Here is a 57,671-nt window from a genome sequence, read left to right as displayed (position 1 = left end):
GGCTTCGGAAGGTTGCGTTCCGGCCGTGGAAGCGAGAACCGTCACAGTGCTGTCTCCGTGCGGCCCGGCCGGTTCCCCGGGGCGCGAGCCGCTCCCTAATGTGACCCTGTCAAGAACATTGCGGGGCAACGTGAATCAGATGCAGGGGCTGCTCCTCGCGGGGCGCTACCGGCTGGCCGACACGATCGGCAGCGGAGGCATGGGACGGGTCTGGCGTGCGCACGATGAGGTGCTGCACCGGGCCGTCGCGATCAAGGAGCTGACGGCCGCGCTCTACGTCTCGGAGAGCGAGCAGGGCATCCTCCTGCAACGGACCCGGGCGGAGGCGCGCGCGGCGGCACGGATCAACCACTCGGCGGTCGTCACCGTGCACGACGTGCTGGAGCACGACGGCCGGCCGTGGATCGTCATGGAGTTGGTCGAAGGTGTCTCCCTGGCCGACGCGGTCAAGGAACGGGGGCGCGTCGAGGCGCGCGAGGCGGCGCGGATCGGGATGTGGGTGCTGCGCGCGCTGGGCGCCGCCCACCGGGCCGGCGTCCTGCACCGCGATGTGAAACCGGGCAACGTCCTGCTCGCCGAGGACGGCCGGGTCCTGCTGACCGACTTCGGGATCGCGCAGGTCGAGGGCGACACCACCATCACCCGGACCGGCGAGATCGTCGGGTCAGTCGACTACATCGCCCCCGAACGCGTGCGCGGGCACGACCCCGGGCCGGCGTCCGACCTGTGGTCGCTGGGCGCCACGCTGTACACGGCCGTCGAGGGCAAGTCGCCCTTCCGGCGCACCACACCGCTCACCACGATGCAGGCCGTGGTGGGCGACGAAGTCGCCGAACCCGCGCAGGCCGGGCCGTTGGGGCCCGTCATCACCGCACTGCTGTGCAAGGACCCGGCGGTACGGCCCGCCGCCGTCGAGGTCGAGCAGATGCTCGCCGAGGCGGCGGAGGGGCGGCGGCCCCGGGTGGCGCAGGCGTATGTGCCGACCCGGCAGCATCCGACGGGCGTGGACGACGACACGGGTGGTGCCGCCGCGCCCGACGGTGCGGGGGGTGGGGGCGCGCGTGGTGCGGAGGGCGCACACAGGGCACCCGGTGCGCTCGGTGCGCCCGGTGGGGGTACGGCCGGTGGGTTCGGTGCGGGTACGGCTCGTGCGTCCGGTACTTACGCGGGCGGTGGGCCCGGTACGGCTCCGGTTGGTGGGCCCCGTACGGCTACGGGAGGTGTGCCCGCCGCCGGGGACCGCGGTCCGGGCGCCGGCCCCTTCGGTACTCCGGCCGCTCCGACGGCTCCGCCGTCCACGACCCGGCGGCGCGGCCGAGGCCGTACGGTCGTGACCGTGCTCCTGCTGGCCGCGCTCGTCGGCGGGGGAGGCGCCGCGGCGATGCACTACGCGGACATGTGGCGCACGGACAGCGGCTCCACGGCCGGGGCGGACGGCGCGGACGACGGGGTGCCCGGCGGGTGGAAGCGCGTCGAGGACCCGGAGGGTTTCAGCCTCGCTCTGCCCCGGGGGTGGAAGCGGCAGGTGAAGGGGACGCAGATCGACTACACCCCGGACGACCGTGAGCACTTCCTCCGGATCGCCGTCGACGACTCGCCGGACTTCGACAGCCCGTACCACCACCAGCTCGACCTGGAGGAGCAGTTGCGGGCGGCGCGGCCCGAGTACGACCGGGTGAGTCTGAAGGAGAACATCTTCCGCGACCGGCCGGGCGCCCTGTGGGACTTCACCTGGACCGCGCCGGCGAAGGACACGGAGTTCCCCGGGCCGCGCCGGGCGATCGAACAGATGTATCTCTCCCGGGACGGCGTCGAGTACACGGTCTACATGTCCGCCCCCGCGGCCGACTGGAAGACGGCGGAGGAGCAGTTCTACGCGGTGCTGCGCAGTTGGCGGCCGCCGAAGCGGTGAGCCGGGGCCGCGATGCCGGCAGTGGAGCGAACCCGGCACGAGGGTCCCCCGCACGGCGCTCGCGTGGCGCTCGGGGGTCGCGCGTACGTCGCTTGTCGGCCAGGCCGTTCCGCGGCACCGGAGGGTTTCGGTCCGGTGCGGCATGATGGGGCGTATGGGGACCGAGGGGGAGAACGTCCGTCTCATAGCGGGCCGGTACCGGCTGGAGGCCAGGATCGGCCGCGGCGGTATGGGTGTCGTGTGGCGCGCCACCGACGAACTCCTCGGCCGGCAGGTGGCGGTCAAGGAGCTGGCTTTCGACGACTCCCTGCCGGAGGAGCGGCTCCGGCAGCGCCGCGAGCGCACCCTGCGGGAGGCCCGGGCGGTCGCCCGGCTCGGCCACCCGCACATCATCGTCGTGCACGACGTCGTCGAGCAGGACGAACGCCCCTACATCGTCATGGAGTTGATCAACGGCGGCTCGCTCGCCGAGCGCATCGAGGCCGAGGGGCCCATGGACGCGCGCGAGGCGGCGCGGATCGGGATCGACCTGCTGGGCGCGCTGCGCCGGGCGCACGACGCCGGGGTGCTGCACCGCGACCTCAAGCCGGCGAACGTCCTGATGGAGACCGGAACCGACCGGGTCGTCCTCACCGACTTCGGCATCGCCCAGGTCGCCGGCGCGACCACGCTCACCGAGAGCGGGTCCTTCGTCGGCTCGCCCGAGTACACCGCGCCGGAGCGGATGGCCGGGACCCGCACCGGGCCGGAGTCCGACCTGTGGTCGCTGGGCGCGCTGCTGTGCGCCGTGCTCAGCGGTGAGTCGCCGTTCCGGCGCGATTCGCTGGGCGGCATCCTGCACGCGGTCGTCGTGGACGAGATCCGGCCGCCCGCGCAGGCCGCGCCGCTCCTCCCCGTCGTACGGGGGCTGCTGGAGCGCGATCCGGACCGCCGGCTCGACGCGACGGAGGCGGAGCGGCTGCTGCGGGCCTTCCGGGAGACCGGCCGGACACCGAGGACGACCAAGGCCCCGAGGACGTCGGCCGGTTACACCCCGACCCGGCGCGACGTGCCGCGGCCGGGGCGGGACGTACGGCGCGCCGCCGCGTCAGCGGGCGCCGCGCCGGAAGGACCGGCCCAGGGCGGGCAGGCGGCGTCCGGGGCACCCGTGTCCGGCGGCCCGGAGGTGGCCCTGCGGGAGCAGCCCGCGCAGCAGCAGCCGCGCTCCACCCGCAGCGTGCTGATCGCGGCCGCGCTGGTGGCGGCGATGGCCGGGGCGGGCGTCTCGGCCGCCGCGCTGCTTATGCGGGAGGGGGACGACGGCGGAGGCGGCGGCACGCCGGGCACCTCGGCGCCGCGGTCACCGGACGCGTCGCGGACCACGGGTGCGCCGTCCACGCCGGGCGGGTCCGGCGTGTCCGGTGGCGGGTCCGGCACGCCGGGTGCGCCGACGGACGGCACGGCGGGTACGTCGGCCGACGCCACGCCCACCGTCACGCGCTCGCGGGCGGCCACCGCGCCGGCCGCGCCCTCGGGGTACCGGCTGGCCGAGGACGACCGGGGCTTCAGCCTCGCCGTACCGGACGACTTCACCCGGGAGCCGCAGGGGAAGCGGGTGTTCTACATGTCCCCGGGGCAGGTGATCCGGATCGGCGTCAAGTTCGACGACCCGGAGGAGGGCGGGCCGGCCGGCGTGATGCGGCGCGCCCATGCGCAGGGGCCCTCGACGAACCCCGGCTACCGCGACGGCAGGGTCACCGAGACCACCCACGGCGGACGCCCGGCCGCGCTCTGGGAGTTCACCTGGGACGGCTTCAGCGCGGCGGAGGGGCCCCGGCACACCTACGACCTGTGCTGGGAGCAGGACGGGCGGCTGTACGACGTGTGGGTGTCGGCGCCCGTCGGGAAGGTGAGCGAGGCGAAGGAGTACTTCGACGTGGCGGTGGACACCTTCGTCCGCGGGTGAGCGGCGCTTCCGTGAGCGGCGCTTCCGTGAGAGGCGTTTTCGCGAGCGGCGCTTCCGTGAGAGGCGTTTTCGCGAGAGGCCCCGCGGTGCTCCCCGGTGCCCTCGGCCGGCATGCGCGTTCGTACCAAAGCGGAGATATACGGCGTTCCGCGTCACGGGTCTGTGACCGGAAAGCGACGGGGCTGGATGCCGACGGGTTCGCCGCGATACAGATGAGCGTATGAGCAGCAACGGGGGAGCCCCCTACGGGTCCGGCTACGGGTCGGACGAGCCGACGAGTTTCGGACTGCAACCGCCGCGGCCCGGCGTGCCGTACCCGGGGAACCCGTACGCTCAGCCGGCGGCGGCGGTGGCTCAGCCGACGCCGCCCCCCTCGATGCAGGCGCCGACGCCGCCCCCCTCGGCTCAGGCTCAGGCGCAGTCGCAGGCGTCGCCACCCCCGCAGGACCCCGGCACCGGTCGTCTGATCGCGGGCCGTTACCGGCTGCTCGCCAAGCTCGGCCACGGCGGCATGGGCACGGTGTGGCGGGCCCAGGACGAGACGGTGGACCGTGAGGTCGCCGTCAAGGAGCCGCGCGTACCGGACCATCTTCCCGAGCGTGAACGGGCCAACGCCTTCGAACGGATGCGCCGCGAGGCCCGTGCGGCGGCCCGGCTCGACCATCCCTCGGTCGTGAACGTGCACGACGTGGCGGTCGTGGACGGTCAGCCCTGGATCGTGATGGAGCTGGTCCGGGGACGTTCTCTGGGCGACACCCTCCAGGAGGGCACGCTCGGGGTGCGGGACGCGGCGAGAATCGGCCTCGACGTGCTCGGCGCACTGGAGGCGGCGCACGCGGCGGGCATCCTGCACCGGGACGTCAAGCCGGACAACGTCCTCCTCGGCCGCCACGACCGGGTCGTCCTCACCGACTTCGGCATCGCCCAGATCGAGGGCGAGACGAACCTGACGGACACCGGGGGCATCGTCGGCTCGCCCGAGTACATCGCCCCCGAGCGGGTGCTGGGCCAGCGGCCCGGTCCCGCGTCGGACCTCTGGTCGCTGGGCGTCGTCCTGTACGCCGCCACCGAGGGCGTGTCGCCGTTCCGGCGGAGCAACACGCCGGCGACCCTGCAGTCCGTCCTCAACGCCACACCGGCGGCGCCCGCCTCCGCCACGGGCCCGCTCGCCGAGGCCATCAACGGCCTGCTGCAGAAGGACCCGGCGCGCCGCCCGGCCGCCGCGCGCGTCCGCGAACTGCTGGAGACGGCCGTGAACCCGCCGGTGCTCGCGCCCACCCAGGAGGTCCGCACCGTCGCCGGGCCTCCGGCCGGGAACCCCAGGGGCGTCCGGATCGGTCCCAAGACCCTCGCCGGGCTCGGCGCGGTCATCGTCGCGGCGGCGGTGACGGCGTACCTGGTCGTCGCCGACCCCTTCGCGGGGCCCCTGCCGGACGGCTGGAAGCAGCGGGACCTCGGTGCGAAGGTCGCCGCGAGCGTGGGGGTGCCCGGGGACTTCGTGAAGGACACGTTCGAGCCGGACGCCACGGACGGCACCATCGCGCAGTACAGCGACCCGAGCGGGCTGATCCGGATCAACGTCGACCGGGACATCAAGAAGGACGACAAGGACGGCGAGATCCCGGACAACGCGCTGGACAAGGCGTACGCCGACTGGGAGCTGGTGAAGGACGGCGAGTACAGCCTGGACATCGCCGACACGCCGACGCCGAGGGGGAAGCCGCAGGAGGCGACGTTCGAGGGCAAGGAGGCCGCCGAGAACACCGTCAGGTACACGACCACCGACACGCAGGCACCGCGGCTGCGTGAGGCGCGGGTCCTGTACTACCGGGCGGGCAACGGCGACGTGTACCGGGTCTGGATCGACTATCCGGGCAAGGGCCACTTCACCGGGCAGGGCCGCGAGATCGCGCGTACGGCCCTGGCGAACCTGCGGCTGGAGCACACGTAGGCGCTCCGTCCCACCTACGCGCTCAGTACGCCCGCTCGGCGATCCAGGCCATGACCCGCTCGGCCACCTTCGGGTCGTCCAGCAGTGCGGCGCCGTGCGCGGAACCGGGCACGGTCTTCACCGTGACGCCGTTGGCGGGCATGTTGTGGTCCTTCTCCTCGGCCGTCTCGAGGTCGCGCGAGGGCTGGACGGGCGCGGCGTCGACCCGGGAGTGGACCAGGTACATGGGCGCGTCGTCGGCCCCGGAGGCCCGGCTCCTGGCCGCCATGTCGTTCCAGGTCTCCCGGCAGCCCGGCCGGGGGGCCGCCGTGGGGTCCACGGCCCCCTCCGTGGGCGTGTCCGCCTTCTTCCCTGTCTCCTTCGCCGCGCCGGGCCGGGTCTCCGGGGAGCAGCGGGCCAGGATGACGGCGTTGTCGCGGAGCCTGCGCTGCCGGTCCGTCGCGGTGGCGGCGTTGCCGTCCCGCCAGGCGCGGTACGGGTCGACGACGGGGGACAGGCCCACCACGCCGTCGAGGCCGTAGGCACCGGACCGGTACGTCGCCACGGTGGTCGCGATCTGGCCCCCGGTGGAGGAGCCCAGGAGCACCATCCGGTGGATGTCGAGGTCGAAGTCGGCGGCGTGGCGGCGGATCCAGTCGAGCGCGGACAGGGCGTCGGTGCGCTGGGCGGGCCAGGCGGCGTCGCTGTTCAGCCGGTAGTCCACGGTGAAGACGGCGTACCCGGCGTCGGCGAAGGTGCGCGACCAGGTGGCCCAGCCGGTGTCCTCGTGCCAGTAGCCGCCGTGCAGGATCACGAGGCCCGGCTGCGTCCCGTTCCGTTCCTCGCCGGCGGCGTTCCAGTAGGCGTCGAGGGTCTGCCGGGAGTGCGAGCCGTAGGAGTACATGGCCTCGTTGCGGTCGGCCGCGGTGCTGTCGCGCGTGTCCGCGACGAGGAGCGCGGCGACCACCGCGGCGCAGAGAACCAGACAACCCCAGAGGCGACGCACGGCCACCTGCCCTTCGAAGAACGACCCGACGGCAGGCGTCCGTTGTCCCCGGGGCCGCGGGGTCCGATCGACACGTCCGCGACCGCGTGTGGCTCGTCATGGCCACAGGGGGAGTGCCCACACGGCCTGCTCGCGTGCGCATCCGGACTATAGGCGGCCCGCTCGAACAAAAGCCAAGCGGGTCAGGGCGGTTGCCGTGAAGTGTTCGTGCGCGGCGGTGAAGCGGTCGTGCCCGGCGCCGGCCGGCACGGGCGGGGCGACGCGGCCGGTGTCCCGGAGGCGTCGCCTTGTCCGGCCCCTTGCCCCTAACATGCCGTGTCAAGTGCATGATCGGCGCGAGGGGCGAGCGAGCGTGGGCATCGAACACCTGGACGTGCGGGCGCACGCGAGGCAGCGCTGGGCGGCCAGGGGCGCACTCGCCTGCGCCGCCCTCGCCGTCCTGCTGCCGCTCGGTTACGCGCGCGCCGCGAGCCTGCTGCTCGTCGCCGGCGTCGTGCTCGGCGCCGGTCTCACGGTGGCCTCGCTGTGGTGGGTCCTGGTCCACCGCGGCGCTGTCCGGATCGCCGCGGGTGTGCTGGCGGTGGCCGCGCCGGTCGGTGTCATCTGGTGGTTCGCCGCCGTGAACCTGCTGTGGGTCGTGATCGTCTCCGCCGGGCTCTGGGCCGTGGCCGTCTGGTCCGGCAAGTTCGCCCTGAGGACCACCAAGTCCCACCACGTCCACGTGCCCGAGCACCGCACCCCGGCCCCCACCCGCCCGTTCCTCATCATGAACCCCAGGTCGGGCGGCGGGAAGGTCGAGCGCTTCCGGCTGAAGGAGCGCGCCGAACGGCTCGGCGCCACGGTCCATCTGCTCGACCCCGCGCACCACGAGGACGTCGCCGTACTGGCCCGCGACGCCGTCAGGAACGGCGCCGACCTGCTCGGGGTCGCGGGCGGCGACGGCACCCAGGCCCAGGTGGCGGCCATCGCGGCGGCGTACGACGTGCCCCTCCTCGTCATCTCCGCCGGCACCCGCAACCACTTCGCCATGGACCTCGGCCTCGACCGCGACAACCCCGCCGCCTGCCTCGACGCCCTCACCGACAAGGGGGTGGAGCTCCACGTCGACCTCGGGTACGCCAGCGGTCATCCGTTCGTCAACAACGCCTCCTTCGGCGCGTACGCCGCCGTCGTGCAGAGCCCCGCCTACCGCGACGACAAGGTCCGCACCACGCTGGAGCTGCTGCCCGAACTGCTCACCCACCAGCGGGGCCCGCGGCTCACCGCCCGCATCGGGAACGCCGTCATCGACGCGCCGCAAGCCGTCCTCGTCAGCAACAACGTCTACCGCAGCGACGACCTCGTCGGCCTCGGCCGCCGCGAACGGCTGGACGCCGGCGTGCTGGGCGTCGTCGGCGTGCGCGTCGACAGCGCCGCCGAGGCCGCCGGGATGGTCCTCGGCCCGAACGCCCCCGGGCTCAGCCTCCTCGTCGCGGACGAGATCGTCGTCGAGGCCGACCGGCCCGAGATCGAGGTCGGCGTCGACGGCGAGGCCCTGCTGCTGCCCACCCCGGTCCACTGCCGGGTCTCGCCGAAGGCCCTGCGCGTCCGCGTGCCCCGCGACCGGCCCGGCGTCCCCGAGCCCAAACCGCCCCTGGACTGGCGCCGGCTGCGCAAGCTCGCCGCCGCGGTCGGCCGTACTGCCCTGCCCAAGCACCGGGAACGGTACGGGTGGGCGCAGCGGTCGTGGGACCGGTGGCGCTGACCGTCCCGCCCGGTCCCACCCTGTCCTTCGCCGCGCCGGTGCCCCTCGGTCCGGGGGCGCGGCCCGCCGTTTCGAACAAGGTGACCGACGCCGCATTCGCGTCCGCACGGCACCACCCGCCGCGCTGATCAGCGACTTCGTTGCCAGCGATCACTGGCGCGGTGTGGACGCCCGGTGAAACCCTGTTACCGCCGGGTACCCAAAGTCGTCCGGTCCGGAATACCCTGCGCGTCATGACGGACTCGCAGGCCCCCGAAAAGACCGGCACGACCACCACGGGAACGACCGGCACGGCACGGACGACCGGCACCAACCCCCTCGCGGCAGCGCCCCAGGGCGCCCGTACCGCCGCCGACGTGGTCACCCCCGAACTGGTCGCCCAGCTCACCAAGGGCGTGGTCGGCTCCGGCCGGACCGCCAACCACACCCCGTTCACCGGTGAGAAGCTGGCCGATCTGCCGGAGTCCACCCCCGAGGACGTGGCGACGGCCTACGAGCGGGCCCGCGCCGCCCAGGCCGTCTGGGCCCAGCGACCGGTGCGCGAGCGCGCCGCCGTGCTCCTCCGCTTCCACGACCTGGTGCTGGAGCGTCAGGCCGAGGTGCTCGACCTCATCCAGCTGGAGACCGGCAAGGCCCGCCTCCACGCCCACGAGGAGGTCCAGGCCGTCGCGGTCTCCGCCCGCCACTACGGCCGCAAGGCCCCGTTCTACCTGAAGCCCAAGCGGCACACCGGCGCCGTACCGACCCTCACCAAGGTCACCGAGCTGCGCCACCCGCGCGGTGTGATCGGCCAGATCGCCCCCTGGAACTACCCGCTCGAACTCTCGGTCGGCGACGCCATCCCCGCCTTCGTCGCGGGCAACGCGGTCGTGATGAAGCCCGACACGGAGACCTGCCTGACCGCCCTGTGGGCCCGCGACCTGCTCATCGAGGCGGGCCTGCCCGCCGACGTCTTCCAGGTTGTCCTCGGCGAGGGCCCCGTCATCGGCCCCGAGGTCGTCCGGCACGCCGACTACGTCTCCTTCACCGGCTCCACCCGCACCGGCCGCGAGGTCGCCCAGGGCGCCGCCGCCCGCCTCGTCGGCGTCTCCCTCGAACTCGGCGGCAAGAACGCGATGCTGGTCCTCGCCGACGCCGACATAGAGAAGGCGGCGGCGGGCGCCGTCCGCGCCTGCTTCAGCTCCGCCGGCCAACTCTGCATCTCCATCGAGCGGTTGTACGTCCACGAGTCCATCGCCGACGCCTTCGTGGAGCGCTTCGCCGCCCGCACGAAGGCCATGCGCCTCGGCACGTCCCTCGCGTACGGCGCCGACATGGGCTCCCTGGTCGGCGAACGCCAGCTGGAGACCGTCACCCGGCACGTCGACGAGGCCGTGGAGAAGGGCGCCAAGGTCGTCGCGGGCGGCGTGGCCCGTCCCGACATCGGCCCCTACTTCTACGAGCCGACCATCCTCGACGGCGTCACGGAACCCATGTCCGTCTGCACCGAGGAGACCTTCGGGCCGGTCGTCTCGATCTACCGCTTCACGGACGAGGACGAGGCCGTCGAGGAGGCCAACTCCACCGCGTACGGCCTCAACGCCTCCGTCTGGACCAAGGACGGCCGCCGCGGCCACGAGGTCGCCTCCCGGGTCCGCGCCGGCACGGTCAACGTCAACGAGGGCTACGCCTCCGCCTACGGCAGCGTCCAGTCCCCCATGGGCGGCATGAAGGACTCCGGACTCGGCCGCCGCCACGGCTCCGAGGGCATCCTCAAGTACACGGAGGCCCAGACGGTCGCCCAGCAGCGCCTGCTGCCCATGGCCCCCTCCTTCGGCATGGACGACGAGAAGTACGCCCAGTTCATGAGCCGCAGCCTGCGGGCCATGAAGGCGCTCCGGCTCCGCTAGGTCCTCGGGCCCGCCCACCGTTCTCAACGAGGAGAGCACGTGTCGTACGACTACGACGTCATCGTCGTCGGATCCGGTTTCGGCGGCTCGGTCACCGCCCTGCGTCTGACCGAGAAGGGCTACAAGGTGGGCGTGCTCGAAGCGGGCCGCCGTTTCACGCGCGACTCGCTCCCGAGGAACTCCTGGGACCTGAAGAACTACCTCTGGGCCCCGGCCCTCGGCCTGTACGGCCTGCAGCGCATCCACCTGCTGGGCAACGTCATGGTGCTGGCCGGGGCCGGCGTGGGCGGAGGTTCCCTCAACTACGCCAACACCCTCTACGTACCGCCGAAACCGTTCTTCGAGGACCCGCAGTGGAAGGACATCACCGACTGGCAGGAGGAGCTGAAGCCGTACTACGACCAGGCCCGCCGCATGCTCGGCGTACGGCTCAATCCGACGATGACCCCCTCCGACGTGCACCTCAAGGCCACCGCCGAGCGGATGGGCGTCGGTGACAGCTTCCACCTGGCCCCGGTCGGTGTCTTCTTCGGCGACGGCGAGGACGCCGACGGCAAGGCGAAGGCCGCTCCCGGTGAGCGGGTGGCGGACCCGTACTTCGGAGGCGCGGGCCCCGCCCGCAGGGCCTGCACCGAGTGCGGCGAGTGCATGACCGGCTGCCGCCACGGCGCCAAGAACACCCTCAACGAGAACTACCTCCACCTCGCCGAGAAGGCGGGCGCGATCGTCCACCCGATGACGACGGTGGTGGCCGTGACGGAGGACTCGCAGGGCGGCTACGCCGTGTCGACCCTGCCGACCGACCGGCTGCGCAAGGGAGCGGGCCGCGTCCTGAAGGCCCGCCGCGTCGTCCTGGCGGCCGGCACCTACGGCACCCAGACCCTGCTGCACCGGATGAAGGCGAACGGCCTGCTGCCGCACATCTCGGACCGGCTGGGCATGCTGACCCGCACCAACTCGGAGGCCCTGGTCGGTGCCCAGACCGACAGCCGCCGCTACCGGAAGGCCCACGGCGCGCCCGAGGTCGACTTCACCCGGGGCGTGGCCATCACCTCCTCCATCCACCCCGACGAGAACACCCACATCGAGCCGGTCCGCTACGGCAAGGGCTCCAACGCGATGGGCGGTCTGTCCATCCTCCAGGTCCCCTACGCGGGCGGCACCGCGTCGGACGCCTCCCGTGTCCTCGGGTGGCTGGCGAACGCGGTCAGGCACCCGCTGCTGGTGGCCCGTTCGCTCTCCAACCGCCGCTGGTCGGAGCGGACCATCATCGGTCTGGTGATGCAGTCGCTGGACAACTCCCTGTCGACGCACCTCAAGCCGAAGGGGCTCGGCAAGGGCCTGCTGACGGCGCGCCAGGGTCATGGCGCGCCCAACCCCAAGCAGATCGAGGCCGCTTCCAGGGCCGCCTCCACCCTGGCCGCCGAGATCAACGGCTTCGCCGGCAGCAACGTGGGCGAGCTGATGGGCACCCCGCTCACCGCGCACTTCCTCGGCGGCTGCCCCATCGGTGCCACCGCGGCCGACGGCGTCATCGACCCCTACCACCGCCTCTACGGCCACCCCGGCATCTCCGTCGTCGACGGCGCCGCCGTCTCCGCGAACCTGGGCGTGAACCCCTCGCTGACCATCACGGCACAGGCCGAGCGCGCGATGGCGCACTGGCCGAACAAGGGTGAGCCCGACCACCGTCCGGCCCCGGGCGCGGCCTACGAACGGCTCGGCCCCGTGCAGCCGCTGCATCCGGCGGTCCCGGCGGACGCCTTCGGGGCGCTGCGACTGCCCCTGTTGCCGGTGCCGACGGTGCCGCCGAAGAAGTAGCGCAGCAGAAGAAGTAGCGCAGAAGTAGCGGAGAAGGACCCGCACCCCCCTCCGAGTGCGGGTTCTTCTCTCGTGTGCCAGGTGTGACCCGTGAGCCGGGTGAAGGGTTGCCCCCGCGATGACGGTTTTCTTGTGTGACCTGGATCACGCCCGGCTGGGGCTGAAGCGATACCCGAAACCGTTTGTGGTGCCGGGTCGCACACATGATCTGATGTGCCCTGCGAGGCCTCCGTGAGGCATGCGAAGAACGCCGTGAGGACGGGGAACATGAAGGTGGGGGACGTGAAGGCCGGGGACGTGAACGTGGGGCACGTGAACGTGGGGCACGTGAGGTCGAAGGTGTCGCGGGCGGCGGTGGCCGTCTCGGTCGCGGCCGTGCTGGGGCTCACCGCGGCGTGCGGCGGGGGCGGCGACGAGAGCAAGGACGGGAACACGAAGCCGTCGACCGACGGCACGGCCTCCGCCGGGGACGCGAAGGACGGGCAGGACGGAAAGGGTGGCGGGAAGGCCGCGCTGACCGAGGCCCAGCTGAAGGAGGCGGCCCTCACGAAGGGGGACGTGAAGGGCTACAAGATCGCCGGCATGCCCGCGGAGGACATGCCCGGCGTGCCCGTTCCCGCGAAGCCGGCCGCCTGCCAGCCCCTCGCGAACATGTTCAACTTCACCTCCGACCCGCAGCCGAAGGCCCGCGCCGGACGCACCGTGACCTCCGAGAACAAGCTCTCCGCGAGTGTCGTCTCCCTCGCCCTCGCCGCGCACGAGCAGAGCGACGCCGAGAAGGTCATGGCCGACCTGCGCACCGCCACGGAGAACTGCGACGGATACGAGCACGTCGGCAACACGTACACCGGCGTCGAGGCCCTCCCCGCCCCGAAGCAGGGCGACGAGGCCGTCGCGTACAAGCTGAAGGCCGACATCGAGGGCGCCAAGATCCCGATGTCCTTCACGGTGGTGCGCAGCGGTTCGACGCTCATCGGGTTCTACTCGACGAACATGCTGGACGCGGACAAGGCCGAGGTGCCGGACGAGATCCTCGACGCGCAGGTCGCGAAGGTGGAGAAGGTCGCCGGCTGAGCGGACGGACGACGTGACGAAGGGCCCCGCGGGACGGAGACCGCGGGGCCCTTGCGCGTCGGCACCGACGTCAGGGCCGCGCCGGTGCCTGGCAGCGGCGCCGGGGGGCGTGCGCCGCTTGGTGTGAAGGTGGACGAGGGTGGGGGCGGTGGCGCCCGGCGCACCGGGGGGCGTGCGCCTGGTGCCGACCAGGGTGCGGTGCGGGATTCCGCCGGTCGGCCCCGGGCGTCCCCGGAGCCGGCCGTTCTCTCTTGCGTGACCGGGCTGCTGTCCCCTGCCGTCCGGTCACACCCCTGGAGCGAGGTCCCACGGCGCACGGCACGATCCGTACGCCTCATCGCTCCAGCGGAGCCACGCGTGGTTCTTTCGGGCCCGGACCTGGCTGGCACGGACACCGACACCAACGAAGGGCGTCGTGCGACGGTCACGCGCCGTACGGGTGAGAGGGCAGGCGTACGTACGTGCGCCGGTCAGACGCGACCCCGGCACAGCTCCAGCAGGGTCATGGCGAGCGCGGTGCCGGGCCTGCCGAGGGCGTCCCGGTAGTGGGCGAGGACGTCCATCTCGCGGGAGAGGTTCACGCGACGGCCGCCGGACTCGATCCGGGTCTGCTGGATCACCGTGGAGACGGCCGTCCGTTCCTGGATCAGGCCGATGATCCGGTCGTCCAGCGCGTCGATGCGTTCACGGGCGTCGGCGATCACCGCGGCCGCTTCGGGGGTGCGGGCGCCGGTGGCGGTCGTCTTCGTGGCGTGGGTGGTCGCGGCGGGCGTGGTCGTGGTCGTGGTGGTCATTGGGGGAGCTCCTGGGCCGGGGGTGAAGTCGGACGTGGCTTCCCGGAGCGGCAGGACCCGGACAACGCGAGGCGCCCCGGACCTGTCGGTCCGGGGCGCCTGGAAAGTCGCTGATCAGTAGCTCAAGCAACACGACCATGGCAGCCGGCGGACCGGATGCCATAGGTAAAGAGGAAGGTCGGGTGCGTGAGCATGGGCGCCAGTATGCCACGGCCTGTCCCGGCCTCGTCCGTGCCCGGGGTCCGCCCCGGTCCGCTCCGGGCGGGGCCGGAGCCGGAGTCCCCGGTGGGCCCGTCCGGCCGGGGCGCACCCCGGTAGACTCGACCTCACAGACCCCCGCCCCACCGCCGGAAGGCACCCCGTGTCATCAGCGAACCCCGCTGCCGCCGCACCCGACACCGTCCTGGTCGTCGACTTCGGCGCCCAGTACGCCCAGCTCATCGCCCGACGGGTCCGCGAGGCCCGGGTCTACAGCGAGATCGTGCCGAGCACCATGCCGGTCGCGGAGATGCTCGCCAAGAACCCGGCGGCGATCATCCTCTCCGGCGGCCCCTCCTCGGTCTACGCCGAGGGCGCCCCCCGCCTCGACCGCGCGCTCTTCGAGGCCGGCGTCCCCGTCTTCGGCATGTGCTACGGCTTCCAGCTGATGGCCACCACCCTCGGCGGCACCGTCGACAACACGGGCGCGCGCGAGTACGGCCGTACGCCCCTGCATGTCGCCAAGCCCGGCAGCACCCTCTTCGAAGGCACCCCCGACGAGCAGTCGGTCTGGATGTCCCACGGCGACGCCTGCTCCGCCGCCCCCGAGGGCTTCTCCGTCACGGCCTCCACCGACGTCGTCCCGGTCGCCGCCTTCGAGAACGACGAGAAGAAGCTCTACGGCGTCCAGTACCACCCGGAGGTCATGCACTCCACGCACGGCCAGCAGGTCCTGGAGCACTTCCTCTACCGGGGCGCGGGCATCACCCCCAGCTGGACCACCGGCAACGTCATCGAGGAGCAGGTCGAGGCCATCCGCGAGCTGGTCGGCGACAAGCGCGCGATCTGCGGCCTGTCCGGCGGTGTGGACTCCGCCGTCGCCGCGGCCCTCGTGCAGAAGGCCATCGGCTCCCAGCTGACCTGCGTGTACGTCGACCACGGTCTGATGCGCAAGAACGAGACCGAGCAGGTCGAGAAGGACTTCGTCGCCGCGACCGGCGTCCAGCTGAAGGTCGTGGACGCCGAGGAGCGCTTCCTGAAGGCGCTGGCCGGGGTCTCCGACCCCGAGCAGAAGCGGAAGATCATCGGCCGCGAGTTCATCCGCGTCTTCGAGCAGGCCCAGGCGGAGATCATCGCCGACGAGGGCCCCGAGGTCGCGTTCCTGGTCCAGGGCACCCTCTACCCGGACGTCGTCGAGTCCGGCGGCGGCACCGGCACGGCCAACATCAAGTCCCACCACAACGTGGGCGGCCTGCCCGAGGACCTGGAGTTCAAGCTCATCGAGCCGCTCCGCAAGCTGTTCAAGGACGAGGTCCGGATGGTCGGCCAGGAGCTGGGGCTCCCGGAGGAGATCGTCCAGCGCCAGCCGTTCCCGGGCCCCGGCCTCGGCATCCGGATCGTCGGCGAGGTCACCAAGGACCGGCTCGACCTGCTCCGCGATGCCGACGCCATCGCCCGCGAGGAGCTGACGGCCGCCGGCCTCGACCGGGACATCTGGCAGTGCCCGGTGGTCCTGCTGGCGGACGTCCGGTCCGTCGGCGTCCAGGGCGACGGCCGCACCTACGGCCACCCGATCGTCCTGCGCCCGGTGTCCAGCGAGGACGCCATGACCGCCGACTGGTCCCGGCTGCCGTACGAGGTCCTCGCGAAGATCTCGACCCGGATCACCAACGAGGTCGCCGACGTCAACCGCGTCGTCCTCGACGTGACGAGCAAGCCCCCGGGCACCATCGAGTGGGAGTGAGCCCCGCCGCGCACGGCGCGGCGGAGCTCAGGTCCGTTTGAGGGTCCGCACCGGCTCTCCGGGCTTCCAGACCTGGACGACCAGATACGTGTCGTCCTCGACGTAGGTCCGTACGACCTCCGTCAGCTCGGTGTGGAAGAGGTGGAACGGCTCCGGCGGTTCCACCTCTTCGCCGTACGCCGCCTTGACGGCGGGATCGTCGACCTCCACCGCCCGCCCGCTCACCCGCACGTCACCGCCCCCCATCTCCGTGCCCGGACCCGGATTGGCCTGCAGCGAGAACCGCGGGTCCCGGCGCAGATCGAGCGCCTTGCGCGAGGCGGGCATCATCCCCAGCCACAGCTCCCCGTTCACGAACCGGACCTCCAGCCCGGTCGTCCGCGGGGAGCCGTCCCTGCGGAGGGTGGCGAGGGTGTGATGGGTGAAGGCACCGAAGCGTGCCTCGACCGTCTGTGCGAGTTCGGGTTCGGCGGCGACGAACGCGCCCCAGTTCGCATGATTCTCCGGCATACGTCGAGTCTCGCGCGGATACCCGACACCCACTGTCCGGTTACCCCGTGCGACGTACGGCGGCGGTCCGACCCGGGTGAACGGTGTGCGGTGTGGCGCGCTTCCGTGACTTGCGTAACGGTTGCGCACTCTCTTCACGGGACGGGCCTGTTCTGCCAGGGGCACCGACGGTAACTTCCGAATCGTCAAGGAAGTCACCCTGGAGGACACATGCACGGGCCCACACCGCCCCTGCCCCTACCCACCGACCAGCTCCGGTTCGCCATGCCGCCGATGCACGAGACGGTGGAGGACGAGCGGCGGCACCGCAAGGAACGCCTGGCCGGGGCCCTGCGGATCTTCGGGCGACTGGGGTTCGAGGAGGGCGTCTCGGGGCACATCACCGCGCGCGACCCGGAGTTCAGCGACTGTTTCTGGGTCAATCCCTTCGGAATGCCGTTCAAGCACGTCACCGTGAGTGACCTGGTCCTCGCCAACCAGGACGGACAGGTGATCGAGGGCCGCTACCACGTGAACCAGGCCGCCTTCACGGTCCACGCGCAGGTGCACGCCGCCCGCCCCGACGTCGTCGCGGTCGCGCACTGTCACTCCGTGCACGGCCGCGCGCTCGCCGCGCTCGGCGAGCTGCTCGACCCGATCACCCAGGAGTCCTGCGCGTTCTACGAGGACCAGGCGCTCTACGACCACTACACGGGCGTCGCCGTCGACACGGAGGAGGGCCGCCGCATCGCCGGCGTGCTCGGCAGCCGCAAGGCGCTCGTGCTGCGCAACCACGGTCTGCTCACGGTCGGCGACTCGGTCGACGCGGCGGCGTGGTGGTTCCTGTCGATGGAACGCTCGGCCCAGGTGCAGCTCACGGCCAAGGCGGCGGGACGCCTCCAGCTGATCGAACACCGGCTGGCCGCGGCGACGCGGGAGCAGGCGGGCGGCGACCTGGTGGCGTGGATCAACTACCAGCCGCTGTGGCAGGACATCAGCAGGAGCGAGCCGGACCTGCTGAGCTGACCGGGGTCCCTGCCCGGGCGCCCGAGCCGGTCACGGAGATATTCGGAGCCGGGTCAACTCGGACACCGGGACTTCACCCCGCCCCTCCCTCGCACGGAGTGGACCTGCCGGACGCGGACCGTGTCCCGTACGGCACAATTCGCTGTCATCGAGGCGCACTTGTACGGGCGCGCGGTTGTGGCAGGTAGCGGACGTGCATACGAGGCCCACGAGGCCCGGAGTCGTCCACGGAGGTGCCGACGGTGGGCGCCGGTGCCGGCGCCCGAACCGAGGTGACGGCACTGACGAGGACGACAACGGTCCTGCTGACGGCAGTGCCGAAGATGGTCATGGACGAAACAGCCGTGGCGAAGCCGATCGTGGCGAAGCCGATCGTGACGTCGAAGGTCGTGACGATGGCGACCGCGACGTGACGGCTGTGACGTGATGGCTGTGACGTGATGGCTGTGACGGTGACGGCCAGGACGATGACGGCCATGACAGGGGTCGGCCGTGCTACGGCGGCGGTGAAGAATGCGGCCGTGAAGAAGGCGGCCGTGAAGAAGACGGCAGTGACAACGGCGGCGAATGCCGAGGGACGCGGTCGCGCAGGCGGACGCGGTGCGGGAAGGCGGGCTCGGGCGTGGCGGTGCAGGAGGCCAGAGGGGGCATGGGCGCGGCCCATGAGGGCGGGTGCACGTGCGGGGACTGCCCGCACGGGGCGCGTGCGGGACATCGGCGCGCGGTCGCCGAGTTCCTGCTGAAGCGGGAGGAATTCGCGTCCGGGCAGGGCCTGCCGGCGGCCGTCGCGCACTCCCCGTCCGCCTCCCGGCAGTGGGTCTCCGACGAACTCACCCAGTCCGCAGCCCTCGTCGCCGAACGCGGGCGCGTCGAGGGCGAGGCATGGCTCGGCCGTCTGTGGCTGCGCACGGCGATCGTCGTCTGGGCCGCCGTCGTGATCCTCCTCCTCGTCCAGTCCCTCACCGCGATCGGTGCGGGCTGGACGGCCGCCCGCACCGCCGGTCTGCTCGCCGCCCTGCTGTTGGGCGCGGCACTGACGGGCGCCGGATGTCTGCACCGGGCACGCGGCGGCGCCCTCGCCCCCGTCATCGGCGAGGACAACCGGCTGTCCACCTCCCGCGCGATCGCCGCCGCCTGGGTGCTCTTCGTCGTCTTCGCGGTCCTCGTCCTCGTCGGCCGACTGGCCGCCGCCTCCGACCCCCGGGAACGCGACGCCCTCATCGCCGGACTCGACCTCACCCGCGGGGCGGGCATCGTGACCGTCCTGGCCGTGGTCTGCGGCATCGCCGTCCTGGTCCGTCGCGTCGTCGGCCTCCGGGTCCTCTCCCAGCGCCTGCAGAAGGTCCGCGCCGCCCGCCCCCGCGCCGCCGACCTCCTCACCGACGACTCCGGCCGAGGCAGCTTCACGGACATCCAGTACGTGCTCGTCAGTGCCGTCGCCCTCACTTTCGCGGCGGTACGCCTCGCCCGTCGTCCCGACCAGCTCCCGGACCTCCCCTGGGGCCTCGCCCTCCTCGTCCTGGTCTCCGCCGCCACCTACGTCGCCGGAAAGTACGCCGAGGGCGGCCGTCCCGTCGTCCTCTCCGTCGTCCGCGCCCGCGAGGCCGGCGACCTCGACGCCCCCATCCGCAACGGCGACGACATCGAGATCCGCGGCGCCGGTTTCGTCCCACCCGGCGCACAGACCGCCGACCACCTCTCCCGCATGGTCGTCCGCATCGGCGCCGTCCATGTCCATGTCCCCCTCGTCCCCGTCGCCGGCGGCTTCAGCAACCCCACCGACGCCGTCCTCACCGCCCCCGTCCCCGCCGACGTCGAACCCGGCAAGGTCGACGTCCAGGTCGTCACAGCCGCCGGCGTGGAGACCAACCGCTACACGATCGAGGTCTCGGCGGACTGAGCGACCGCGTCGGGGAAGGGAAGGATCGCGTCAGGACAGGACCACGGAGCCTGCACGGTGGCGAGACGCGGGGGTGGGTCGGCGTAGAGGCGGCGGCGCGGGCCGGAGGGCGTGCATCAGGGGGTGCGGGGCACCGGGTGGTCGGAGGCGGGCGTGGGTTGGCGTTGGCCTTGACGTTGGGGGTAGACACGGCCCGGCGTGGGCGGGGTCATGGACACGGCACCGCGTCCGCACGGCCATGGACACGGCACCGCGTCCGCACGGCCATGGACACGGCTCGGGGTAGGGACAGCCCGGCGTGGAGATCGGCGGCGAAGCCGCAGCGGGCCCCTTCCGAAAAGCATCCCCGACCCGGAAAAACACGCCCGAACCATTGAGCACCCCCACCCCTGCGAACGTATCGTCTGTTGAGGGGTCAACGGCACGGCGGACCAGAGGCGGCGCAGACCATGACTCACGACATTCGCACGGACTCCTACACCTCCTATCGCGATGGCGGCCCCGACTGGCGAGACACCGCCACCCGCTACGCCCTGTTGCCCCTGCGCGTCTTCCTCGGCGTCACCTTCATCTACGCCGGCCTGGACAAACTCACCGACAGCGCGTTCATGGCAGCCTCCGGCTCCGGCTCCATCGGCGACATGATGAGCGCCACCAGGGACTCCGCCGCCATCCCAGCCATGATCGACATGGCTCTCAAGAACCCCGTCGGCTTCGGCTACGCCATCGCCATCGGGGAACTCGCCGTCGGCATCGGCGCCCTCCTCGGCCTCCTCACCCGCCTCGCCGCCTTCGGCGGCGCCCTGATCTCCCTCAGCCTCTGGCTGACGGTGAGCTGGTCGGCATCCCCGTACTACTACGGCAACGACCTCCCCTACCTCATGGCCTGGATCCCCCTGATCCTCGCCGGCGCCCCGGTGCTCTCCGTGGACGCGGCCATCCGCTCCCGCCGTCACGGTGGCAGCAGGCACCGCGCACACGCCTACCGCTGAGCCCCGAGCCTTCTTCACCCAGGAGCCACCTCACGCTGCTCCCCCGCGCAGCTCGCTGCCGATTCGGGCTCAGCCCCCGGTGCCCCGCACGGCAACGCATCCGCGCATTCGCTCACTCCTGGCCGCCCGGGCAGGCTCATCCCGCGGAACCGCTCGGCCCTGTCGCCCCGCCCGGTTCCGCCCCAGCCGCCGTCCCGGCCGCCCCCGCGCTCCCAGCCGTACCGGCATCCTTCGCCGTCCCTGCCGTCCCAGCCGCCGCCCCGCTCTCGAACCCCGGTGGGGCCGGTGGTCCTTTCCGTTCGCTCGGCCCGCGTCCGCGCCCGCGTATCGCGAGGTTCAGGAGGCCCACCGCCCCCGCCAGACACAGCCCTCCGATCACGAGCGGTATCACCGCGAACCAAGGGGTCTGCCAGGCATCGCCCGCATCGCCCAGATACACGACACCGGCGGCGGTGAGGAAGAGGCCGGCTATGAGCTTCCCCGGCCGGAACTCATGACGCAGCACGGGCCACCTCCGCCTGCCCCACACCGACTTCGAGGTCGATGGCGAGCGTGCCGCCGCCGTCCGAACCCTTCTCGGGGGAGAGCGTCAGCCGATCGTTCTTGTCCGGTGCCACGTCCACGTCCTCCTTGTCGTCACCCGGCAACTGGATGTCGCCGAGGCCCACTTGCACATCGAGCCGAACGGTGACGTCCCGCGGGACCACCACTCTCACCTTGCCCGCGCCCACCTCCACGCTCGTCGTCAGGGTCTCGCCCTTGGGTATGTCCACCCGAGTCAGGTCCAGCGTGCCCACGCCGGTTCCCAGCTCGTATCTGGGCTCCAGGCTCTTCGCGTTGCGCGGTGTCCACTCCGTACGGGCCCAGTCGGTGGTGATGTTCGCCGGGAGCGCCGCCGTGCACGCGAGCAGCCCCGCGGTGATCAGAGCCAGGAAGATCGACCCCGCTCCCGTGCGGCCGAGGAAGGCGCTCAGGGCTATGCCCAGGCCGAACACCGTCAGCGCGCAGGCCAGGCCGGTCTGCAGGCTGGTGGCGAGAGGGTGCCCCTCCCAGGTCGCACCGGTACCGAGACCACCGGCGAGCAGCGCGAGCAGGAATATCCAGCCGCCCGTCCACCGCGGACCGCGCGGTTTCGGCGGGCGCACGGCGCGGACACCACGGGGCGCGGGCATGACACCCCCGGCGATGTTGACGGCTGCCGCCATGTCGCGGTCGGCGGACGTCCATGGCCCCCACAGATAGCCCGTGCCGCCCACGTGCTTTCCGTCCTTGATGATCGGGTCGCGCCACCAGGAGGGGTAGGCGGATGCGACGGGCGGTGCCTGGGCCTCCGGCGGGGCGTCGGCCACGGCCTGTGCGGCGAGCGGATCGGGGTCGGGGGCACCGCGCTGCTGCGACCAGTACCCCGCGCCGGCCAGGAGCAGGGAGACGACCACGGAGAAGGTCAGGACGGTGGTGTTGCTCAGCATGGAGAGGAAGACGCCGCAGCCGACCAGCGCGAAGAGCACACCCGCGAGGGCCTGGCCGTCGACCCTGCCGGTCAGCAGCTTGCGGACCTCGTTCTCCTCCTCGTCGTCATACGGTATGAACAGCCAGGCGAAGCCGTAGAAGACGAGGCCGAAGCCGCCGGTCGCGGCGAGCACCGCCAGCACCACCCGGAAGATCACCGGATCCATGTCGCACTGACGCCCGAGCCCGGCGCAGACACCGCCCAGTGTCTGGTACCGCCGGTCGCGGCGGAACTTGTGGGGAGCGGCGGGCCCGCCGGCCGGATCGTCGGGGGAGGGACGCCCCGTCGAGCCAGGTGCGGACGGGCCCGCCGTCCCGGGGGAGGGGCGGCCGGCAGCTCCGGAGGCGGAAGGACCGGTGCCTCCGGAGGCGGAAGGACCGGTGCCTCCGGAGGCGGAAGGACCGGTGCCTCCGGAGGCGGAAGGACCGGTGCCTCCGGAGGCGGAAGGACCCGTGGCTCCGGGACGGCCGGTGGTGGCAGCCTGATCCGGGTGAGCGCCCACGCTCGCCCGCTCACCCGCGCCCGTCTGTCGTCCCGGGCCTGCGTCCGCGCCCCCGGGTGCGCGCGGTTCCTCTGCCCCCGTGCCCGAGGGGGGCACGGCGTCCTGCGGCTCGTTCAGGGGCCGCCGGGCGTCCGGACCCGAGCCGGGGCCCGGCTCCGCTGCCGCGTGCTGGTGATCCGTCATGCGTCCATCGTGACCGCCGAGCCGTCCCGATGGCAGTCGGGACGACCCTGGTCGAACCCTGATATCCGCCCCGGGATGTGTTCGATCACGCCCGGACCGAAGATCAGGGGCGTCTCGGGGATCGACCCTGATGCCTCGATCCGCCGTGCGTGTGAATATCGATGGCATGCCGGAAGCCGCAGCACTGCCAGTCGACACTCCGCGGCCCCCGCGCAAGCTCTACCGCAGCAGCGACGGACGCTGGCTCGGAGGCGTGGCGCGAGGGCTCGCCGGACATCTCGGTCTGCCCGTGACCTGGGTACGGCTCGTGTTCGCCGGCCTTTTCCTCGCGGACGGTCTCGGCGCCCTGGTCTACGCGGCGTTCTGGTTCTTCGTCCCGCTCGGTGTGGGCGGCGTCGACAACCAGCGGCCGCCCGCTCTCGCCACCGAGACCTCCCCCGACGGCCGCCGCAGGCTCGTGGCCCGCAAACCCGACCGCGGCCAGATAGTCGCCCTGCTCCTCATGGTCGTCGTGGCCATGGTCTTCGTCGGCAACGTGGACCTCGGCGGAGCCGCCCGGGCCTATCTCTGGCCCACCGTGCTCGTCGCGGCCGGCGTCGCCCTGGTCTGGCGGCAGGCGGACAACGCACGGCGGGCCCGCTGGGCCGAGGTCGGCCGTCGGCGGCGGACGATCACGCTCCTTCGCTCCGTGGCCGGCGTCCTGCTGGTCACCGCGGGCGTGTCCGGGATATTCGTCCTGCAGGGCTCGGCCGCCCACCTGGGCTCGGTGCTGCAGGCCGCGCTCGCGGTGCTCGTGGGTATAACGCTGCTGGCCGGCCCGTATCTCGTCCGGATGACCCAGGATCTCTCCGAGGAGCGCCTGATGCGCATCCGCGCCCAGGAGCGCGCGGAGGTCGCGGCCCACGTCCACGACTCGGTGCTGCACACGCTGACACTGATACAACGCAACGCGGACAGCCCGAACGAGGTGCGCCGCCTGGCCCGCGCCCAGGAGCGCGACCTGCGGAACTGGCTGTACAAGCCCGAGGGCACGGGGAAGGACGAGGACGACGAGCCGGACACCCTCGCGGAGGCCGTGCGACGCAACGCCGCGGAGGTCGAGGACAAGCACGGCGTTCCCATAGAGGTGGTGGTCGTGGGCGACTGCCCTCTCGACGAAGGACTGAGCGCACAGATGCAGGCCGCGCGCGAGGCGATGGTGAACGCGGCCAAGTACGGTGGCGAGGGCGGTGCCGTGCAGGTCTTCGCCGAGGTCGAGGGAAAGACGGTCTTCGTGTCCGTCCGTGACCGCGGTCCGGGCTTCGATCTCGACGCGATACCCGCCGACCGCATGGGGGTCAGAGAATCGATCATCGGCCGCATGGAGCGCAATGGCGGTACGGCACGGCTTCGCGCCGTACCGGACGGCGGCACGGAGGTCGAGTTGGAGATGGAGAGGGCGGAGACGACGTCATGAGTGACGCGAACGGGGCGAACGACCTTGCCGCAGGCGGTTCGGGCACCGGCCCGGCCGGGGACCGGAGCGGTGCGACCGCGCAGGGCACGGACGCGGCCGAGGGTGTGCCCGACGAGTCCGGCCGGCCCGACACGCCCTCCACGACCACAGCGGCAGCCCCGGGCGCCGAGCCGGCCGGGCAGTCCGCTGCGGCCGAAAGCGGGGCCGGAGCCGCCGTCTCCGGTGCCGGGCGGCACGTCCGGGTCGTGCTGGTGGACGATCACCGGATGTTCCGTACGGGAGTGCAGGCCGAGATCGGGCAGACGGACCGTACCGGTGTGGAGGTCGTCGGGGAGGCGCCCGACGTCGACCAGGCGGTCTCGGTGATCACGAGCACGCGGCCCGAGGTGGTGCTCCTCGACGTGCATCTGCCCGGCGGCGGAGGCGTCGAAGTCCTGCGCCGCTGCTCCGCGTTGATGGCGGACGCCGAACAGCCCGTCCGGTTCCTCGCGCTGTCCGTCTCGGACGCGGCGGAGGACGTGATCGGTGTGATCCGGGGAGGTGCGCGCGGCTATGTCACCAAGACGATCACCGGCACGGACCTCGTCGACTCCATCTTCCGGGTGCAGGAGGGCGACGCCGTCTTCTCCCCTCGCCTGGCCGGCTTCGTTCTCGACGCCTTCGCCTCCACCGACGCCCCGCCCGTCGACGAGGATCTCGACCGGCTCACGCAGCGCGAGCGCGAGGTGCTGCGTCTCATCGCCCGCGGTTACGCGTACAAGGAGATCGCCAAGCAGCTCTATATCTCGGTGAAGACGGTGGAGTCCCATGTCTCCGCCGTGCTGCGGAAGTTGCAGCTCTCCAACCGGCACGAGCTGACGAGATGGGCGACGGCACGACGTCTGGTGTGAGGAGTCGACCGGGTGCCGGTGCCGATGTCGGGGCTGGTGCTTTTGGGCGGTGGGGCGGGCGCTCGGCCCTCGGCTCTGAGAGCCGCTCTGTCCCGTTCACCGGCGCTTGGCTGGGCTTGCCCAGCCAAGCTCAGCCCCGCTCCGCTGCCCGTGTCTCCCGTCCCCGTCTGCCCCGCCTCCTGCCGACCGGATGCGTCCTGGCCGCAGAGGCGTCCTGCCGGGAGTGCCCTCACCGGCGGTGCCCGGTCAGGGTCAGGTCACCCGCGTGGCTCCCGCGAACGGCATCTCGTCGAGCGGGGCCACGCGTACCGGGGCCGAGGGGTTGGGCGCGTGGATCATCTGGCCGTTGCCGATGTAGATGCCGACATGGCTGATGCCGGAGTAGTAGAAGACGAGGTCGCCCGGGCGGAGCTCGGAACGGGAGACACGGCGGCCGGCGTTGATCTGGGAGTAGGTGGTGCGGGGGAGGGAGATGCCCGCGGCGCGGTAGGCCGCCAGGGTGAGACCGGAGCAGTCGAAGGCGTTCGGGCCGGTGGCGCCCCAGACGTAGGGGCTTCCGAGTTTGGAGAAGGCGTAGGAGACGGCCGCGGCGGCGCGGGAGTCGGGGGCGTCGGCGGTGGCGGAGGCCGGGGAGACCGGACCGGTGAGGTCGCGCCGGGGCGAGAGGGAGGAGCGGGAGGCGTGCCCCGAGGTGCCGCCCGAGGTGGCGAACCGTGCCCGGTCCTCCGTGGTGAGCCGGCCGAGCAGCCGCCGTGCGTCGGACAGCTTCGAGGTGACGGTCTTCTTGTGCCGCTTCAGCTCGGTCTGGCGGGTCTTGAGCGTGCCCAGTTCCACCCGGGCGGCGCCGCGCAGCCGTTCGATCTCCAGCAGTTGCCTCCGGACGCTGGCGACATCCGCCGACTGCCGGGTGCCGACCCGCTCGGCGAGGGCGGCACCGTCAAGGTACTGGTCCGGGTCGGCGGAGAGCGCGAGCTGCCACGACGGGTCCATGCCCCCGCGCCGGTACTGCGCCGCCGCCAGTGAACCCAGCTGGTCCCGTGCCGAGTTGAGCCGTTCGGTGCGGCGGGCGGCCTGGTCGCGCAGCTCCTCGAGGTTCTCCTGGGCCTTGTCGGCCTTCTCCTTCGCGCCGTTGTACTTCTCGGTGGCGACCTCGGCTTCGAGGAACAGCTTGTTCACTTTGGCCCTGACCTGTTCGGGCGTGAGCTGCGGGTCGGCGTGTCCGGTGCCGTCGAAACCGGTCGCCGTCGCCGCGCCCGCGAGGGCGAAGGTCGCGGCCGTGCGGACCGTATGGCCGCCGAGTGAGCGCTGTCTGGGCTTGCGGTGCGCTGCCACGTGGAGTCCACGTCCTCTCCGTACGACCGCCGTCCGCGGTACGGACAGCGTCTGCCCGTACGGACCGCCTGGGGGGAGCGGTGGCACGTCCGGCGGCGGCCCGCACAGGGGGAGCGGGACGCCGCCGGACCTTCTCGGCGGTGGTGTCCGACTGCCGCCCCTGGCCGGGCGGCGGTGGGGAGCCGGTCACCTGAGGGAGGACGCTAAACCTGGGCGTGAGGGGCCGGTAACGCGTTGTACGGAAGTGGCGTGCACCGACCGTGAGGTGACCGTATGTGACCGTGATCCCACCCGGGCGCCGCCGCCTTCACGCTGAGCGATGACCGATCCGGTCATTTCGGACCACTCGGCGGCGCTGCGGTGCTATGCGACGCATATATGCAAGGTCGGCGCCCCGTCTCCGGGCGGCCCCGCAGGCCCCCGTCGGCCCCGCAAGCCCCGCAGGCCCCCGGCGCGGCCCCCGCGCCCGGGCGGCCGAGGGCTCCTCATTAGGCTCCGCGCATGGACGTACTCATCCACATCGTCATCGCGCTCCACATCATCGGCATCGCCTCGCTCCTGGGCGGCTTCCTCACCCAGATGAAGGCCATGGGCCAGGGCACCGCCCGCTTCGTGCCCGCCATGCTCCACGGCGCCCTCACCATGCTCGTCACCGGCGTACTCCTCGTCGGCCTCAACCAGGCCGACGACCAGCCCGTGAACAACATCAAGATCGGCGTCAAGCTCGCCCTGCTGATCGTGATCCTCGGGCTGGTCTATGTGAAGCGGGACGAGGAGAAGGTGGCGAAGCCACTGTTCGGCCTGGTGGGCGCGCTGACCGTCGCGAACGTGTTCATCGCGGTGCTCTGGACCTGACGGTCCGCTCCTCCCGGCGACCGCGCGGCTACGCCGGCCGCACCACGCTGTGGACCGAGGACTCGCCGTCGTGGAAGACCGACTCCTCGCGGACGTACGTGCCCGGCTTCGGGGCGTGGATCATCATGCTGTTGCCGATGTAGAGGCCGACGTGGCCGACGTTGTCGTAGAAGAGGACGAGGTCGCCGGGCCTGGCGTCGGCGAGGGGGACCGTGGTGCCGGCGGCGGCCTGGCCGTGGGTGGTGCGGGGGAGGTCGACGCCGGCGGCCTTCCAGGCGGCCTGGGTGAGGCCGGAGGGGTCGTAGGACCCGGGGCCGGTGGCGCCCCAGACGTACGGCTTGCCGATCTGCGCGCGGGCGAGGGCGATGGCCTTGGCGGCCTTCGTGGCGTACGCGGTGTCCTCGGCCGGGGCGGTGGTCCCCGGGATGGTGTCGGTGGGCGTGCCCGTGCCGGTCGAGGCGTCCTCCGGGGTTCTCCCCGATCCTGCCTGGCCCGCCGGGGAGTCCTGGCCGTCCTGGGGGCCCTGGGCTTCCCGGGACCCCTGAGGCGCCGTCTGGGCCGCCTGCTGCCGTGCGAGTTCCTCCGCCTCGCGGTCGACCTCCTCCCGCTCGCGCTGCTCGATCGCGCCGAGCCGGGTCCTCTCCTCGGCGGTGAGGGTGGACAGCAGTTCGCGGGCCCGGGCGAGCTTCGCCCGGGCCGTGGCCTTGCGGGCCTTGAGGGTGTTCTGTGTCTCGGTGAGCCGGTCGAGGCCGTCGCTCGCCTCCCGGCGCTGCTCCGCGGCCTCGGCCGGGTTGCTCGCGTACGCGTCGGCGGCTTCCTTCTGGCGGCCCGTCAACGGGTCCGTCGGCCGGTCCGTCGGCCGGTCCTGGTCGACGTGGGCCCGCAGGTCGTCCGCCGGCAGCGGCGACGCCTGATCGGGGGCCGACGCGCCCGTGCGGTCCTGGGCCGCGGCGGGGGAACCAGGTTCCTTCCGCGTCTCGTTGAGCTTCTCCTGGCGCTTGGTGACGGCTTCGAGGAGCGTCTCGACCTGCCTCTTCGGCCTGGGCGTCCTCTCCTTGGCCGTGTTGTAGATCTCGGTCGTCGCACCGGCCCGGCGGTAGAGGTCGCCGACCTTCTTCTCGACTTCCTCCAGGCTCGGCTTGTCGTCGGCGGAGGGTGCGGTCGTGGCCGTGGCCGCGGCCGTCTGGGACAGCAGCGCCACGGAGGTGAGGGCTGCGGTGGCGAGAGCGGGGGTGCGAATGCCCGCGCGCGTTCCGGCCGGACGCGGCTTGCGGTGCGGCGCCATGGTTCGGCGTCTCCTTCCATGGTCCGCCTACCGAGTTAGCTGTCGGGTTCGGGCGCATGCTTCGGAAGGTTTGCCCTACGGCCCTTGCCGCGTGCGGCGGTCGGGCCGATTCACCCCGGAGAACGGTGGGTCCCCGGCTCCGGCTGCCCCGATGGGCGCACCGGACTCGGCGGAGGGTCGTGCGGCCCGGCGACGTTCGCCGGTTGGGTCGTACGGCCCAGAAGAAAAAGTTAGCCAACTCGTGTGGTCCGTGTGAAGGTTGATGGTCGATATGCCCGATACGTTTTCGTGACCTTAGCCTCTTCTGTGTGGCAGGCGGTACGCTCGATCGCTCACCGTCGCACCGCGGTCGCGGTACGTGGCGCCGTGGGGCGGGTGCGCGGCGGACGCGGACTTCCCGGGGCGGCCTCCCGCTGTCAGTGCGGGCGCCTAGACTCGGAGAGCGATGAGCAGCCTCTTTGACGACAGCTTCCTGGCGGACCTCCAGGCCCCCCGCGGCCACGCGGAGGAGCCCCCGCCGCCGCCCGAGGACGATCACGTACCGGAGCCGCTTCCGGACGATCTGTTCGGCGGGAAGTTCGACGTGCCTCCGGACCGGGACGCGTACTACCGCGACGGCGCCCCCCGCCCCGCGATCGACGCGGCGGCGCTCCTGGACGGGCTGAACGACAACCAGCGCGCGGCCGTGGTCCACGCGGGCTCGCCCCTGCTCATCGTCGCCGGCGCCGGCTCCGGCAAGACCCGGGTGCTCACCCACCGCATCGCCCACCTGCTCGGCGAGCGACGGGTCCACCCGGGGCAGATCCTCGCGATCACCTTCACCAACAAGGCCGCCGGCGAGATGAAGGAGCGCGTCGAGCAGCTCGTCGGCCCGCGCGCGAACGCGATGTGGGTCATGACCTTCCACAGCGCGTGCGTCCGGATCCTGCGGCGCGAGTCCAAGAAGCTCGGCTTCACGTCCTCCTTCTCGATCTACGACGCCGCCGACAGCAAGCGCCTGATGGCGCTCGTCTGCCGCGATCTGGACCTCGACCCGAAGCGTTTCCCGCCCAAGTCCTTCAGCGCCAAGATCTCGAACCTGAAGAACGAGCTGATCGACGAGGAGGACTTCGCCGCCCAGGCCACCGACGGCTTCGAGAAGACCCTCGCCCAGGCGTACGCGCTCTACCAGTCCCGCCTCCGCGAGGCGAACGCGCTCGACTTCGACGACCTGATCATGACGACGGTCAATCTGCTGCGCGCCTTCCCGGACGTCGCCGAGCACTACCGCCGCCGTTTCCGGCATGTCCTCGTCGACGAGTACCAGGACACCAACCACGCGCAGTACGCCCTGGTCAGGGAGCTGGTCGGCACCTCCGAGCATCCCGTGGACGTACCGCCCGACGAGTGGGACGTACCGCCCGCCGAGCTCTGCGTGGTGGGTGACGCCGACCAGTCGATCTACGCCTTCCGCGGCGCGACCATCCGCAACATCCTCCAGTTCGAGGAGGACTACCCGGACGCGACGACGATCCTGCTGGAGCAGAACTACCGCTCCACCCAGACCATCCTGAGCGCGGCCAACGCGGTCATCGAGCGCAACGAGTCCCGCCGCCCGAAGAACCTGTGGACCAACGCGGGCGCGGGCGCGCAGATCACCGGCTATGTCGCCGACACCGAGCACGACGAGGCCCAGTTCGTCGCCGACGAGATAGACCGGCTGACGGACGCGGGCGACGCCAAGGCCGGCGACGTCGCGGTCTTCTACCGGACGAACGCCCAGTCCCGTGTCTTCGAAGAGGTGTTCATCCGCGTCGGCCTGCCCTACAAGGTCGTCGGCGGCGTCCGCTTCTACGAGCGCAAGGAGGTCCGCGACGTCCTCGCGTATCTGCGTGTCCTCGCCAACCCGGAGGACTCCGTCCCGCTGCGCCGCATCCTCAACGTGCCCAAGCGCGGCATCGGCGACCGCGCGGAGGCGATGGTCGACGCCCTGTCGCAGCGCGAGAAGATCAGCTTCCCGCAGGCGCTCAAGCGGGTCGACGAGGCCTACGGCATGGCGGCCCGGTCGACCAACGCGGTCAAGCGGTTCAACACGCTGATGGACGACCTGTGCACGGTCGTCGAGTCCGGCGCCGGACCCGCGACCATCCTGGAGGCGGTCCTCGAACGGACCGGCTACCTGGCCGAGTTGCAGGCGTCCACCGACCCCCAGGACGAGACCCGCATCGAGAACCTCCAGGAACTCGCCGCCGTCGCCCTGGAGTTCGAGCAGGAGTCCGGGGCCGCGGAAGCCGAGGGCGAGGAGGCGGCCGCGAACCCCGCCGGGCTCCCCGCCTTCCTGGAGCGGGTGGCGCTGGTGGCCGACTCGGACCAGATCCCGGACGAGGAGGAGGACGGCTCGGGCGTCATCACGCTCATGACCCTCCACACCGCCAAGGGCCTGGAGTTCCCGGTCGTCTTCCTCACCGGCATGGAGGACGGCGTCTTCCCGCACATGCGTGCCCTCGGCCAGACCAAGGAACTGGAGGAGGAGCGCCGCCTCGCGTACGTCGGGATCACCCGCGCGCGGGAACGGCTCTACCTCACCCGTTCCTCGCTCCGCAGCGCCTGGGGCCAGCCGTCGTACAACCCGCCGTCCCGCTTCCTGGAGGAGATCCCGGCGACCCATCTGGAGTGGAAGCGCACGGGTGCCTCCACACCGGTGTCCTCCGGACCGGCCTCCGGGGTCGCGTCCTCGCTGTCCTCGTCCCGGTCCCGTTCCTCGGCCTCGGGGGCGTCCGGCTTCGCGACGCGCCGCGGCAACGAGAAGCCGGTGGTCTCGCTCGCCGTGGGCGACCGCGTCACCCACGACCAGTTCGGCCTCGGCACGGTCGTCGGCGTCGGGGGCTCGGGGGCGAACGCGGAGGCGACGATCGACTTCGGCGATGCCAAGCCGAAGCGGCTGCTGCTGCGGTACGCGCCGGTGGAGAAGCTGTAGCGGAGGACGCGGGTCCGCCGCCCCATGACACACGTCGGGCCCCTGCGTCGGCAGGGGCCCGTTCTTCGTTCGGCCGGGGTCTTCGATCCGCCCGGTCTTCGTTCCCGTTGTCCGTGACGGGCGGTGGCCGCCACGGGGTCCGTCAGGTCGGGTCCAGCCCGTGGCTGCGGAGCCACGGCAGGGGGTCGATGGCGGAGCCGCCCGCCGGGTGGACCTCGAAGTGCAGGTGCGGGCCGGTCGAGTTGCCCGAGTTGCCGGAGTAGGCGATGGTGTCGCCGGCCTTCACGGTCGTACCGGAGGCGACCTTGTACGTGGAGAGGTGGCAGTACCAGGTCTCGGTGCCGTCCTTGGCGGTGACGATGACCATGTTGCCGTAGGCGGAGTTCCACTGGGTGCGCACGGTGCCGTCGGTCGCCGCCATCACCGGGGTGCCGTACGAGACCGGGAAGTCTATGCCGGTGTGCAGGGACATCCAGTTGACGCCGGACTGCCCGTAGTACGCGCTCAGTCCGTGCTGGGAGACCGGGAGCGCGAACTTCGGCCGCAGCCGCTCCTTGCGGGCCGCGTCGGCCGCCGCCTTCTTCTGCTCCAGCTCCTGCTGCGCCTTGAGGTCGATGCGCTCCTGCGTCCGGCTCGCCCGGTCGGCGAAGTCGTCGGCCTCGGCGGAGAGGCTCTCCAGCTGGGTGTCGAGCTGGTTGTTGGCGGTGGACGGCTTCACGGCGGTGACGTCCGACTTGACCGACGCCGTCGTCTCCGTGTCGTCCGACGTGGCTCCGACGGAGGCCGCGGCGATCCCCGCGACCCCCATGACACAGGCCGAGGGAACGGCCACGGTGAGCAGGGCGGAACGTTTGGCCGGAGCCTTGCGGCGCGACCGGGAGGCCGCGCGTGTGGCCGCCCTGCCGGGGCCGGTGCTCCTGGTCTCCGCCGGGGCGACCTCCTCCTCGCCGTCGAGGAGTGCGACGCGGTTCGCTTCGTCGCTCTCGAACTCGTCGTCCTCGGAGGGGTGTTCGTCCTGGTCGTACGGGGCGATCTGCTCGAAGGTCGCGGTCGCCTGCTGGTGGAAGTCCGCCTCGGCCGAGAGGTCCACCACCACGGTCTGCGGGTGCTCGTGGGCCTCGTACGACTCCGCGGCGGCGTCCTCGTGCTCGTCGCCGGCCGGGGTGCCGTCGCTGTTCCACTGCGTGGCGTCGAACGCGCCCGTGTCGAAGTGCTGGGCGCCGACCCACTGCTGGGTCTGGTCCGAGTGTCCCGTCAGGCCCGTCTCGTCGGACGCTTCGGCCTGCAGCCAGCCGCTCGCGTCCCACTGGCCGCTCGCGTCGGGGCCCGACGGCTGGGTCGGGACCTGGGAGAGGTGGTCGTAACCGGCCGACCAGGACGTCGTTTCGTAACTGCCCGTGTCGTACGCGGCGTGGTGCTGCGCGGCGTACGGGTCGTAGTTCAGCGTCTGGTGGTTGCCCGTCGCCCACTGCGAGGCGTCGTAGGAGCCGGTGCCGGTGTCATGGCCGGGCATGTCCCCGAAGAGAGGGTCGACCGCGAAGGTGCCGGTGGCGGTCGCAGGGGCGCCGTTGCCGGAGTCGAAACCGGTGGCGGGGACATCGCCGTACGTGGTGAAGTCGCCATAGCCGGCTTCCTGGTGGCCGTACGACGCGTAGTGCGCCGGGTCGGCTTCGGAAGCCGGAGCCGGGGGTGTTGCGGTCCCCGACGAATGACGATCGTTCACCAACTTCTCTTTCGCCTCGACGACAGGGGCTGGCAGAGCAGTGCGGCGACTGTACCCGGCGGTATGCGGGCGCGACAATCTTCAACGGGTTTCGTGCGCGCAGGAAACGGGCATTCGAGCGTCTTTCGGCGGCCAGTGGGGACGACCTTGGCCTTGCGTTCGAGAGTTGTTCGATAGTCGGTCGTCGCGTGGGGGTGACGGGACGCCCGTGCCGCCGGGGTCGAGACGTTTCGCGGGGTGACGGCGGGCCGGAGGTGGGGCGCGTTCTCGCTGCCGGAAGGAGTGGCGCGGGTCGGGCGCGTGGTGGGGGCGCGTGGATGTGCGCCGGGTTTGACGCCTTACCTCCCTGTTCTGCCGCCGTGTGGCGAGCGTCACCATGCCGCCGTCGGCGGCAGCGGGCTCACGCGACGGTCAGGCCACCCGGGCGGGCGGTGCTGCGGGCGCCGGTCGACGGATCGTCCAGCGCCTGCCGTATCTCGCCGACGACGGCGGGGTGCACGGGCAGTGCGAGGTGCCCGATGCCGGTGACCCGGATGTTCCGTGCCATCAGGTCGGGGTGGTCGATACCGGCGGTCTCCAGCGGGACCATCACATGGTCCAGATCGCTCCAGAACGCCACGAACTGCGTACGGCAGCCGGGAGCGGGCTCCCGCAGTTCCTCCAGCACCGCCGAACCGGGCCGCATCTGGCGGACGATGGGGTGCGCGTCCGCCAGCGGCACGGCCAGGGTCCCGCCGTGCGGGGTGCCGAGCGTGACGAGCGTACGGACGCGGAGGTCGCCGCCGAGCCGCTGCACGTAGTACCGCGCTATCAGTCCGCCGAGGCTGTGCCCGACGATGTCCACCCGGTCCTGGCCCGTGCGCTCGCAGACGTCCTCGATGTGCCGGCCGAGGAGTTCGGCGGCGGTGCGGATGTCGCGGGTGAGGGGGGAGTAGTTGAGCGATTCGAGGTGCCGGCCGCCGTGCTGGGCGAGGGCGCGGCGCAGCAGGACGAAGACCGAGCGGTTGTCGATGAACCCGTGCAGCAGGACGACCGGGGGCTTTTCCTCGGTGGGGAGCCTGGGGGTGTCCGCCGCGGGGATCTCGGGGGCTGTCCGGCGCTCCTGGGTCACTCCGGACGGATAGAGCAGCAGGTGACCGGCCAGGATCGCCAGTTCCAGGGCGGTCGCCTTGAGCAGCGCCACGGAGAGGCCCGCGAGGCTCGTGGGCAGCAGTCGCTCGCAGAGCGGAAGAAGGGGCGTGACCGCCCTGGTGACCTTCATGCGACCTCCCGTCGGCAGACGGGCGGACGTCTGTGTCCCCCCGTGTGCCCTAGTGAAGGGTCGCGGACGGGAGCGGCGGATGGCGGGGTGCGGGGCTGCGTGACGCGATGCGTGTGGCGCGCGTGACGTGTGGTGCGTGTGCGATGCCTGAGGCGCCGATCACGCGGCGGGGTTCGGCGCTCCTGACCCCCGCTGCCCTGTCCTCCGCCGTCTGCCGGTGCCGGTCCGTCCCGTCACCGTGACTCTTCGCGGCAGTGGGGCGGTACGGCGTCCTTCCGACGACTCTTCTTGTGCGCACGCTACCCCGTGGCGCGCACGCCGCGGGAGCCTGTGGCGTGCGGCCCGGGCGCAGCCCGGATGCCGCGATCACCTCCGTGATCACCTCGGTCCCCGCGACGCGTGAGCCGCGGAAACCGGGAGCAGTGCGCGGCGAACGTGTCCCACCGAGTGATTTCCCCCTCGCCCAGGACCGCGAAACTGCCGGTTACGGGATGCTGGAGAAGCGTTCGTTCACTTCCGGGGAGTGCGGTGCGGATAGGTGTCTTATGAAACCGATGCCGTGATGTGAACGGTTCTGCGCGGTTCGCGCGACATGGGTGACCGTGTTCTGTTACGGGTTGGTGCAGTCGTTTCATGGAGGCAGTGATGAGTGTGGCAGCCGGTCCGATCCGCGTGGTCGTCGCCAAGCCGGGGCTCGACGGCCACGACCGGGGAGCCAAGGTGATCGCGCGGGCGCTGCGCGACGCTGGCATGGAGGTCATCTACACCGGCCTCCACCAGACTCCCGAACAGATCGTCGGCACCGCGATCCAGGAGGACGCCGACGCGATCGGCCTCTCCATCCTCTCCGGCGCCCACAACACGCTCTTCGCGGCCGTCATCGAACTGCTGAAGGAACGCGACGCCGAGGACATCCTCGTCTTCGGCGGCGGCATCATCCCCGAGGCGGACATCGCGCCCCTCAAGGACAAGGGAGTCGCCGAGATCTTCACGCCCGGGGCGACGACGGCGTCGATCGTGGAGTGGGTACGGGCGAACGCGCGGCAGCCGAAGGGGGCGTAGGGGGACGTAGGGAGAGGACGGGGGCGTAGGGAGGCTGAGGCGCAGGACGGGGAGGTAGGGAGGCACAGGCCGAGGACCGGGCGCGGGTGGGTGCCCGCGCGGGTGCCCGCGCCGCCGAGAAGTAAGGCCGAGCCGGCCCTCACACACCGTCCGTCCCCGCCAGTTCCTCCCGCATCGCCGCCCGCAGCCGCAACGTCGTCGCCAGCCGCTGGAACGCCTCCGCCCAGTACCCGCCCGCTCCCGGCGCGGCGCCCTCCGCGTCCTCCGGCGTCGCGGTGAGCGGCTGGAGCCGCACCGCCTCCGCGGGGTCCAGGCACCGCTCGGCCAGCCCCATCACACCACTGAAGCTCCATGGGTAACTCCCCGCGTCCCGTGCGATGTTGAGGGCATCCACCACTGCGCGCCCCAGCGGGGGAGCCCACGGCACCGCGCACACCCCGAGCAACTGGAACGCCTCCGACAGGCCGTGCGTGGCGATGAAGCCCGCCACCCACTCGGCCCGTTCCCCGCTTCCCAGCGTCGCCAGCAGCTTCGCCCGCTCGGCCAGCGACAACGCCCCCGGCCCGCCGGCCTCCGGTGTGGAGGGTGATCCCAGCAACGCCCGCGACCACGCGGGATCCCGCTGCCGCACCGCCGCCCGGCACCACGCCCCGTGCACCTCGGCCTGCCAGCCGTCCGCGACCGGCAGTGCCACGATCTCCGCCGGTGTCCGCCCCCCGAACCGCCGTGACCATGCCGCGAGCGGTGTCGCCTCCACCAACTGACCCAGCCACCACGACCGTTCACCTCGCCCGGCCGGAGCCTTGGCCACCACGCCGTCCCGTTCCATGCCGGGGTCGCACTCGTGCGGGGCCTCGACCGCGAGCACGGTGGTTCCGGCGGTCGCCGTCGTGCCGCCCGTGCGGTCGACGGACACACACGCGGTCGCCCGTCTCGCCATCCGCCCCGCGAGCGCGGAGTCGGGCAGGGCGGACAGCAACTCCGCCGCCGTGGCCCGCACATTACGGCTGCGGTCGGCCAACGCGGTCTCCAGGAAGGGCTCGTCGGCCGCTTCCAGCCCCGTGCGCAACGTGTCGAGGAACAGGAGCCGGTCCTCCGCCCGCTCCGTCGACCACGTGCCCGACAGCAGCGCGCGCGCCGAGGCGGCGTCCTCGGCCCGTATCGCCGTGAGCAGGGCGACGCGCTCCGCGAACAGGCCCTCCTGCCACAGGCGCCGGACCCGCTCGGGCTCGTCCGCGCCGGGCAGGGCCGCACCACCGCCGGGTGCGGCGCGCAGCGCGAAACGCCACTCCTTGTTCAGCCGGGCCAGCCACAACGCCCGCCCGCCCGCGAAGGCGAGGACGGCGGGACGCAGATCGGTACGGCCGCGTGCCGCGTCCAGCAGCGCGGGCAGGGACTGCGGCGGCGCCGCGTAGCCATGCGCGTTGGCCGACGCCAGCCACTGGGGCAGCAGTTCCATCAGGTCGGGCGCTGCGCCCCGGCGTCCGCCACCGGTGCCGGGCCGGTCGGCCAGCAGCGTGGCCAGCCTTCGCGCCGCGGCGGGCGGCAGCGGCGGCCGCTCGTCCGGGGCCACCGGCGCCGGCCCCGCCGCCGCCCGCACCGGCCGTATCCCCGCCCGGCGCCGTACGGTCTCCACGGCCGCCGCGTCCAGGAACGCCACGGGCGCGGCGCGCCCCGTCGCGGGCCCGGCCGGCGTACGACGGTCCGTCCCGAGCAGGGCGGTCGTGACCAGCTCCTCCCAGGTGGGCCGCGCCGAGGCGTCTGACGCGCTGCTCATGAGGTTCCTTCCGTCCGCCGCGAACCACTGCTTCCGAACCCGCCGCTCCCGTCTTCGCTCAGCACAGCGTCACCGCCTGTCCGGCCGCCCCGTGCGCGCCCTCGGCCTCCGCCCACGCCGTCAGCGGGGTGAAGCCGTGGTGCCCGCACTCGCCGAAGACCGTCACGGGCAGCCCGCCGGAGAGGGACAGCAGACGCCACAGACCGGGGCGGGAGCGGGCGGAGGAGGTGAGCGGGAGGGCGAGATCGCCGTCGGCGTCGGCCAGTTGCCAGCAGTCGCCGTCCGGGACGGGGACCACACGACCGAGGGTGACCGGGAAGGAGTCCAGCCAGGGATCGTCCCGCAGGGCCGCGCCGTAACGGGCCGCCGCCTCGGACGGAGTGATCCCCGGGGGGCGTGCGGCGGAGGGTTCGGGCGCGGTGAAGCGCTCGCCCAGGGCCGCCCGCAGCTGACCCGTACCCGGGTACGCCGACACCTCGGCCTCGAAGGCCAGCCCGACCGGCAGCGACAGCTCGGGCGCGCGGCCGGCGGCCCCGTAGGAGAGCAGCAGCGCCGTACGGCCCGACCCGAGGCCGTGCAACCAGATGCGACGGGTGGTCAGGGAGGAGTGGGCGTCGGACGTGTCGTACTGCGCGAGGGCGAGCCAGCGGTCGTGGACCGGTGGGCCGTCCGGCGAGCCGGTCAGACCGATCCGGGAGCCGACCGTGGCCGCGAGACCCTTCGGCAGAGCATCGCGGCGCAGCCAGCCCTGGTCGAGAAGATGCAGCAGGGCGCACTCCTCCAGCAGACGGGCCGGCCAGCCGGGGCCGGAGCCCGGTATGGCCCCCAACTCCCGGACGCGTGCCGCCAGTCCCGGAGCCTGGGCGTCGACCATGCGGGCCGCCGTCTCCTCCCACAGCCCGTACCCCGCCTGTTCCGCGGCGGCCAGGCCGCCGCGGAACAGGTCGGTCAGTCGCTGTTCGAGTTCCGTCGCGCCCGCGGTGACGCGGTCGGCGCGCCGCTCGGCTCGGCGGCGCGCCGCCTCGGGGTCAGCGGACGTGGCCCCAGATGCCGCGCCCGTCCTCGTCGTCCTCGCCGCTGCGCGCGTACGGCGGCCGGACAGCCACTGCTGCGCCCAGTCCGGCGCCTGTCCGGACGGGACCGCGGCGGCGTCGCCCGCCCAGAGCAGGAGCAGCCCCAGCGCATGCTTGCACGGGAACTTCCTGCTCGGACAACCGCACTTGTACGCGGGCCCCGCGGAGTCCGCCACGTCGATGATCGTCTGATACGGCTTGCTGCCACTTCCTTTGCACAGTCCCCACACCGTCCCCTCGTCCGAACTGCCAGTACCCGACCACGGCCCTGCCGCGGCGAGTTTGCTTCCGGCTTTGCGCGACGCTGCGTCAGGTGCCAATGCCAGCACCTGCTCAGCCGTCCAGCGCACCCCCTGCTGAGTCATGTTCCGAAGGTAGATCCCACCACTGACAATTGGCTTGCGCGATCCAATTTCCGCAGGTCAGACTGGATTGTCAGTGGCGTGGTGCAGTGTGGTCAGCAGATCCGAACCGGCCGAGCTGGAGGGGGACTCAGCCATGCCTGCGTCCGTTGGAACGACCACTGTCGACCCGAGCCGCAACCAGTCCGCGCCCGCGAACACGCGCACGGGCGGTGAGGTGCTGCGGGCGCACGCCGAGCACGCCTTCGCCGAGGAACTGACCGCGCTGGCCGCCCACGACGACCGGCCCCGGCCGGCCCGCTGGAAGCTCTCACCGTGGGCCGTCGCCACCTATCTGCTCGGCGGGACGCTCCCCGACGGCACGGTGATCACACCGAAGTACGTCGGGCCCCGCCGCATCGTCGAGGTCGCGGTCACCACGCTCGCCACCGACCGCGCCCTGCTCCTGCTCGGCGTGCCCGGTACGGCCAAGACCTGGGTTTCCGAACACCTGGCGGCGGCCGTCAGCGGCGACTCCACGCTGCTCGTGCAGGGCACGGCCGGCACCCCGGAGGAGGCGATCCGGTACGGCTGGAACTACGCGCAGCTGCTCGCCCACGGCCCGAGCCGCGACGCCCTCGTGCCCAGCCCCGTCATGCGGGCCATGGCGGAGGGGATGACGGCCCGCGTCGAGGAGCTGACCCGCATCCCGGCCGACGTCCAGGACACGCTGATCACGATCCTTTCCGAGAAGACGCTGCCGATACCGGAGCTGGGGCAGGAGGTGCAGGCCGTCCGGGGTTTCAACCTCATCGCCACGGCCAACGACCGCGACCGCGGGGTGAACGACCTGTCGAGCGCGCTGCGCCGCCGTTTCAACACCGTGGTGCTGCCGCTGCCGGAGAGCGCCGACGCCGAGGTCGACATCGTCTCGCGCCGCGTCGACCAGATCGGCCGCTCCCTGGACCTGCCGGCCGTGCCCGACGGCGTCGACGAGATCCGCCGCGTCGTCACGGTCTTCCGCGAGCTGCGCGCCGGCATCACGACGGACGGCCGGACGAAGCTGAAGTCGCCCAGCGGCACGCTGTCCACCGCCGAGGCGATCTCCGTCGTCACCGGCGGCCTCGCCCTCGCCGCCCACTTCGGCGACGGCGTCCTGCGCGCCTCCGACGTGGCCGCCGGTATCCTCGGCGCCGTCGTCCGTGACCCGGCCGCCGACCGCGTCGTCTGGCAGGAGTACCTGGAGGCGGTCGTCCGCGAGCGCGACGGCTGGACCGACTTCTACCGCGCGTGCCGCGAGGTGAGCGCGTGACGGGACAGGGGGACGTGACGGCCCGGGGAGCGGGCGGGGTGCGGGGGGCCGGGCCGCTGTTGCTCGGCGTGCGGCATCACGGGCCGGGGTCGGCACGGGCCGTGCGGGCGGCGCTGGAGGCGGCTCGGCCCGAGGTCGTGCTGATCGAGGGGCCGCCGGAGGCGGATGCGCTCGTTCCGCTCGCCGCCGACGAGGACATGCGGCCCCCGGTCGCGCTCCTCGCCCACGCCGTCGACGAGCCGGGCCGCTCCTCCTTCTGGCCCTTCGCCGAGTTCTCCCCGGAGTGGGTCGCCCTGCGCTGGGCGCTGGCCCACGGGGTCCCGGCCCGCTTCATCGACCTGCCGGCCGCACACACGCTGGCCTGGGAGAGAGGGGAACCGGAGGCCGCCGAGCCGGACGGGCCGCCCGCCGAGCCGGCCGAGGCTCTCCGGGGGGATCCGCTCGCCGCACTCGCCGAAGCCGCCGGGTACGACGACGCCGAGCGCTGGTGGGAGGACGTCGTCGAGCACCGGGGGACGGGCGGGGACGTGTTCGCCCCGTTCGCCGTGCTGGAGGAGGCCATGGGGGCGCTGCGGGAGGTGTACGGCAGCGCGGGGCGCGACCGTGATCCGGTGCGTGAGGCGTACATGCGCCTGCAACTGCGCGCCGCGCGGAAGGAGTTCGGGGACGACGGGGTGGCCGTGGTGTGCGGTGCCTGGCACGTGCCCGCGCTGCGGGAGAAGCGGACCGTGGCCGCCGACCGGGCGTCCTTGAAGGCGCTGCCCAGGGTCAAGGCCGACATGACCTGGGTGCCGTGGACGAACCGGCGACTGGCCCGCGCCGGCGGCTACGGGGCGGGAATCGACTCCCCCGGCTGGTACGGGCATCTGTTCGCAGCACCCGACCGCCCCGTGGAGCGATGGCTCACCAGGGTGGCGGGGCTGCTGCGCGCCGAGGACCGGATCGTGTCCTCCGCGCACGTGATCGAGGCGGTACGGCTGGCCGAGACGCTCGCCGCGATGCGCGGCCGCCCGCTGCCGGGCCTCACGGAGACCACCGACGCCGTACGGGCGGTGATGTGCGACGGATCGGACGTACCGCTGTCGCTGGTGGCGGACCGGCTGGTGGTCGGCGACGTCCTCGGGGAGGTGCCCGACACGGCGCCGGCGGTGCCGTTGCAGCGGGACCTCACCCGGCTCCAGCGCGGGCTGCGGCTCAAGCCGGAGGCGCTGGAGCGGGAGGTGGAGCTCGACCTTCGCAAGGAGAACGACGCCGAGCGCAGCCGTCTGCTGCACCGGCTGCGGCTGCTCGGCGTCGAGTGGGGTGAGCCGACGGCCTCGCGCGGCAGTACGGGCACGTTCCGGGAGACCTGGCGGCTGCGCTGGGAGCCCGAGCTGTCCGTGCGCGTCGCCGAGGCCGGAGTCTGGGGGACCACCGTGCTCGCGGCGACGACCGCCAAGGCCGAGGCGGACGCCGTCGCGGCCGGGTCGCTCGCCGACATCACCGGCCTCGCCGAGCGCTGTCTCCTCGCCCGACTCCCCGACGCACTGCCCGTCGTGATGCGCGTGCTCGCCGACCGCGCCGCCCTCGACGCCGACGTCGGCCGGCTCGCCCAGGCGCTCCCGGCCCTCGTCCGCTCCCTGCGTTACGGCGACGTCCGCGCCACCGACACCCGGGCGCTGGCCGAGGTCGCCGCCGGGCTCGCCGAGCGGGTCTTCGTCGGTCTGCCGCCCGCGTGCGCCGCGCTCGACACCGAGGCGGCACAGGAGATGCGCCGTCATGTCGACGCCGTGCACGGGGCGGTGGGCCTGCTCGGCGAAGCCGCGGCGGACCGCGTGGCGGACGACGCAAACACGAGCGCGACCGGGATACGGGGCCGCTGGCACGCGGTGCTCCGCGTCCTCTCCGGACGGGACACGGTGCCGGGTGCGATCCGCGGACGCGCCGTACGACTGCTGCTGGACGACGGAGAGTTGGCGCAGGACGAGGCGGCGCGGCTCATGGGGCTGGTGCTGTCTCCGGGGACGGCCCCGGCGGACGCGGCGGCGTGGATCGAGGGCTTCGTCGGCGGCGGCTCCGGCGGCGGAATGCTGCTCGTGCACGACGAACGGCTCCTCGCCCTGGTGGACGCCTGGCTCACCGGGGTTCCGGCGGACGCGTTCACGGACGTACTGCCGTTGCTGCGGCGGACGTTCTCGGCGTACGAGCCGGGGGTGCGCCGCACGCTCGGCGAGCGGGTGCGGCGCGGGCCGGGGCGGCGGGCGAGCGCGGCGGCCGGCGGCGGCACACCCGGCTTCGCCGACGACCTCGACAGCGGCCGGGCGGACGCGGTGCTGCCGGTGCTGCGGCTGCTGCTCGGGCTCGACGGTGACGACGACGGCCGGGCGAACACGGATGACGACCTGGTGGGGGTGGCGGGATGACGACAGAACGACTGCGCGAGCCCGGGCGGGGCGACGGCACGGCGGACGGCGCGAGGGACACCGGAGACGGGAACGGGCGGGGACCCGGAGCACGTCCGGGCAGGCGCCCGGCGACCGTGACGGTGATGCCGCTCTGGGCCCGGCCCGGGGCGGGGGCGCGCGGATGACGACCGGGGCGCGGACACCGGCGGAGGCACGGGCGGAGGAACAGACGGAGAACCGGGCGGAAGCAAGGCCGGACGACCAGGCATCGGTGGACGCGGCCGACGAACGGCTGCGGCGCTGGCGGCTCGTGCTCGGCGGGGAGGCGGCGGACGGCACCGGGCACGCGCTCGGCGGGCGGGACGCGGCGATGGACCAGGCGCTGGCCGCGCTGTACGGGAAGGGGGACAAGTCGCGCGCGGGGCAGAACCGTTCGGCGGGGCTCGGGGCGTCGGCGCCGTCCGTGGCGCGGTGGCTGGGGGACATCCGGACGTACTTCCCCTCCTCGGTCGTCCAGGTCATGCAGCGGGACGCCATCGAACGGCTGGGTCTGTCCGCGCTGCTGCTGGAGCCGGAGATGCTGGAGGCGGTGGAGGCGGACGTCCACCTCGTCGGCACCCTGCTCTCCCTCAACAAGGCCATGCCCGAGACGACCAGGGAGACCGCGCGGGCCGTCGTACGGAAGGTCGTCGAGGACCTGGAGAAGCGGCTCGCGACCCGGACCCGGGCCACGCTCACCGGCGCCCTCGACCGCAGTGCCCGCGTCAACCGGCCGCGTCACCGGGACATCGACTGGAACCGCACGATCGCGGCCAACCTCAAGAACTACCTGCCGGAGCACCGGACGGTCGTGCCCGAGCGGCTCATCGGCTACGGGCGGGCCTCGCGGTCGGTGAAGAAGGAGGTCGTCCTCTGCATCGACCAGTCCGGGTCGATGGCGGCCTCGGTCGTCTACGCGTCGGTGTTCGGGGCGGTGCTGGCCTCCATGCGGTCCCTCAGCACCCGGCTCGTCGTCTTCGACACGGCGGTCGTCGACCTCACCGACCAGCTCGACGATCCGGTCGACGTCCTGTTCGGCACCCAGCTCGGCGGTGGCACGGACATCAACAGGGCACTGGCGTACTGCCAGTCGCGGATCACCCGGCCCGCGGACACCGTGGTCGTGCTCATCAGCGACCTCTACGAGGGCGGGATACGCGACGAGATGCTGAAGCGGGTGGCGGCGATGAAGGCGTCGGGGGTGCAGTTCGTGACCCTGCTCGCCCTCTCCGACGAGGGAGCGCCGGCCTACGACCGCGACCACGCGGCGTCCCTCGCGGCGCTCGGGGCACCCGCGTTCGCCTGCACACCCGACCTGTTCCCGGAGGTGATGGCGGCGGCGATCGAGAAGCGGCCGCTGCCGATCCCGGACCGTGCGTGAGGGGGACCGCGGACGGGCGACCGGACGGAGACGGCGGGCCGCGACCGACGCGGTAGTCGGTAACCGGACAAGAGAGGTTGAAAAGCGGACATGGCCCTGCGTCGGTGACAGGGGGCTTGCGCGACGGCGGGAGTCCCGTGCGAGGATCGGCGGCGCTTCACAGCCTTCACACGGGCGTTCGCATCTCATGCGCTTTCACCCCGTACTCCGCCGTTCCGCCGCACGGGAGGGTCCTCCCCGTCTTGACCGCAGCAGCCCCGCTCCCCGGTGCCGGTGCCGTCCTGCGCGTGACGCGCGGGGCCGCCGGTCGTCGTGCGGTGCGGGTGGGGCTGCTGGTGGGCGGGCTGTTCGCGCTGGGCGTCCTGTGCGGCGCGCGGGCGAGCGCGGCGGACGAGGGGACGTCGGCCGTGTCCTCCCTGTCCTCCCTGTCGGCCGCCGTCACTCCTGCCGCCACTGATCGCGTCGTCAGGCCGGTCGCCGAGTCGGCTGCACCGCGGGTGCACGAGCGGGGCGCTCCCGGGACCGAGCGAATATCTCCCAAGACCGAGCGGACCGTTCCCGGCACCGAGCGGCCCGGTCTGCCGGCCGTGCGGGCCCCTCGACAGGCCACCCTGATCGCCCGGACCACCCGTCCGCTCGTCGATGACGTCACCCGGCGGGTGACCGGTCCGGGACTGAAGCCGGTGACCGAGCAGGTCGTACCGCCGGTCGTCCCTCCCGTGTTACGGCCCGTCACCGCGAGCGTGCCGGTGCCGGCGGGTGACCTCGTCGAGACGGTCGCCGGCGGGACGGCCGGGGTGGTGCGGCAGCTTCCCCCGGTGGGCGGCATGCCGTCGCTGCCCGAGGTGCCGGGGCTTCCGGAGCCGTCCGGGCGGACGACGATGCCCGCGGAGGCTCCGCCTGCGGCGGTGACGCCGCGGGAGCCGGACCGGGTGGTGGCCGGCAGTCGCGGACCGGCCGTCGACGATGACGGCGGGAGCGCTGGCGAACGGGCTCCCGTTGCCCACTCCGTCGCGTCCGGGCCGAAGGCCGTGGTCGGCGGCGCGGCGGTGGTGTCGGCTCCTCCCCGTGACGCCGGTTCCGGTGCCGGAGTCGGCACCGGTGATGCTTCCGTCGTGCGGGTGTCCGCGCAGCGGAGTCCCGGCGGTCCGGTGACCGGTGTCCTCGGCGGACGCTCTGGCGTCGACAGCGGCGGGCCCCGGCACGTGGAGGCGTCGACCCTCGCGTCGCTCGACCGGGCGCCGCTGAGCGTCGTGCCCGGCGCTCCCGTGACCGATGCCCCGGACGGCGTCCGGGACCGGCACCGGGACGTCCCCGAGTTCCCCGGCTGACACCGGTCCCGGCTGGCGCCGGTCCTACCCTGCGCAGGACTGTCGTCCCTCCCTCTCGCCGAGCCCCGGCTCCACGAGTCCCGGAGGCCCGGACGACACCCTCTGCCACCGGAACCGCTTGACGGAACGAGGGCACCGGTCGCGGCCGACGCCTCCGCGGCGCGGCACCGGCTCCGGCCCGGACGCCCCCGCCCCGCCCCCGCCCCGTAGCACCGGCTTCGGGGCGGTCACAGACAGCCGACCCACGGCTCGCACCCGGACGGCCGAAAGCCGTCGGCTTGGTCCGGGCGGGAGTCGGGGACGGTGGCGGACGGTCTCCGATCGGGGAGGAGATCAACCGCCGGGGGCCCTTCGACACGAGCGAAGGGCCTCGTAGGGACCTCACCGGACGTACCCCCGTCCGGTGAGGTCCCGCATACGCGGCACGGGGTGCCAGTGAGCGCGGCATCATGTGACAGGTATCACCGCTCAGGTGTGACCCGCGATTTAGGGGCCTCCCGGAAGCAGCGATAACCTGCGAGACGGACATGCCGCGCGCTCGGACACCGTGTGCGCCTCCCTTGTGACTCACGGCGGACGTCACGTTGCCCTTCGCGGCACGCCCACGCATCCAACGAACCGCTAGCTCACTGATAGGGACGGACGCGCGTGGACCTGTTCGAGTACCAGGCGAGGGACCTCTTCGCCAAGCACGATGTACCGGTGCTGGCCGGTGAAGTCATCGACACGCCTGAGGCGGCTCGCGCAGCCACCGAGCGTCTGGGTGGCAAGTCCGTGGTCAAGGCCCAGGTGAAGGTCGGTGGCCGCGGCAAGGCCGGCGGCGTGAAGCTCGCGGCGACCGCCGACGAGGCGGTCGAGCACGCGACCAACATCCTCGGCATGGACATCAAGGGCCACACGGTCCACAAGGTGATGATCGCCGAGACGGCTCCGGAGATCGTCGAGGAGTACTACGTCTCGTACCTCCTCGACCGCACCAACCGCACCTTCCTCTCCATCGCCTCCGTCGAGGGCGGCATGGAGATCGAGGAGGTGGCGGCCACCCGCCCCGAGGCCGTCGCCAAGACGCCGATCGACGCCAACGAGGGTGTGACCCCCGAGAAGGCCCGCGAGATCGTCGAGGCCGCGAACTTCCCGGCCGAGGTCGCCGACAAGGTCGTCAACGTCCTGGTGACGCTGTGGAAGACCTTCATCGAGGAGGACGCCCTCCTCGTCGAGGTCAACCCGCTGGCGAAGGTCGCCTCCGGCGACGTCATCGCCCTCGACGGCAAGGTCTCCCTGGACGAGAACGCGGACTTCCGCCACCCCGACCACGAGGAGCTCGTCGACCACGCGGCCGCGAACCCCCTCGAGGCCGCGGCCAAGGAGAAGAACCTCAACTACGTCAAGCTCGACGGTGAGGTCGGCATCATCGGCAACGGCGCGGGTCTCGTCATGAGCACCCTGGACGTCGTCGCGTACGCCGGTGAGAACCACGGTGGCGTCAAGCCCGCCAACTTCCTCGACATCGGCGGTGGCGCCTCCGCCGCCGTCATGGCGAACGGCCTGGAGATCATCCTGGGCGACCCGGACGTCAAGTCCGTGTTCGTCAACGTCTTCGGTGGCATCACCGCCTGTGACGAGGTCGCCAACGGCATCGTCCAGGCCCTGCAGCTGCTCAAGGACAAGGGCGAGGAAGTCACCAAGCCCCTCGTCGTCCGTCTGGACGGCAACAACGCCGAGCTGGGTCGCAAGATCCTCTCCGACGCCAACCACCCGCTGGTCCAGCGCGTGGACACCATGGACGGCGCGGCCGACAAGGCCGCCGAGCTCGCGGCCGCGAAGTAAGGGACGAGGGACAGAACAGCCATGGCTATCTTCCTCAACAAGGAATCCAAGGTCATCGTCCAGGGCATGACCGGTGCCACGGGCATGAAGCACACCAAGCTCATGCTGGCCGACGGCACGAACATCGTCGGTGGCGTGAACCCCCGTAAGGCGGGCACGACCGTCGACGTCGACGGCACCGAGATCCCGGTCTTCGGCACCGTCGCCGAGGCGATCGAGAAGACGGGCGCCAACGTGTCCGTCCTCTTCGTGCCGCCGGCCTTCGCCAAGTCCGCCGTCGTCGAGGCCATCGACGCCGAGATCCCGCTCGCGGTCGTCATCACCGAGGGCATCGCGGTCCACGACTCGGCCGCGTTCTACGCGTACGCCGGGTCCAAGGGCAACAAGACCCGGATCATCGGCCCGAACTGCCCGGGTCTGATCACCCCCGGCCAGTCGAACGCCGGCATCATCCCCGGTGACATCACCAAGCCGGGCCGCATCGGTCTGGTCTCGAAGTCCGGCACGCTGACGTACCAGATGATGTACGAGCTCCGTGACATCGGCTTCTCCTCGGCCGTCGGCATCGGTGGCGACCCGGTCATCGGTACGACGCACATCGACGCGCTCGCCGCGTTCGAGGCCGACCCCGACACCGACCTCATCGTGATGATCGGTGAGATCGGTGGCGACGCGGAGGAGCGTGCCGCCGACTACATCAAGGCGAACGTGAAGAAGCCGGTCGTCGGTTACGTCGCCGGCTTCACCGCGCCCGAGGGCAAGACGATGGGCCACGCCGGCGCCATCGTCTCCGGCTCCTCCGGTACGGCCGCCGCGAAGAAGGAGGCCCTCGAGGCCGCCGGCGTCAAGGTGGGCAAGACGCCCACTGAGACGGCCAAGCTCGCGCGCGAGATCCTCGGCGGCTGACCTTCCGCTCGGCCCGGCCTTCGCGGGCCCGCACCCCTCTTCCGGGGGTGCGGGCCCGCAGGCGTTCGCGGGGGCGGCCGGCGCCGGGCGCGCGCCCCGGCTCGGAGCGGCTCCGGTTCAGTGGGCCTCCGGGTGCAGCCGTTCCGGTCCGGCGGCGCTGTCCGCCCGGAGCTTGGCCCGCAGCTTCTGCTCAGGGGCGGAGAGAGGGCCGGGGGCCGCTCGCGGCGGGACACCCTGCACCGGGACACCCGGGGGAACCGGGGCCTCGTAGTGGTCGGGGGCCGTGTACAGCGTGAGGGCGGTGGTGGTGAGGAGCAGCGTGGTGAAGGCGATGGCGGCGTGGATCCAGCGACGGGCACGCAGGTCGGCCCGGGCCCGGATCGCGGGAGGCCGGACGGGACCTGGACGGACGCCGGAGGGGAGTTCGGCCAGGAGACGGCCGAGGTCGTCGGCCGCCACCCGTTTCGGGAGCCGCTCCGTGACCCTCGCGCGGGCGTAGAGCAGCCGGCCCGCCGCGGCGGGTGTGCTCGACTCCGTCTCGGCGGCGGTGTCGGGCAGGTCGAGCCCGACGCCGTCGTAGAGGAGCAGGGTGCGGCGGTACGGGGGCGGCAGGTCGAGCAGCGCGCTCAGCAGGGCGCGGTCGGTGGGGTCGGCCGGCGGCGGTTCGAGATGCTGCCGGGAGCGGGGGCGCAGCCGGTGCCAGGGGGAGAGGGCGTACTCGTGGGCCGCCGCCCGCACCCAGCCCGCGGGGTCACGGTCCACGGCCACCTCCGGCCAGCGGTGCCAGGCGAGCTGGAAGGCGCGCTCCACCGCCTCGCGCGCGAGCCGCCGCTGCCCGGTGAGCAGATAGGTCTGCTGTACGAGGGCGGGGGCGCAGTACGCGTAGAGCGCGTCGAAGGCCTGGCCGGGTGTCAGGCGTGGTGGAGCCGGCGCCGGGAGGCCGGCGTCGGGAGGGGGGCCGTCCGCGCCGAGCGGCTGCTGCTGGTACCACTCGGTTCCGTCCCGGCCGGGCGGCCCGCCGGGCGTCCTGGTCCCGGGCCGGGTCACCGGATCGCCTCCCCCGGAAGCGACCTCCGTTGGACCGATCTGCGTACGAAAAAACACATAAGCACATATTGAGCGACACGTGCACAAATACCCCGTTACACCCGTAAAGCGCGTGTCGTTGGGAGCATGGCCGACGTGACACACGCGACCGATCCGAACGACCCGTCGGCACCACCCACGGCGTCCGGGGTACCCATGAGGCCCGTGGCCTCCGCCCCGTCCCTGTACGCGTCCTCGCCCCGGTCGCCGCTGTCGCCGCTGCTCAGGCGTGCGCGCCGACGGTCGTCCAGGCTCGTCGCCGGGGTGCTCGGCGGCGCGCTGGCGGCAGGGCTCGGCCTGGGGGCGTTCGTGGCCCTCGTGACCGTGCTGTGGATCAGTTCGCCGTACCCCGACAGCGGGCCCGGCGGGGCGCTGCACGTGGCGGCGGCGCTGTGGCTGCTCTCCCACGGCGTGGAGCTCGTCCGCACCGACACACTCTCCGGCGGCCCCGCGCCGGTCGGTCTCGTCCCCCTCCTCCTGCTCGCCCTGCCGGTGGTCCTGCTGCACCGATCGGCCCGCGACCACGCGGGCGACGGTTCCGGGGTGAGCGCCCGTGCGACGTGGGCCGGGCTGGTCGTCGGCTACACGACCGTCGGCGCGGTGGTCACCCTCTACGCCTCGGGCGGGGTGCTGCGGCCGTCGTGGTGGTGGGCCGCGCTGTGCGTACCGCTGCTCGCGGCGCTCGCGGCGGGCACGGGGGTGTGGGCGGCGCGCGGGTGCCCCCGGCCGCCGCTGCCCGCGCTCCTCGGCGGCGCCCCCGGGACGGCGGACCGGCGGCAGGTCGCGGCGGCCGCCTCACGTGCCGCCGGGGCGGGCGTGCTCGTGCTCGGCGGCGGTGGCGCGCTGCTGGTGGCCGTCTCCCTGGTGTGGCACGGCGGTGCGGCCCGTGACTCCTTCCTCCAGCTCACCGAAGGGCTGTCCGGGCGGTTCGCCGTGCTGCTGCTCTGCCTCGCCCTCGTCCCGAACGCGGCGCTGTGGGCGGCGGCCTATGCCCTCGGTCCCGGCTTCCTGCTGGGCGCCGGGCACCCCACCAACCCCCTGGAAGCCGCCGCTCCGGCCGCTCTCCTGCCCCCGTTCCCGCTGCTCGCGGCCGTCCCGGCGGGCGGGGGCACGCCGGTGTACTGGGCGGTGGGGGCGGTGCCGCTCGCCGCGGGGGTGACGGTCGGCTGGTTCATCGCGGCGCGGGCCGCCGCCCGGCCGGCGCCCTGGTCCGCGGCGCGCACGGTCGTCGCGGCCTTCCTCGCGGCCCTTCTGTCCGCCGCGGCCTTCGCCCTCCTCACCCTCCTCGCGGGAGGGCGCCTCGGCGTCGCCGCGCTGACCGCGTTCGGACCGGTGTGGTGGCAGGCCGGCGGCGCGGCCGGGGCCTGGGTGGGCGCGGTGGGGATGCCGGTGGCGCTGGCCGCGCGGTGGTGGCGGATGCGTGCCCGCAGGAGAGCGGACGAGGCCGAGAGGGCCGCTCGGACGAAGCGGTCCGCGGTGCCGGTGGCCAGGGGCGCCGGGCAGGGCGGGACGCCGGGGGAGTCCCAGGGTGACGGGGCCGGAGGCCGTAAGCGGTCGCCGGCGTCCCGGGTGTTCCGGCGCCGGGCGAGGACCACCGCGACAGACGCGGTGGCCGGCGGCTCGTCGGGCGGGCTCCGGGCGGCCGGGGTCCGCACCCGGCTCCCCGCATGGTTCCCGGGTGCGAAGGGCGCTGCGGCCGCGCCCGCGATCCCGGTCGGCTCCTCGCCCGCCACCGTCGGCGCCGTCGGCCCCCACATCCCCGAGGCGGTCGCCCTCTCCGGGGCCGACGGCATCGCCGCGGACGCCGCCGAGGCCGCTCCGGGCCAGGTGATCGACACCATCGGCGACCTCGGGCAGGCTCCGTACGACGCCCTCGACCCGTACGCCTACGAGTCCGCCGCCGTACGTTCACCCGTCTGGGACCCGGACGCCCGCGCCGCTCGCTGGGAGGCGCTGCGGGCGGCATTGCGCGAGGAACCCGCATCCGACCGGGACGACCCCGACCGTACTCCGCTTCCCGACCGCACCCCGCCTCCCGACCGCACCCCGCCTCCCGACCGCACCCCGCCTCCCGACCGGGAGGAACCCGCCTGACGGCAGCCGCTCGGCCGAGAGCGGCACGCTGTCACTGCGCGCCCAGCACCTCCCGCAGCGGCCCCTCCGGCAGGAGGTCCTTGCAGGCCTGGGCGGAGGTGGTGGTGAGGGAGTCGTTGACGCAGGTGTAGTAGTCCCGGTAGACGAACTGGGCCGTGAAGGTGACGGCGACGATGGCGAGGGCGATCGTGGAGGTCACCAGGCCGCTGATGGCCGCGGTCCGCTGCGGCCGGCCGCTCGGTTCGGGGGTCGCCGGCCGGTCCGGGTCGGGGGCGGCCGGCTTGGCGCGCAGGGCGCTGACGGCCCAGTACACGGCCAGGGAGCCGAGCAGCAGGGCGACGTAGGGCCAGGCGAAGAGGGCGAAGAAGAAGGCCCACATACCGCAGAGCAGCGAGTACCGCGCGCGTCGCTGGGAGGGGTCCGTCGGGTCCCAGCGCAGTCCGCCGCCCGGACCGCCCTCGGGGCCCTGCCCGGGCCCGCCCTGGCCGCCGGGGCGCTGTCCGAAGGGTCCGCCGGAGGAGCGGCCGGGCTGCCGGTCGCTCCACTGACTGCCCCACGGCGAGTGACCGCCGCCGCGTCCCGTGCCGTCGTCGGTGTCGCGGCCGTCCGGCCGGCGCGGCTGCCACGGCCGGTCGGGCGTGCCCTCGGGCGGCGGGGCGAACGGGTTGTCGTCCGAAGCGCCTGCGCCCTGGCCCCGCCCGGGCTGCCCGGACTGCTCGTCGGTGTCCTCGCTCTCGCGCGGAGGCGTGGGCGAGGAACTCCGCTCGCGCAGCAGGAGCGAAGAAAGGCGGAAACTGCGGTCCGGCATCAGGAGTGCGTCTTCCCCTTGGTGAGTACGGCGTGACATCGGTGGTGTGCCCGGTGGTGCCCGGCGGGGGCACGGTGCACGGGGTGGTGGACTCGGAGCCGCTGTCCGGCGGTGGGCCGCCGGCCCCGGCGGTGAGTCCGGTCGTGATCCCGGGGGTGCCCGGTCGTGGTACCTGTCCTGTTCCAGTGGTGATCTCGGCGGTGAAATCTACTGGTAGCGCATGAGCTGTCACTCCTTGAACGCTCCGCACACCGACCGCGTTCCCGAGCCCACTCCCGGCAGACGCTACCTCCCGGCCACGCCCCCGTCCCACGGGGGCCGTCCGGAGTGCCGGTATCGTTGCTGGCGGTCGGCCGCTTCGTAGACTTCCCCGTATCGGGGGGCCCGAAGCATTCGTACGAAGGTACAAGTGCTCGATCGGCAGACCTGAACGTTCCCGCAGAACCCGTAGAACCCCCGTAGAAAGGGCCCCACCGTGGCCGCCAAGCCCGTGGCCAAGCGCCTCGTCGTGCTGGTCTCCGGATCCGGCACCAACCTCCAGGCGCTGCTGGACGCCATCGCCACGGCCGGCGTCGAGGCCTACGGCGCCGAGATCGTGGCCGTCGGAGCCGACCGCGGAGCCATCGAGGGCCTCGCCCGTGCCGAGCGCGCCGGGCTGCCGACCTTCGTGTGCCGGGTCAAGGACCACGCGACGCGCGACGAGTGGGACGCGGCACTCGCCGACGCCGTCGCCGCGTACGAGCCGGACCTCGTCGTCTCCGCCGGGTTCATGAAGATCGTGGGGAAGCGGTTCCTGGCGCGCTTCGGTGGGCGTTTCGTCAACACCCACCCGGCGCTCCTCCCCAGTTTCCCGGGGGCCCACGGGGTGCGGGACGCGCTCGCGTACGGCGCCCGGGTCACCGGCTGCACCGTCCACTTCGTCGACGACGGCGTCGACACCGGGCCGATCATCGCGCAGGGCGTGGTGGAGGTCCGGGACGAGGACGACGAGAGCGCTCTGCACGAGCGCATCAAGGAAGTCGAGCGAAGGCTGCTCGTCGATGTCGTGGGGCGGCTCGCCCGCAACGGCTATCGCATTGAGGGACGAAAGGTAGTTATCCAGTGACCGCCGACAGCAACAAGCGGCCCCTTCGCCGGGCGCTCGTCAGCGTCTACGACAAGACCGGGCTGGAGGAGCTGGCCCGCGGGCTGCACGAGGCCGGTGTCGCGCTCGTCTCCACCGGCTCCACGGCCGCGAAGATCGCCGCCGCGGGCGTCCCCGTCACCAAGGTCGAGGAGCTGACCGGCTTCCCCGAGTGCCTGGACGGCCGGGTCAAGACCCTCCACCCCAAGGTGCACGCGGGCATCCTCGCCGACCTGCGCCTGGAGGACCACCGGAACCAGCTCGCCGAGCTGGGCGTCGAGCCGTTCGACCTCGTCGTCGTCAACCTCTACCCGTTCCGGGAGACCGTCGCCTCCGGCGCCACCCCCGACGAGTGCGTCGAGCAGATCGACATCGGCGGCCCCTCCATGGTCCGCGCCGCCGCCAAGAACCACCCCTCCGTCGCGGTCGTCACCAGCCCCGCCCGGTACGCCGACGTCCTCGCGGCCGTCCAGCACGGCGGTTTCGACCTCGCCACCCGCAAGCGGCTCGCGGCCGAGGCGTTCCAGCACACGGCCGCGTACGACGTCGCCGTGGCCTCCTGGTTCGCGTCCTCGTACGCGCCGGCGGACGACTCGCAGTTCCCCGACTTCCTCGGGGCCACCTGGGAGCGGGCGCACACCCTGCGCTACGGCGAGAACCCGCACCAGCCGGCCGCGCTGTACGTCTCCGGCACCGGCGGTCTCGCCGAGGCCGAGCAGCTGCACGGCAAGGAGATGTCGTACAACAACTACACGGACACGGACGCCGCGCGCCGTGCCGCGTACGACCACGACGCGCCGGCCGTCGCGATCATCAAGCACGCGAACCCCTGCGGGATCGCGGTCGGCACGGATGTCGCCGAGGCGCACCGCAAGGCGCACGCCTGTGACCCGCTGTCGGCGTTCGGCGGCGTGATCGCGGTCAACCGGCCGGTCTCCAAGGAGATGGCCGAGCAGGTCGCCGAGATCTTCACCGAGGTGATCGTCGCGCCCGACTACGAGGACGGCGCGCTGGAGGCCCTCGCGAAGAAGAAGAACATCCGGGTGCTGAAGGCGCCGGGCGCGCCCGCCGCCCCGATCGAGCTCAAGCCCGTCGACGGCGGCGCGCTGCTGCAGGTGACCGACCGGCTCCAGGCCGACGGTGACGACCCCGCCCACTGGACCCTCGCCACCGGCGACGCCCTCTCCGCCGACGAGCTGGCCGAGCTGGCCTTCGCCTGGAGGGCCTGCCGTGCGGTGAAGTCCAACGCGATCCTGCTGGCCAAGGACGGCGCCTCGGTGGGTGTCGGAATGGGCCAGGTCAACCGCGTCGACTCCGCCAAGCTCGCGGTCGAGCGCGCCGGTGCCGAGCGCGCGCGGGGCGCGTACGCCGCCTCCGACGCGTTCTTCCCCTTCCCGGACGGGCTGGAGATCCTGACCGCGGCCGGCGTCAGGGCCGTGGTGCAGCCGGGCGGTTCGGTCCGTGACGAGCAGGTCGTCGAGGCCGCGCGGAAGGCCGGCGTGACGATGTACTTCACGGGGACGCGGCACTTCTTCCACTGAGCCGCTCCGCGAGTCCTGGAAAGCAGGACGCAGGACGTACGACGAAGGGTCCGCCGGGCACACCGACGGACCCTTCGCCGTGTCCGGCCGGGGCGGGAGCATGCGGAATGGCCGATATCCCGGTGCAGAGGCGCGCGTTCCGCTGCGAGGCTCGGGGGGTCCGTTCCATCGACAGGGACTCAGGGGGTCGGTCATGCGCAACAGATCGGGTCGGTCACGCCGGGCGGCGGCCGTCGGGGCGGTGCTCGCCGTCGCACTCGGCACGGGAACGAGCGGCACGGCGGCCGCGAGCGCCACCGGGGACGAGGCGGTCGTGTCCTGTCTCCGCGGGTACGTGTGCCTTCAGCCGCTGCTCGGTTCCCAGCCGTTCATGGTGCGAGAGGGGGACCGGGCCGCGTACAGTCCCGCCCTGCGGGTCACCGCGGTCGTCAACGCCACGAACACGCCGTACTGCATCGCCGGGAGCCTGAACTATCCGCTCGGGCCCGGCCAGACGCGGACCTACGACCACTCGGTGAGCCTGGTGTCGCCGGCGGGCGGCGGCTTCTGCGCGCTGTGACACCGAGGCGTGGAGCACCGGGAGACCACACACCGAGGGCCGTACCCCTGCTGCGGGGTACGGCCCTTCGCGTTGCCCGGCGGCTCAGTAGCGCGGGCGGTTGAACCACGCCTTGCCGTTGGCGTTGCCGACGAAGACGGCGATCAGGATGCCCAGCACCACGTGGACCAGGCCGATCAGCACGAACGGGAAGACGCCGAGGATCGCGGTGATGATGCCGAAGACCAGGGTGGCCACGCGTACACCGTTGCCGCCGGACTTGAACTTCACGGCCATCATGATCGCGTAGCCGAGCCAGGCCGCCGCGAAGATGGCGATCGCCACCATCTGACCGGTGGGAATGTTGCCGAGCGCCTCGGCGAGGGCCGGGTCCTCGGCGCTGTCGCTCGCCGCGGACACCACGGTCGCGGCGATGGCGTAGAGCAGGACGCCGACCACCTGCAGGCCGACGATCACCCACAGCATGATGCGGGCCGCGTTCACGCTGCTGGGCATGGTCTCGGGTGCGTTCGGGTAGCCGCCGTACCCCTGGGAGACCGGCGGGGCGGCCGGGTAGCCGTACCCCGGCTGCTGGGGCGGGGTCTGCTGCGGGTAGCCGTACCCCGGGGCGGGCGGCTGCTGCTGGGGCTGTCCGTACGGGTTGTTCGGGTCGCCGAAGCTCATGCGGGGTTTCCTCCGTTGCCTGGTGCGGGGACGCGCGGCACGGTTCGGAGGAATGCCCTGGATCTTTTGAAATGGTCACGCCCCCCGGCAGTGCCCGCGGCACTGTGTCCCAATCGTTTTATATGCCCGCCCGGATGTCCAGCGAGATGCGGCGGGTGTTGTGCAAGTGCAACACATCCGATCTTGGCGAAAGGGGCCGGCGGGCGTCCGCAGGGCGACCGGATTGGAACCCGGCGCCCGTCATCCGCGAAGATTGGGGCCATGAGCGCCCAGATTCTCGATGGCAAGGCCACCGCAGCCGCGATCAAGTCCGATCTGACCGCCCGCGTGGCGGTGCTGAAGGAGAAGGGCGTCACGCCCGGACTCGGCACGATCCTGGTCGGCGAAGACCCCGGCAGCCAGAAGTACGTCGCCGGCAAGCACCGCGACTGCGCGCAGGTCGGCATCGCGTCCATCCAGCGTGAACTGCCCGCGACCGCCACCCAGGAGGAGATCGAGGCGGTGGTGCGGGAACTCAACGAGGATCCCGCCTGCACCGGTTACATCGTCCAGCTCCCGCTGCCCAAGGGCATCGACGAGAACCGCATCCTGGAACTGATGGACCCCGACAAGGACGCGGACGGTCTGCACCCGATGAACCTCGGGCGCCTCGTGCTGAACGAGCCCGCGCCGCTGCCCTGCACCCCGAACGGCGTGCTCACCCTCCTCCGTCAGTACGGCGTCGAGATCAAGGGCGCCGAGGTCGTGGTCGTCGGGCGCGGGGTGACGATCGGGCGTCCGATGCCGCTGCTGCTCACCCGGCGCAGCGAGAACGCCACGGTGACCCAGTGCCACACCGGTACGCGTGACCTGGCCGCGCACCTGAGGAAGGCCGACATCATCGTCGCGGCGGCCGGCTCCGCCCACCTGATCCGGCCGGAGGACGTGAAGCCGGGCGCCGCCGTCCTCGACGTCGGCGTCTCCCGCTCCGCCGAGGGCAAGATCGTCGGCGATGTCCACCCCGGTGTCGCGGAGGTCGCCGGCTGGATCTCCCCGAACCCCGGCGGCGTCGGCCCGATGACCCGTGCACAGCTGCTCGTCAACGTGGTCGAGGCGGCGGAGCGCAGTGTCGGCTGACGGCGGGGCCGAGGGCGTTTCCGGGGAGCGGCGGGGGGCGGGGGCGTCCGGCGGGACCGAGGAGTCGTTGAGCCCGGCGCGGACCGACGCTTCCCTGGCCTCGGGACCGGCAGGGACGGCGAAGGCCGCGCGAGCGACGGAGGCGGCGGGGGCGGCGGAGACGGCGAACGGGCCGTCGGGTGAGGCCGAACGGCCTCGGGCAGCGGCCGACGGCGGGTCCGGGGAGACGGCGGACGGACCGAGGGCCGCGGGGCGGTCCGGGACGACGACAGACGGGGCTGCGGCGTCGGAGAGGGTGCACATGACGAAGACCGCGGAGACGACCGGGGCGGCAGGAACAGCCGAGGCGGCCGGTACGGCCGGGGCCGTGGATGAGATCGAGGTTCGTGATCACATCAGCGTGCCCGACGCCGAGGGCAGGCCCGTCCGCGGCACCCGGCGCTTTCCGATGTTCACCAGGGACACCGCACGGCCGGAGGGCGGTGGCCGGGCGGCGCCGCGCGAGGCGCCCGCGCCCGTGCGCCAGTGGCCGATCCTCGCCGTGCTGTCCACCGTGGCGCTCGGGCTGCTGCTCACCGCCCTGGACGTGTTCCGGGCTGGCACGATCCTGATCGGGGCCGCGCTGCTCGGCGGCGCGGTGCTGCGCTGGGCCGTCCGGGACGTCGGCATGCTCGCCGTCCGCTCCCGCTTCACGGACATGGCCACGTACATCTTCCTGGGCACCGCCATCGTGCTGCTCGCGCTGATGGCCCAGCCGAAGCCGCTGCTGGAGATCCCGTTCCTCAAGGACACCCTGCACTTCACGGTGGGCGACGAGGCGGGCTGAGACGC

42 protein-coding genes and 1 riboswitch are annotated in these 57,671 nt (G+C 72.7%); of the genes, 29 read left to right on the top strand and 13 right to left on the bottom strand.

Going from position 1 to position 57,671, the window contains the following annotated elements:
- Positions 1-139 precede the first annotated feature (139 nt).
- The 3 genes from SCAB_RS17120 to SCAB_RS17110 all read left to right on the top strand — a co-directional run bounded on the left by SCAB_RS17120 (position 140) and on the right by SCAB_RS17110 (position 5,808).
- The gene (locus SCAB_RS17120) at positions 140-1,912 is read left to right on the top strand and encodes a serine/threonine-protein kinase (RefSeq protein WP_041669315.1); all 1,773 of its coding nucleotides are present in this window, start codon (positions 140-142) and stop codon (positions 1,910-1,912) included.
- Between the two features lie 154 nt (positions 1,913-2,066).
- A complete protein-coding gene (locus SCAB_RS17115; protein WP_013001353.1) occupies positions 2,067-3,857 on the top strand; it encodes a serine/threonine-protein kinase in 1,791 nt (596 codons plus the stop codon).
- A gap of 220 nt (positions 3,858-4,077) precedes the next feature.
- Complete coding sequence (locus SCAB_RS17110) at positions 4,078-5,808, top strand: serine/threonine-protein kinase (RefSeq protein ID WP_013001352.1); 1,731 nt, start codon at positions 4,078-4,080, stop codon at positions 5,806-5,808.
- Between the two features lie 22 nt (positions 5,809-5,830).
- Here SCAB_RS17110 and SCAB_RS17105 read toward each other — a convergent pair whose 3' ends face one another.
- Positions 5,831-6,793 carry an alpha/beta hydrolase gene (locus SCAB_RS17105; RefSeq protein WP_231885057.1) on the bottom strand — a complete coding sequence of 321 codons (963 nt, stop codon included), beginning with the start codon at positions 6,791-6,793 and terminating at the stop codon, positions 5,831-5,833.
- Positions 6,794-7,145: 352 nt separating this feature from the next.
- On the opposite strand from SCAB_RS17105, the gene SCAB_RS17100 reads away from it, so the two are divergent.
- From SCAB_RS17100 to SCAB_RS17085, 4 genes are all read left to right on the top strand, one after another.
- Positions 7,146-8,537 (top strand): diacylglycerol/lipid kinase family protein, encoded by a 1,392-nt coding sequence (locus SCAB_RS17100; protein WP_013001350.1) that lies wholly within the window; start codon positions 7,146-7,148, stop codon positions 8,535-8,537.
- Between the two features lie 233 nt (positions 8,538-8,770).
- Positions 8,771-10,426 carry a succinic semialdehyde dehydrogenase gene (locus SCAB_RS17095; protein WP_013001348.1) on the top strand — a complete coding sequence of 552 codons (1,656 nt, stop codon included), beginning with the start codon at positions 8,771-8,773 and terminating at the stop codon, positions 10,424-10,426.
- 39 nt (positions 10,427-10,465) lie between these two features.
- A complete protein-coding gene (locus SCAB_RS17090) occupies positions 10,466-12,247 on the top strand; it encodes a GMC family oxidoreductase (protein WP_013001347.1) in 1,782 nt (593 codons plus the stop codon).
- 267 nt (positions 12,248-12,514) lie between these two features.
- The gene (locus SCAB_RS17085) at positions 12,515-13,321 is read left to right on the top strand and encodes a hypothetical protein (RefSeq protein WP_231885055.1); all 807 of its coding nucleotides are present in this window, start codon (positions 12,515-12,517) and stop codon (positions 13,319-13,321) included.
- Positions 13,322-13,791: 470 nt separating this feature from the next.
- On the opposite strand, the gene SCAB_RS17080 is transcribed toward SCAB_RS17085, so the two are convergent.
- Complete coding sequence (locus SCAB_RS17080; RefSeq protein WP_013001345.1) at positions 13,792-14,115, bottom strand: chorismate mutase; 324 nt, start codon at positions 14,113-14,115, stop codon at positions 13,792-13,794.
- Positions 14,116-14,476: 361 nt separating this feature from the next.
- Between SCAB_RS17080 and guaA the strand changes: the two genes are divergently transcribed.
- The gene (gene guaA / locus SCAB_RS17075; protein WP_013001344.1) at positions 14,477-16,057 is read left to right on the top strand and encodes a glutamine-hydrolyzing GMP synthase; all 1,581 of its coding nucleotides are present in this window, start codon (positions 14,477-14,479) and stop codon (positions 16,055-16,057) included.
- Positions 16,058-16,084: 27 nt separating this feature from the next.
- Here the strand turns inward: guaA and SCAB_RS17070 are convergent, their stop codons facing one another.
- Positions 16,085-16,567: a pyridoxamine 5'-phosphate oxidase family protein gene (locus SCAB_RS17070; protein WP_013001343.1), complete on the bottom strand. Its 483-nt coding sequence runs from the start codon at positions 16,565-16,567 to the stop codon at positions 16,085-16,087.
- A 210-nt stretch (positions 16,568-16,777) separates the two neighbouring features.
- Here SCAB_RS17070 and SCAB_RS17065 point away from each other — a divergent pair, with 210 nt between their 5' ends.
- From SCAB_RS17065 to SCAB_RS17055, 4 genes are all read left to right on the top strand, one after another.
- Complete coding sequence (locus SCAB_RS17065) at positions 16,778-17,572, top strand: class II aldolase/adducin family protein (RefSeq protein WP_013001342.1); 795 nt, start codon at positions 16,778-16,780, stop codon at positions 17,570-17,572.
- 242 nt (positions 17,573-17,814) lie between these two features.
- Complete coding sequence (locus tag SCAB_RS47335; RefSeq protein WP_158512241.1) at positions 17,815-17,985, top strand: hypothetical protein; 171 nt, start codon at positions 17,815-17,817, stop codon at positions 17,983-17,985.
- Between the two features lie 236 nt (positions 17,986-18,221).
- Positions 18,222-19,472 (top strand): hypothetical protein, encoded by a 1,251-nt coding sequence (locus SCAB_RS17060; RefSeq protein ID WP_049875726.1) that lies wholly within the window; start codon positions 18,222-18,224, stop codon positions 19,470-19,472.
- Positions 19,473-19,921: 449 nt separating this feature from the next.
- Positions 19,922-20,464 (top strand): DoxX family protein, encoded by a 543-nt coding sequence (locus SCAB_RS17055; RefSeq protein WP_013001339.1) that lies wholly within the window; start codon positions 19,922-19,924, stop codon positions 20,462-20,464.
- 491 nt (positions 20,465-20,955) lie between these two features.
- On the opposite strand, the gene SCAB_RS17050 is transcribed toward SCAB_RS17055, so the two are convergent.
- Positions 20,956-22,476, bottom strand: coding sequence for a PspC domain-containing protein (locus tag SCAB_RS17050; RefSeq protein WP_078580329.1), 1,521 nt, complete (start codon positions 22,474-22,476; stop codon positions 20,956-20,958).
- Between the two features lie 349 nt (positions 22,477-22,825).
- Here SCAB_RS17050 and SCAB_RS17045 point away from each other — a divergent pair, with 349 nt between their 5' ends.
- Together SCAB_RS17045 and SCAB_RS17040 are read left to right on the top strand one after the other, a co-directional pair.
- Positions 22,826-24,115: an ATP-binding protein gene (locus SCAB_RS17045; protein WP_037727165.1), complete on the top strand. Its 1,290-nt coding sequence runs from the start codon at positions 22,826-22,828 to the stop codon at positions 24,113-24,115.
- The gene (locus tag SCAB_RS17040) at positions 24,112-25,005 is read left to right on the top strand and encodes a LuxR C-terminal-related transcriptional regulator (RefSeq protein WP_013001335.1); all 894 of its coding nucleotides are present in this window, start codon (positions 24,112-24,114) and stop codon (positions 25,003-25,005) included. Before SCAB_RS17045 ends, SCAB_RS17040 begins: the two co-directional genes overlap by 4 nt.
- Before the next feature lie 252 nt (positions 25,006-25,257).
- Here SCAB_RS17040 and SCAB_RS17035 read toward each other — a convergent pair whose 3' ends face one another.
- The gene (locus tag SCAB_RS17035; RefSeq protein WP_013001334.1) at positions 25,258-26,337 is read right to left on the bottom strand and encodes a C40 family peptidase; all 1,080 of its coding nucleotides are present in this window, start codon (positions 26,335-26,337) and stop codon (positions 25,258-25,260) included.
- A gap of 501 nt (positions 26,338-26,838) precedes the next feature.
- Between SCAB_RS17035 and SCAB_RS17030 the strand changes: the two genes are divergently transcribed.
- Complete coding sequence (locus SCAB_RS17030; RefSeq protein WP_013001333.1) at positions 26,839-27,192, top strand: hypothetical protein; 354 nt, start codon at positions 26,839-26,841, stop codon at positions 27,190-27,192.
- Between the two features lie 28 nt (positions 27,193-27,220).
- On the opposite strand, the gene SCAB_RS17025 is transcribed toward SCAB_RS17030, so the two are convergent.
- Positions 27,221-28,477 carry a C40 family peptidase gene (locus SCAB_RS17025; protein WP_013001332.1) on the bottom strand — a complete coding sequence of 419 codons (1,257 nt, stop codon included), beginning with the start codon at positions 28,475-28,477 and terminating at the stop codon, positions 27,221-27,223.
- Positions 28,478-28,486: 9 nt separating this feature from the next.
- A riboswitch (cyclic di-AMP (ydaO/yuaA leader) is annotated at positions 28,487-28,659 on the bottom strand.
- Positions 28,660-28,922: 263 nt separating this feature from the next.
- On the opposite strand from SCAB_RS17025, the gene pcrA reads away from it, so the two are divergent.
- Entirely contained in the window at positions 28,923-31,433 is a 2,511-nt protein-coding gene (pcrA, locus tag SCAB_RS17020; RefSeq protein ID WP_013001331.1) for a DNA helicase PcrA, read from the top strand.
- A 142-nt stretch (positions 31,434-31,575) separates the two neighbouring features.
- On the opposite strand, the gene SCAB_RS17015 is transcribed toward pcrA, so the two are convergent.
- Together SCAB_RS17015 and SCAB_RS17010 are read right to left on the bottom strand one after the other, a co-directional pair.
- Positions 31,576-33,156 (bottom strand): M23 family metallopeptidase, encoded by a 1,581-nt coding sequence (locus tag SCAB_RS17015; RefSeq protein ID WP_013001330.1) that lies wholly within the window; start codon positions 33,154-33,156, stop codon positions 31,576-31,578.
- Positions 33,157-33,556: 400 nt separating this feature from the next.
- Positions 33,557-34,417 (bottom strand): esterase/lipase family protein, encoded by an 861-nt coding sequence (locus tag SCAB_RS17010; protein WP_013001329.1) that lies wholly within the window; start codon positions 34,415-34,417, stop codon positions 33,557-33,559.
- A 645-nt stretch (positions 34,418-35,062) separates the two neighbouring features.
- Here SCAB_RS17010 and SCAB_RS17005 point away from each other — a divergent pair.
- Entirely contained in the window at positions 35,063-35,479 is a 417-nt protein-coding gene (locus SCAB_RS17005) for a cobalamin B12-binding domain-containing protein (RefSeq protein ID WP_041669313.1), read from the top strand.
- A 139-nt stretch (positions 35,480-35,618) separates the two neighbouring features.
- Here SCAB_RS17005 and SCAB_RS17000 read toward each other — a convergent pair whose 3' ends face one another.
- Together SCAB_RS17000 and SCAB_RS16995 are read right to left on the bottom strand one after the other, a co-directional pair.
- Positions 35,619-37,256 carry a DUF5691 domain-containing protein gene (locus tag SCAB_RS17000; RefSeq protein ID WP_013001327.1) on the bottom strand — a complete coding sequence of 546 codons (1,638 nt, stop codon included), beginning with the start codon at positions 37,254-37,256 and terminating at the stop codon, positions 35,619-35,621.
- A gap of 58 nt (positions 37,257-37,314) precedes the next feature.
- A complete protein-coding gene (locus SCAB_RS16995; RefSeq protein WP_037727178.1) occupies positions 37,315-38,694 on the bottom strand; it encodes an SWIM zinc finger family protein in 1,380 nt (459 codons plus the stop codon).
- A 133-nt stretch (positions 38,695-38,827) separates the two neighbouring features.
- Between SCAB_RS16995 and SCAB_RS16990 the strand changes: the two genes are divergently transcribed.
- From SCAB_RS16990 to sucD, 6 genes are all read left to right on the top strand, one after another.
- On the top strand, positions 38,828-39,982 hold the full coding sequence (locus tag SCAB_RS16990) for an ATP-binding protein (protein WP_173402886.1): 1,155 nt from the start codon (positions 38,828-38,830) through the stop codon (positions 39,980-39,982).
- Positions 39,979-42,384: a DUF5682 family protein gene (locus SCAB_RS16985; protein WP_013001324.1), complete on the top strand. Its 2,406-nt coding sequence runs from the start codon at positions 39,979-39,981 to the stop codon at positions 42,382-42,384. The genes SCAB_RS16990 and SCAB_RS16985 overlap by 4 nt, the downstream gene beginning before the upstream one ends.
- A gap of 163 nt (positions 42,385-42,547) precedes the next feature.
- Entirely contained in the window at positions 42,548-43,786 is a 1,239-nt protein-coding gene (locus SCAB_RS16980; protein WP_231885053.1) for a vWA domain-containing protein, read from the top strand.
- Positions 43,787-44,028: 242 nt separating this feature from the next.
- On the top strand, positions 44,029-45,117 hold the full coding sequence (locus tag SCAB_RS47330; protein WP_158512240.1) for a hypothetical protein: 1,089 nt from the start codon (positions 44,029-44,031) through the stop codon (positions 45,115-45,117).
- Positions 45,118-45,765: 648 nt separating this feature from the next.
- On the top strand, positions 45,766-46,944 hold the full coding sequence (sucC, locus tag SCAB_RS16970) for an ADP-forming succinate--CoA ligase subunit beta (protein ID WP_013001321.1): 1,179 nt from the start codon (positions 45,766-45,768) through the stop codon (positions 46,942-46,944).
- Positions 46,945-46,965: 21 nt separating this feature from the next.
- On the top strand, positions 46,966-47,850 hold the full coding sequence (gene sucD / locus SCAB_RS16965; RefSeq protein ID WP_013001320.1) for a succinate--CoA ligase subunit alpha: 885 nt from the start codon (positions 46,966-46,968) through the stop codon (positions 47,848-47,850).
- 117 nt (positions 47,851-47,967) lie between these two features.
- On the opposite strand, the gene SCAB_RS16960 is transcribed toward sucD, so the two are convergent.
- Positions 47,968-48,897, bottom strand: coding sequence for an RNA polymerase sigma factor (locus SCAB_RS16960; RefSeq protein WP_037727188.1), 930 nt, complete (start codon positions 48,895-48,897; stop codon positions 47,968-47,970).
- Positions 48,898-49,023: 126 nt separating this feature from the next.
- Here SCAB_RS16960 and SCAB_RS16955 point away from each other — a divergent pair, with 126 nt between their 5' ends.
- The gene (locus SCAB_RS16955) at positions 49,024-51,030 is read left to right on the top strand and encodes a cell division protein PerM (RefSeq protein WP_013001318.1); all 2,007 of its coding nucleotides are present in this window, start codon (positions 49,024-49,026) and stop codon (positions 51,028-51,030) included.
- 31 nt (positions 51,031-51,061) lie between these two features.
- On the opposite strand, the gene SCAB_RS16950 is transcribed toward SCAB_RS16955, so the two are convergent.
- Complete coding sequence (locus SCAB_RS16950) at positions 51,062-51,838, bottom strand: membrane protein (protein ID WP_013001317.1); 777 nt, start codon at positions 51,836-51,838, stop codon at positions 51,062-51,064.
- A gap of 475 nt (positions 51,839-52,313) precedes the next feature.
- Here SCAB_RS16950 and purN point away from each other — a divergent pair, with 475 nt between their 5' ends.
- The 3 genes from purN to SCAB_RS16935 all read left to right on the top strand — a co-directional run bounded on the left by purN (position 52,314) and on the right by SCAB_RS16935 (position 55,061).
- On the top strand, positions 52,314-52,943 hold the full coding sequence (purN, locus tag SCAB_RS16945) for a phosphoribosylglycinamide formyltransferase (protein WP_013001316.1): 630 nt from the start codon (positions 52,314-52,316) through the stop codon (positions 52,941-52,943).
- Positions 52,940-54,502, top strand: a complete 1,563-nt coding sequence (gene purH / locus SCAB_RS16940) for a bifunctional phosphoribosylaminoimidazolecarboxamide formyltransferase/IMP cyclohydrolase (RefSeq protein WP_013001315.1) — start codon at positions 52,940-52,942, stop codon at positions 54,500-54,502. Before purN ends, purH begins: the two co-directional genes overlap by 4 nt.
- Positions 54,503-54,695: 193 nt before the next feature.
- Positions 54,696-55,061: a hypothetical protein gene (locus SCAB_RS16935; RefSeq protein ID WP_013001314.1), complete on the top strand. Its 366-nt coding sequence runs from the start codon at positions 54,696-54,698 to the stop codon at positions 55,059-55,061.
- Between the two features lie 84 nt (positions 55,062-55,145).
- Here SCAB_RS16935 and SCAB_RS16930 read toward each other — a convergent pair whose 3' ends face one another.
- Positions 55,146-55,724 carry a hypothetical protein gene (locus tag SCAB_RS16930; protein ID WP_013001313.1) on the bottom strand — a complete coding sequence of 193 codons (579 nt, stop codon included), beginning with the start codon at positions 55,722-55,724 and terminating at the stop codon, positions 55,146-55,148.
- A 261-nt stretch (positions 55,725-55,985) separates the two neighbouring features.
- Here SCAB_RS16930 and SCAB_RS16925 point away from each other — a divergent pair, with 261 nt between their 5' ends.
- Together SCAB_RS16925 and SCAB_RS16920 are read left to right on the top strand one after the other, a co-directional pair.
- Complete coding sequence (locus SCAB_RS16925; protein WP_013001312.1) at positions 55,986-56,840, top strand: bifunctional methylenetetrahydrofolate dehydrogenase/methenyltetrahydrofolate cyclohydrolase; 855 nt, start codon at positions 55,986-55,988, stop codon at positions 56,838-56,840.
- Positions 56,841-57,141: 301 nt separating this feature from the next.
- The gene (locus tag SCAB_RS16920; protein WP_046774029.1) at positions 57,142-57,666 is read left to right on the top strand and encodes a DUF3017 domain-containing protein; all 525 of its coding nucleotides are present in this window, start codon (positions 57,142-57,144) and stop codon (positions 57,664-57,666) included.
- Positions 57,667-57,671 lie beyond the last annotated feature (5 nt).

Origin of the sequence: Streptomyces scabiei 87.22, assembly GCF_000091305.1 — a bacterium.
Taxonomy (GTDB): domain Bacteria; phylum Actinomycetota; class Actinomycetes; order Streptomycetales; family Streptomycetaceae; genus Streptomyces; species Streptomyces scabiei.
Note: the sequence above shows the minus strand (reverse complement) of the source record. Positions and strands in the feature narration are given on the sequence as shown.

Bases quoted from the DNA above. Each gene is read 5' to 3' on its own strand.
- SCAB_RS17120 (WP_041669315.1), top strand. From the start codon at position 140: ATGCAGGGGCTGCTCCTCGCGGGGCGCTACCGGCTGGCCGACACGATC.
- SCAB_RS17115 (WP_013001353.1), top strand. From the start codon at position 2,067: ATGGGGACCGAGGGGGAGAACGTCCGTCTCATAGCGGGCCGGTACCGG.
- SCAB_RS17110 (WP_013001352.1), top strand. From the start codon at position 4,078: ATGAGCAGCAACGGGGGAGCCCCCTACGGGTCCGGCTACGGGTCGGAC.
- SCAB_RS17095 (WP_013001348.1), top strand. From the start codon at position 8,771: ATGACGGACTCGCAGGCCCCCGAAAAGACCGGCACGACCACCACGGGA.
- SCAB_RS17085 (WP_231885055.1), top strand. From the start codon at position 12,515: ATGAAGGTGGGGGACGTGAAGGCCGGGGACGTGAACGTGGGGCACGTG.
- SCAB_RS17080 (WP_013001345.1), bottom strand. From the start codon at position 14,115: ATGACCACCACGACCACGACCACGCCCGCCGCGACCACCCACGCCACG.
- SCAB_RS17070 (WP_013001343.1), bottom strand. From the start codon at position 16,567: ATGCCGGAGAATCATGCGAACTGGGGCGCGTTCGTCGCCGCCGAACCC.
- SCAB_RS17065 (WP_013001342.1), top strand. From the start codon at position 16,778: ATGCACGGGCCCACACCGCCCCTGCCCCTACCCACCGACCAGCTCCGG.
- SCAB_RS17060 (WP_049875726.1), top strand. From the start codon at position 18,222: ATGGGCGCGGCCCATGAGGGCGGGTGCACGTGCGGGGACTGCCCGCAC.
- SCAB_RS17055 (WP_013001339.1), top strand. From the start codon at position 19,922: ATGACTCACGACATTCGCACGGACTCCTACACCTCCTATCGCGATGGC.
- SCAB_RS17045 (WP_037727165.1), top strand. From the start codon at position 22,826: ATGCCGGAAGCCGCAGCACTGCCAGTCGACACTCCGCGGCCCCCGCGC.
- SCAB_RS17040 (WP_013001335.1), top strand. From the start codon at position 24,112: ATGAGTGACGCGAACGGGGCGAACGACCTTGCCGCAGGCGGTTCGGGC.
- SCAB_RS17030 (WP_013001333.1), top strand. From the start codon at position 26,839: ATGGACGTACTCATCCACATCGTCATCGCGCTCCACATCATCGGCATC.
- SCAB_RS17025 (WP_013001332.1), bottom strand. From the start codon at position 28,477: ATGGCGCCGCACCGCAAGCCGCGTCCGGCCGGAACGCGCGCGGGCATT.
- pcrA (WP_013001331.1), top strand. From the start codon at position 28,923: ATGAGCAGCCTCTTTGACGACAGCTTCCTGGCGGACCTCCAGGCCCCC.
- SCAB_RS17010 (WP_013001329.1), bottom strand. From the start codon at position 34,417: ATGAAGGTCACCAGGGCGGTCACGCCCCTTCTTCCGCTCTGCGAGCGA.
- SCAB_RS17005 (WP_041669313.1), top strand. From the start codon at position 35,063: ATGAGTGTGGCAGCCGGTCCGATCCGCGTGGTCGTCGCCAAGCCGGGG.
- SCAB_RS17000 (WP_013001327.1), bottom strand. From the start codon at position 37,256: ATGAGCAGCGCGTCAGACGCCTCGGCGCGGCCCACCTGGGAGGAGCTG.
- SCAB_RS16995 (WP_037727178.1), bottom strand. From the start codon at position 38,694: ATGACTCAGCAGGGGGTGCGCTGGACGGCTGAGCAGGTGCTGGCATTG.
- SCAB_RS16990 (WP_173402886.1), top strand. From the start codon at position 38,828: ATGCCTGCGTCCGTTGGAACGACCACTGTCGACCCGAGCCGCAACCAG.
- SCAB_RS16980 (WP_231885053.1), top strand. From the start codon at position 42,548: ATGACGACCGGGGCGCGGACACCGGCGGAGGCACGGGCGGAGGAACAG.
- sucD (WP_013001320.1), top strand. From the start codon at position 46,966: ATGGCTATCTTCCTCAACAAGGAATCCAAGGTCATCGTCCAGGGCATG.
- SCAB_RS16955 (WP_013001318.1), top strand. From the start codon at position 49,024: ATGGCCGACGTGACACACGCGACCGATCCGAACGACCCGTCGGCACCA.
- SCAB_RS16950 (WP_013001317.1), bottom strand. From the start codon at position 51,838: ATGCCGGACCGCAGTTTCCGCCTTTCTTCGCTCCTGCTGCGCGAGCGG.
- SCAB_RS16935 (WP_013001314.1), top strand. From the start codon at position 54,696: ATGCGCAACAGATCGGGTCGGTCACGCCGGGCGGCGGCCGTCGGGGCG.
- SCAB_RS16930 (WP_013001313.1), bottom strand. From the start codon at position 55,724: ATGAGCTTCGGCGACCCGAACAACCCGTACGGACAGCCCCAGCAGCAG.
- SCAB_RS16925 (WP_013001312.1), top strand. From the start codon at position 55,986: ATGAGCGCCCAGATTCTCGATGGCAAGGCCACCGCAGCCGCGATCAAG.
- SCAB_RS16920 (WP_046774029.1), top strand. From the start codon at position 57,142: ATGACGAAGACCGCGGAGACGACCGGGGCGGCAGGAACAGCCGAGGCG.